Genomic DNA, 54904 nt, shown 5'->3' on the forward strand with positions numbered 1-54904 from the left:
AGGCCCATCTGCCCGCGGATCTGGGCGACCTGGGCGGTCGAGCACTTGGGGCCGCAGGCGAGCCGGGCGGCGTCGCCGGGCGCGATGTAGAACACCGCGTACAGCACGGCCGCCAGCACCAGCAGGACGAGCACGGCCTGCAGGAAGCGGCGTACGAGGAAGGCCGGCAGCCCGGTCATGCGGCACCACCTCCGCGCGGGTCGGCGGGACCGGGAATGCCGCTCGCGGCGTCGGCCGGGGTCGCGGCCGAGTCAGCGGTCCCGGCGCCGCGGCGGCCCGCCCGGGTGCCGACCCGCAGCCGGCTGGCGGCCCGCGGGTCGAGGGCGGTCCTGATGCCGTCGGCGAAGACGGTGAAGGCCAGCACGGTCACGAACAGCAGCACGGCCGGCAGCAGCACGTACGACGAGTCGGCCTGGTACCAGGTGGTCGCGCTGGAGAGCATCTGCCCCCAGGACGGGGTGGGCGGGGTGACGCCGATGCCGAGGAAGGACAGGCCCGCCTCGGACACGATGTTCGTGGGCAGGGTGATCGCCGCGTACGTCAGCACCGGCGCGACCAGCGCGGGCAGCAGTTCGCGGCGGGCGGTACGCCAGGGCGACGACCCGGCGAGCCGGGACGCCGCCACGTAGTCGAGGGACTTCTGGGTGAGCACCTGGGCCCGCACGATCTTCGCGAAGCCGCCCCAGGCGAGGAAGCCCAGGACCAGGGTCAGCAGCACCGGCCGCGGGAACGAGCCGGGCACCACGGCGAGCAGGGCGATGGCCAGGATCAGCGCGGGCATGACGACGAAGACGTCGGTGACGCGGCTGAGCAGGCTGTCGACCCAGCGGCTGCCGAGTCCGGCGGCCAGCCCGAAGGCCACGCCGATCAGCACCTGCAGGATCGTCGCGCCGATCGCCACGCCGAGCGAGACGCGGGCGCCGTAGACCAGCCGGGCGAACAGGTCGCGGCCGGTGCCGGGTTCGACGCCCAGCCAGTGGGAGCCGCTGATCCCGCCGAAGTGGCCGAGCGGCACCCCGCCGGACGCGGAGTCCACCAGGCCCGGGTGGTAGCTGGTGGTGTCCTGCCCCTCGATCGCGGCGAGCAGCGGGGCGCCCGCCGCGATGAGGACCAGCAGCACGATGACCACGCCGCCGGTCAGGGCGGCGGGGCGGCCGCGCAGCCGCCGCCATATCTGCCGGGCCCCCGACGGGGGAGCGGGCGGCATCGTGCCCACTCCCCCGTCGGTGACCGCGGTGGGTGTTCCTGCGACCGTCACGGCGTCACTTCACCGCGACCTGGGAGACGTCCAGCACACCGGTCCAGTCGCTGATGACGACGTTCCTGATGTCCTTGCCGTACAGCCTCTTGTAGACCGGGTGGTAGAGCGGGACGGTGACCGCCTGCTCGCCGATCTTCTTGTCCAGCGCGCCCCAGCGGACCGCGGCGGCCTTGAGGTCGGTGATCTTGTTGATCGCGTCGATCTCGTTGTTGACCGAGGGGTCGTCGAGCTGGGCGTTGTTGAAGTTGTCGCCGCCCTTCACGATCTGGCGGCCGTCGAAGATCGGGCCGAGGAAGGGACCGCCGGACGGCCAGTCCGCGCCCCAGCCGGCGAGGAAGAAGCCGGGCTCGGACTGCACGTTGTGGATCTTGTCGCTGTAGGCGTTGTGCTCCTGGCCGTCCAGCTTGACGGTGATGCCCGCGACCTTGAGCGCCTCCTGGAGCGCGGTGGCGACCTCGGGACCCTGCTCGTCGCCCTTGGTGACGTCGTGGGTCAGGGTGACGGTCAGGCCGTTGGGGTAACCGGCCTCCTTCAGCAGCTCCTTGGCCTTGGCCGGGTTGCCGTCGGCGCCGGCCGGGAACGGGTCGTACGGCGTGTAGCCGAACGCGGCCTGCTGCGGCAGGAAGGTGGTGGCGGCCTCGTTGAGCGAGGAGCCGCCCTGCGCGTTGATCACCGTGGTGCGGTTGACCGCGTAGGCGATCGCCTCGCGCACCTTGATGTTGTCGAACGGCTTCACCTTCGGGTTGAAGGCGATGTAGTCGGTGTAGCCGAAGTGGCCGGTGCCGACGCGGCCGGCCAGGCTCTTGTCGCCGCTGACCTTGGCGAGTTCGGCCGGGCCGAGGTTGGTGTCGGTGGTGACGGCGTCCGCGTCCTTGCCCACGCCCGCGGACAGCCGCTGGTTGATCACGGCCTGGTCGATGCCGGACTGGACGTCGATGGTGTCCGGGTACGCCTTGCGCTGGCCGTCGGTGGTCGCCGACCAGTTGGGGTTGCGCTTGAGCACGATGTGCTCACCGTTGTTCTCGTTGCTGACCACCTCGTACGGGCCGGAGGAGACCGGGTGCTCGGCGTACTTGGTGCCGGTGTCCTTGGCCTTGGGCACCGGGGCGAACGAGGTCTGGGTCGCCAGCAGCGGGAACTCGCCCTCGGGCTTGTTCAGGTGGAAGACGATCGTCTTGGCGTCCGGCGTCTCGATCGCGGACAGGCCCTTGGGGTCCTTGTACGGGCCCTGGTAGTCCGCCGCGCCGACCAGCCAGTCGCGCAGGTAGGGGGCGCCGCCGGACAGTTCGGGGGCGAAGGACCGCTCGATGTCGTACTTGATGTCGGCGGTGGTGATGGGCGTGCCGTCCTGGTACTTCAGGCCGTCCTTGAGGTGGTACGTCCACACCGTGGCGTCCTTGCTCGGCTCACCGGTGTCGGTGGCGAGGTCGGGGACGACCTTGGTGCCGGCGGCGCCGTCGGCGCGGTTGCGGGTGGTCAGCGTCCGGTAGACCAGCGAGGGGATGTTGCCGCCGCCGGAGGTGTACAGGCGCGCCGGGTCGAAGTCCTCCTGCGCCTGGTTGTTCAGGACGTAGAGCGTGCCGCCCTGGTGCGGGGTGGCGTCGGCGCCCGCCTTGGCGTCGCTGCCGCTCTTCGGGCCGCAGGCGACGGCCCCTCCCGCAAGGGCCAGACCGATGGCTATCACGCCGATACGGCGGGATGTGACGGGCAGATGACGCATCGTGGGACCTTTCACAGGCAGAGCGGGGAAACGGGAGGGACTGCGGGGATCCGTTCCGCGGCAGGGCACGGCACAGCACGGCTCGGGGCAGCGCTCGGCGCGGAGGGACAGGGCGGAGGAGTCCGCCGGGATCAGCCCGGGCGGCGGAGGCGGGTGGTGCGCGCCTCTACGCGGCGGGGCTGGAGATGATCACCGACAGTGCACGTCGGCGACGCAGTGCGCGGCCACGCCGATCAGCGCCAGCTCGATGCTGGCGCGCAAGGACGACGGTGCGTGGCGGTGCGACATGCTCAGAAGAGTGCAGCGAAGCGGGGCCGGATGTCAAAGTGACATCAAGAGAAGCGATAAGGATCACTTATGCGGTCGGCCGACGGCAGAAAGTCGGGCCCGGCCGCCGGCCGCGCCGGGGCGGGGGTCACGGTCGGACCGGCCCTAGGGGAACGGCCAGGCGTTGGGCTTGCAGGTCGGGCCGCCGTCGAGCGACAGGAACTTGGTCTGCTGCATCATCACCGGGGCCGGCGCGCCCTCCTTGGGGCACCCCACGTGGTCGTGCCCGAGACGGTGCCCGACCTCGTGGTTGATCAGCATCTGCCGGTACGCGAGCATCCGCTCCGGGCCGTAGGTCACCGCGCCCTGCGCCCAGCGGTAGGCGTTGATCATCGTCCGGGGAGTCGACGCGGAGTCACATGACACGTTCTCAACCGACGTGTCCAGACCGGACTTCGCGCACCACTTGGCCGTCGTCCCGGGGCTGGCCAGCGTGACCACGATGTCGGCGGGCCCGGAGGACACCCGCTCGAAGGTCATCGTGCCGCCGTGGCCCCAGCTCCGGGGATCGTTCAGGGTGGCGAAGACCGCGTCGGAGAACAGCCGGGCGTCCAGCTCCAGCCCCTGCTCGACGTCCACCCGGAACTTCAGCACCTTGCCCCTGCCCGGCGCGGCCTGGTGACCGGGCACGGTCGTGAAGGCCCCGGACAGGGCGAGCTTGGGGTCCAGCGGGTACTGGCGGGCCATCAGCTCGTCGTAGGAGGGGGCGGCCGCGGGCGCGTCGGAGGACCGGGCCTGCGAGCGGGAGGCCTCACCCGCGGTGGACCGGGCGCCGCCGTCCGGGCCCGGGTTGCCGCCGCTGCCGGTGGGGTGCCTGCCGCCGCCGGTCGCCTGGCCGCCGACCACGACGGCGAGCACGGTGACCACCGCGGCCGCCGCGGCGCCGCTGATCGCGCGGCCCTTGCCGCCCCCGCGCCGGCCGCCGTCGCCGTCGCCGGGGTGTTCGCCGTCGCCGCCGGCCGCCATCCGAGCGGAGGCGGCCGCCGGGGCGGTTGCCGCGACCGGCGCATCGAAGGCGTCGACGAACTCCTGGCGGGGCCGCGGGACCAGGCGTCCCTGCGGCGCCGCGAGCGGCCGTCCCGCGGTGGCGGCCGGCGGCCGCAGCGCGGCGGCGGTGTCGTAGGGCGCCCAGTCGGCCGCCCACTCCTCGACCGGGTCCGGCAGCAGGTCACGGCGGCGGCCCGGGACGCCGGCCCGGCCTGCGGGCCAGCCGCCCGAGGCTCCCCAGGCCGCGTGCTCGCGGTGCTCGGGGTGGGCCTGCGGCGGGCCGCCGGCCTCCCGCGGCCGGACGACCGCGAAGCCGCCGGTGTCCGCGTCGGCGTCGCCGCGCCGGCGCCGCCCGGTGCCCGGGGCGCCGACCGGCGGCGGTGTCCGGTGCGGACCGGGCGACGAGGCACGGCCGCCCGCGCCGCTCTGGCCGCCGGTCCCCTCACTAGCGCTGTGTTTGCCCACGCCGTCGCTCAGCTCCCGGTTGCCGCTGTGCTCGTCGGACTGTCCTGTGTCCCGGTCGTGCCGGTGCCCGCGCCGCCGCCGCGGTGGCCGAGCTCGTCGAGCAGGTCGCGGAAGGCGCGGGCGACCAGTTCCGGGTGCTCCATCATCGCCACGTGGCCGCTCTGGGGGATCATAAGCAGCCGGGAGTCGCGGAAGGCGCGGGACGCGCGGCGGGCGGTCCGCACCGACACCAGCCGGTCCCGGCCGCCGTACACCAACAGGGTCGGCGCGAGCACCCGCTCGGCCTGCCGCCACAGCGCGTGCTGCCCGCCCAGGGTGTAGGCGTTCACGATGCCGCGGGTCGAGCGGACCATCACGTCCCAGAAGTACGGCAGGTCCAGCCGGCGCTGGTATTCCACCGCGGCGTCCGCGCGGGCCTGGGCATCCACGATCGAGGGGTCGCCGTAGCAGAGCGCGAGCAGCGCCGCGGTGCGCTGCTCGATCGACCACCGGCGGGTGGCCCGCATGTAGAGCTGCGGCAGCCCCGGGACCGAGGCCAGACCGGTGGGCCAGGCGCTGAGCTGCGGCGGGATCTCTGGCAGCGCCGGGGAGATCAGCGTGAGGGTGCGGACCAGGTCGGGCCGCGCGGCGGCCACCTTCACCGCGACCGCGCCGCCCATCGAGTTGCCGAACAGGTGCACCGGCCCGCGCCGCTCGGACTCCAGCAGCCGCACCACGGCCCTGGCGTGCCCGGCGATCGAGTAGTTGCCGTCGTCCGGGGGCGGCGAGTGCCCGAAGCCGGGCAGGTCCAGCGCCTCCCCGGCGACCGTGCCGGCCAGCCGCGCCATCAGCGCCGTCCAGTTCTGCGAGGAGCCGCCCAGACCGTGCACGCACAGCGCGGGCTCCGCGTCACGACTCCCGGGACCGGACCTGACCAGCAGGCCGAGGCCGGGCAGGTCGACCGTGCGGGCCGACTCCCCGGCGGCGAGCACCGGCCCCGCGGGCGGGACGGTCGACGCCGTGGCGACGGCCGCGAGCGGGGAATCGGTCGTTGGCATGGGCCAATGTTACGAGACGATCACGTGAACAACCGTGTGTTCGGCGCCACAACTGGGTGAGAAGACAAAACGGGCGCACCCTTGGAGCAGGGGCGAGAAACGGAGAGGCCATGTCCGACAGGACCCAGCACATCCGCGACAGCCGTGACGTCGAGGGCGTCGAACGGGACGCCGACGAGCTCGACGACGGCACGGCGCAGGAGTCCGACGCCGGCCTCGGCCTGGAGGCCCCGGAGGCCGACACCGCCGAGCAGCGCGCCGAGGTGCTGCAGCGCGGCGACGAGCCCGTGACCGCCCGGTCCGCGGACCGGAACGGCGAGGCGGACCCGGCGGACACCGCGGAGCAGCGCCGGGTGGTGGTGGAGGACGAGGAGGACTACCGCTGATCGGTTCCAGGGAGTGAGAATGTCCGCCCGCACGGAGCACAGGATCGTTACCGAAAAGTACGATGGCCATCGCAGAGACCCCGTGGTTCAGTCCATCGTTCACTTCTTTCACCAGAACTGGGAGGCGGCGTGACAGCCATCGAGCAGACTCAGGCGCGGCCGCGCGGCACCCGCCTGCCCCGCAGGGCCCGGCGTGAGCAGCTGCTGGGGGCGGCCCAGGAGGTTTTCGTCGCCCAGGGCTACCACGCGGCCGCGATGGACGACATCGCCGAGCGCGCCGGCGTCAGCAAGCCGGTGCTCTACCAGCACTTCCCCGGAAAGCTGGAGCTCTACCTGGCGCTGCTGGACCAGCACTGCGAGTCGCTGCTGCAGTCCGTGCGCGGCGCGCTGGCGTCCACCACGGACAACAAGAAGCGCGTCGAGGCGACCATGGACGCGTACTTCGCCTACGTCGAGGACGAGGGCGGCGCGTTCCGGCTGGTCTTCGAGTCCGACCTGACGAACGAGCCGGCCGTGCGCGAGCGCGTCGACAAGGTGTCGCTGCAGTGCGCGGAGGCCATCAGCGAGGTCATCGCCGAGGACACCGGGCTGGCCCGCGAGCAGTCCATGCTGCTGGCGGTGGGCCTGGGCGGCGTCTCCCAGGTCGTCGCCCGCTACTGGCTGGCGAGCGGCAGCGGGGTCCCGCGTGACACCGCGGTGCAGCTGCTGACCTCGCTGGCCTGGCGCGGCATCGCCGGCTTCCCGCTGCACGGCACCGACGGCCACCACTGAGGCGAGGGGCCGCCGGTCCGGGGCGGCCGCCGAGCCGGGGCGCCACCGGTCCGAGGGGCCGGTGAGCCGCGGATCGGGGTGTTCGCTCACGGCGTTTCCCCGCCGCCGATTCCCGCCGCCCCGGCCGGGCTAGTCTGTGCAGCGTACGGCGCGATCGACCGCGCACACCGCCAGACCATCGGAGGTATCCAAGCCGTGGAGGTCAAGATCGGCGTGCAGCACGCGCCGCGCGAGATCAGCATCGAGAGCGCGCAGACGGCCGAAGAGGTGGAGAAGGCCGTCGCCGCGGCGCTCTCCGGGGACGCGAAGTTGCTCAGCCTGGAGGACGAGCACGGCCGCAAGGTCCTGATTCCCGCGGACCGTCTCGCCTACATCGAGATCGGCGAGCCGGCGACCCGCCGGGTCGGCTTCGGCGCCGCGCTCTGAGGCGTCACCGCAGCATCCGCGGAGAGGCGGCGACCGGTGGTGACCGGTTGCCGCCTCTCCGTTTCACCTGCTGGTCCCGACGGGTAGGAGGCGGGTGAGCACGCCGGCCCGAACAGACCGGAGGGGATCAGCATGTTGTGGGAAGCCGTGGCCTATGCCGTGATCGGACTCGCCGCCGCGCTCGCGGCCAGCCGCCTGCTGCCCCGGCGGCTCCCCCGCTCGCCGCTGGTGCTGGCCACCGGCCCCGGCGCGGCGCTGGCCGGCGGCCTGATCGCCCGCACCATCGTCGGCGCCGGCCACCTGGAGGCCACGCTTCCGGCGGCCCTCGGCGTCTCCCTGGCCCTGCTCAGCCTGCTGGCCCGCCCCGACGCCCGCTCCTCCTGGGGCCTGATCAAGGACTGACGCCCGCCGCGCACGGCGGGGGCGGCTCCCCGCCGCGCCGGCCGTACCGTCGTGCGGGGCTCAGGCGGCGAGACCGAGAGCGGCCATGCGCTTGGTGTGGGCCTCGGTGATGCGGGAGAACATCTTGCCGACCTCGGCGAGGTCGAAGCCGTCCGCGACGCCCCCGACGAGCATCGTGGAGAGCGCGTCGCGGTCGGCGACCACCCGCTGGGCCTGCGAGAGCGCCTCGCCCATCAGCCGGCGGGCCCACAGGGCGAGCCGCCCGCCCACCCGCGGTTCGGCCTCGATGGCCGCCCGCACCTTCTCGACCGCGAAGGTGGCGTGCCCGGTGTCGTCCAGCACCGCCAGCACCAGCGTGCGGGTGTCGGTGTCCAGGCGGACGGCCACCTCGCGGTAGAAGTCGGACGCGATCGAGTCGCCGACGTACGCCTTGACCAGGCCCTCCAGCCAGTCCGAGGGGGCGGTCTGGCGGTGGAACTCGTCCAGTGCCGCGCCGAACGGCAGCATCGCCTCGTTCGCCGCCTCGCCGATCTCCGTGAGCCGGTCGCGGAGCTGCGCGAAGTGGTGGAACTCCGCCGCCGCCATGGCCGCCAGCTCCGCCTTGTCCTCCAGGGTGGGCGCGAGTTTCGCGTCCTCCGCGAGCCGCTCGAACGCGGCCAGCTCGCCGTAGGCGAGCGCGCCGAGCAGATCGACGACGGCGGCCCGGTAGTGCGGGTCCGCGGACGCGGCGGCCCAGTCCTGGGCGGCGATCCCGGTGGGGACGGGGGCGGGGGTCCGGTCGGGCGTGTCAGGCGTCTCCATGCAGCGCACAATAGCCAAGTCCGCGCCCGGCGTAAGACCCCCGCCCCGACGCGCCGCCGCAGGCCGCGCCGAGTGCCGGGGGGCCGCCGGCGCCGTGGGACACCGGCGGCCCCCCGGCACTCGCCGGCCCGGACGACGGCGGAACGCGGGCGTGGGCGGGGCGCGGCCGGGGTGTCGCCGGGGCGTCACTGAGGCCATCACGTCCCGAACGAAACATTTGATCGGGTGCAGCTACGACTTTCCGGGGTAGAGTGGTATTGCACCCGTCGGGCATCGGCGCGTTTCCGATCATCCGGCGGGCGACGTGTGCAACACCTGGATGCCCGGTCGGTGGCCCGATCGGCTCCGAACCGACCGCCTTCCCGACATCGGGAGGGGCCCGCTCGCGGCATGAGCGAGGGCAGCGGTCCCGCGCTCCGCAGCCACCTACGGCTGCACGACACACCTCTGCGCGGTCAGTGGCCGACGCCGTATCCCTACGGCGCCCCGGCGCTCGACCCCCCTTGCCGCCAGTGCCGTCTCACAGAAGAGGCAACATCCTGACCACCACCACGTTCCGCAGCCTGGGAATCCTTCCCGAGACCGCCGAGGCCCTCGAGGCCGTCGGCATCATCACTCCCTTCCCGATCCAGGAGATGACGCTTCCGGTCGCCCTCGCGGGCAACGACGTCATCGGCCAGGCCAAGACCGGCACGGGCAAGACCCTCGGTTTCGGCCTGCCGCTCCTGGAGCGCGTCACCGTCGCCGCCGACGTCGAGGCCGGCCGCGCCGAGCCCGACCGGCTGGTCGACGCCCCGCAGGCACTCGTCGTCGTGCCGACCCGCGAGCTGTGCCAGCAGGTCACCAACGACCTGCTCACCGCGGGCAAGGTCCGCGACGTCCGGGTCGCCGCGATCTACGGCGGACGCGCCTACGAGCCGCAGGTCGAGCAGCTGAAGAAGGGCGTCGACGTGGTCGTCGGCACCCCCGGCCGCCTGCTGGACCTGGCCGGCCAGAAGAAGCTCAGCCTCCGCCACGTGCGCACCCTGGTGCTGGACGAGGCCGACGAGATGCTCGACCTCGGCTTCCTGCCGGACGTCGAGAAGATCATGGCCATGCTGCCGGCGAAGCGGCAGACGATGCTGTTCTCGGCCACCATGCCGGGTGCCGTCATCAGCCTGGCCCGCCGCTACATGTCGCAGCCCACCCACATCCGCGCGACCGCGCCGGACGACGAGGGCGCGACCGTCGCGAACATCACCCAGCACGTCTTCCGGGCCCACTCGATGGACAAGCCGGAGCTGGTCGCCCGCGTCCTGCAGGCCGACGGCCGCGGTCTGGCGATGATCTTCTGCCGGACCAAGCGGACCGCCGCCGACGTCGCCGAGCAGCTCGAACGGCGCGGCTTCGCCTCCGGCGCGGTGCACGGCGACCTCGGGCAGGGCGCCCGTGAGCAGGCGCTGCGCGCGTTCCGCAACGGCAAGGTCGACGTGCTGGTCTGCACCGACGTCGCCGCCCGCGGCATCGACGTCGAGGGCGTCACGCACGTGATCAACTACCAGACGCCCGAGGACGAGAAGACCTATCTGCACCGGATCGGCCGCACCGGCCGGGCCGGCGCCTCCGGCACCGCGCTGACGCTGGTCGACTGGGACGACATCCCGCGCTGGCAGCTCATCAACAAGGCGCTGGACCTGCCGTTCAACGACCCGGAGGAGACGTACTCCACCTCGGCTCACCTGTACGAGCTGCTGGGGATCCCCGAGGGCACGAAGGGCATACTGCCCCGCGCCGAGCGGACCCGGGCCGGACTGGACGCCGAGGAGGTCGAGGACCTCGGCGAGACCGGGCGCGGACCGCGCGGCCGGCGTGACGGGCGCGGCGGACGGCCCGCGGCCGCCGAGGAGCGCCCGGCCCGCACCCGCACCCCGCGCCAGCGGCGGCGCACCCGTCACGGCGCCGAGGTGGGCGCGGACGGCGCCGACTCCGCCCAGGCCACCTCCGGCACCGCCGAGGCGACCGCGGTCTCCTCCGGCGAGGAGCAGACCGCGCGCACGCCGCGCCGCCGTCGCCGGACGCGTTCCGGCGGGTCGGCGGGGCACGCGGGGCAGGACACGGCAGCGGTGACGGCGGCCCCGGAGGCCGCTGTGACCCCGGTCGCCGAGGCGCCCGCCCAGGACGCCCCCAAGGCTCCCCGCCGGCGCACCCGCAAGGCCGCCGAGACGGCCGTGGACACCGTGGCCCCCGCCCCGGAGACCCCGGCCGACGAGGCGCCCAAGGCACCGCGCCGCCGCACCCGCAAGGCGACCGAGGCGGCGGCCCCGGACGCCCCGGAGGCCGCGGTGACCCCGGTCGCCGAGGTCCCGGCCGAGGCGCCCGCCCAGGACGCCCCCAAGGCACCGCGCCGGCGCACCCGCAAGGCCGCCGAGACGGCCGTGGACACCGTGGCCCCCGCCCCGGAGACCCCGGCCGACGAGGCGCCCAAGGCACCGCGCCGCCGCACCCGCAAGGCGACCGCCGAGGTCCCCGCCCCGGCCGCCGCCCCCGAGGCACCGGCCACCGAGGCCCCGAAGGCGCCCCGCCGCCGCACCGCCAAGGCGACCGCCGAGGTCCCCGCCCCGGCCGCCGCCCCCGAGGCACCGGCCGAGGACGCCCCGAAGGCACCGCGCCGCCGGACCCGGAAGGCGGCCGCCGCCGCTCCGGCCGAGGCGGGCTGACGCTCCCTCAGCCGTCGGCACGGCACCGCAGCACCGCCCGCAGCCCGGCCCTTCGGCCGGGCTGCGGGCGTTGGGGCGTCCGCCGCCGCCGGAATCACGGCGGGAGTCCGCAGGCAACCTGCCGGACACGGACGGCGCGTAATCTCCCCTCATGAGCCGTCCTAGCGCCCTCGAACTGCCCGGCAACGTGTCCGCCCGCCGCCTGGAGACCGCCCGCGGCTCCTTCGCCGTGCTGGACGGCGCGCCCGATCCCCAGGTGCCGTACCGCGGCGCCGCGCTGCTCGTGCCCGGGTTCACCGGCAGCAAGGAGGACTTCCTCGACCTGCTGGCACCGCTGACCGCGGCCGGCTTCCGGGTCGTGGCGGTGGACGGGCGCGGCCAGCACGAGTCGGGCGGTCCGCGTTCGGAAGCCGCCTACGCGCAGGCCGAGTTGGCGGCGGACGTCACGGCGCAGGGCGCGGCGGTCGCCGAGGAGTACGCGACCGGCCGGCTGCACGTGCTGGGGCACTCGCTCGGCGGGCACATCGTGCGGGCCGCGGTGCTGGCGGACGGCCCGGAGCCGTGGGCGTCGCTGACGCTGATGAGTTCGGGGCCGGCGGCCGTCACCGAGGCGCAGCAGGTGCGCACGCGGATGGCCGTGGACTTCCTGCCGACGACGGACATGGAGACCGCCTGGCAGGTGATGCGCTCCATGGACGCCGAGAACGCCGCGGACGGCGCGGTGTCGGCCGCGCCGGCCTGGCTGGACGAGTTCCTGCACCGGCGCTGGGTGTCCACGGTGCCCGAACAACTGATCGCCACGGCCCGCCAGTTGATGACCGAACCCGACCGGGTCGGCGAACTCGCCACCGTGCCGCTGCCCAAGCTCGTACTCTCCGGCGAGGTGGACTACGCGTGGCCGGTGCCCTGGCTGGACGAGATGGCGGTCCGGCTCGGCGCGCGGCGCGTGGTGGTCAAGGGCGCCGAGCACTCCCCCAACGCCGAACGGCCGGCCGAGACCGCGGCGGCGCTCGTGGCGTTCTGGACGAGTGTTACCGAAGAGTAGTTAGGTCTCCGAAAAGTTTCTTTAGTCTAGGGAATAGTTAGAAGGGGGTGTTCGTTGACAACACATGTATCGCGCGACGAAGGGAGAAGCCCCATGCGCTTCGAGATCATGCGACTCGACGACGTGAACGGCACAGCCGTGGACAGCACCGTCGTGGACGCCTCCGCCGTCAACGAGGCCGTCCAACAGGCCGCCGCCCTGGGCCAGCGCATCTACATCCGCCCGGCGGACTGAGACAGCGCAGGCTTGACGCAACGGCGCCCCGTACCGATGGAGTACGGGGCGCTTTCGCGTGCCGGGGGCCGGGGCGGACCGGACCGGACCGGACCGGGCCAGAGGGGACCGGAGGGGTCAGGAGCCCTGGCCGTGGACGAAGCCGAAGACCCCGTTGGCCACCGACTGGACCGCGATCGCCGACAGCAGCATGCCGGACAGCCGGGTGACCAGCACGACACCGCCCTCCTTGATCAGCCGGATGATCGCCAGCGAGTAGCGCATGGTCAGCCAGAGCACCGCGTGCATGGCGATGATCGCCAGCCACACCGAGGTCTGCTGCTCGACGCCGTCGGCGTGCTGCACCGCGAGGATGACGGTGACGATGGCGCCCGGCCCGGCCAGCAGCGGCATGCCCAGCGGGACCAGGGCGACGTTGACGTCCTTGGTCTGAGTGGGCTCGTCGGCCTTGCCGGTGAGCAGGTCGAGGGCGATCAGCAGAAGCAGCAGGCCGCCGGCCACCCGCAGCGCCGGGACGGAGACGTGCAGGTAGTCCAGGATCTGCTGCCCGCAGATGCCGAAGACGGTGATCACGCCGAGCGCGACGGACGCCGCCTGCCAGGCCATCCGGCGCTGGACCTTGGTGGCCCGGCCGGAGGTCAGGGCCAGGAAGATGGGGGTGATTCCGGGCGGGTCCATGATCACGAACAGCGTGACGAAGACCGACCCGAACAGGGTGAAGTCGAACATGCCAGGGCTTTCGGGGTCGTACGGGGGTGAGGGACGGGCTCCGTCGCACGGGACGGGCGCGTCCGGGGACGGCGGGCGGGTTGCGGCCCGGCTAGACGGCGCTGATGGGCTGGGCGCCGGTCGCCCTGCGGGCGATCTCCCGGTAGACCTCGGGGTCGGTGGTGCACTCGCCGAGGCGGACCGTCTTGCGGCTGCCGTGGTAGTCGCTGGAACCGGTGACGAGCAGGCCGTGGTCGGCGGCGAGGGCGCGCAGGCGGGCCCGGGTCGGCTCGTCGTGGTCGGTGTGGTCGACCTCGAGGCCGTCGAGCCCGGCGGCGGCCAGTTCGGCGATCACCGTCTCGGGCACGGTCTCACCGCGCTTGTGGGCCCCGGGATGCGCGAAGACCGTGACGCCGCCCGCCGCCTTCACCAGGCGGACGGCCTCGAACGGGTCGAGTTCGTGCTTGGGGACGTAGGCCCGGCCGTCGTTGGCCAGCCACGCGGAGGTGAACGCGTCGGAGACGCTGTCCACGACGCCGGCCTCGACCATCGCGGCGGCGACGTGCGGCCGCCCGACGGAGACCTCGGGTGCGGCCGCCGCGGGCGCGATGCCCGCCTCCGCCGGGATCCCGGCGATGCGGGCCACCTGTTCCCAGGTCACCGGGACACCCAGCTCCTGGAGCTTGGCGACCATGCCGCGGGCCCGGGGCACCCGGTCGTCGCGGACGAGTTCACGCTCGCGGTGCAGTTCGGGCTCGGCGGGGTCGAAGAGGTAGGCCAGCATGTGCATGCTGATGCCCTGTACCCGGCAGGACAGCTCGGCGCCGGTGACCAGCGTCAGCGGACCGCCCGGCTCGGCCAGGGCGCGCGCCGCCTCGGCGTGCCCGGCGACGGTGTCGTGGTCGGTGAGCGCCACCACGTCCAGGCCGGCCGCCCGGGCGTTGCGCACCAGTTCGGCGGGCGTGTCCGTGCCGTCGGAGGCCGTGGAGTGGGTGTGCAGGTCGATGCGCACGGCACAGGCTCCAGGGGGACGGCGGACAGCGGGGGCGGATACAAGGATAGCGCCCTCGCACACCTGCGATTCCCAGGGGACGGCCGGGATCGGCTCCTACGATCCCCGGCCGCCGGCAGCACGGACCGGCGTCAGGCCAGCAGCCGCGGGGAGAGGGCGCCGCAGGGCAGCAGGTCGACCTCGGCGCCGGCGTCCCGCAGGTCGGTCAGCACCAGCTCGTCGTACATCAGCAGCCCGGTCTCCTCGGGCCAGACGATGGCCCACAGCCACAGCCCGCGGGCCTCCCCGGCGAACACCACCCGGTCCTCAGGGGCGCCGTTGACGTGCCACAGCGGGGTGGGACGGCCCGCCGCGAGCACCTTGGCGTGCGCGGGCTTGTCCACGCACATGTCCGGGCCCGGATCGGGCCCCTTGATGCCGGCGTAGCGCGCCCCGAGCCCGACCCCGAGCTCCTCTGCGACCAGCATCAGCTCTCCCGGACCCCCGAGCGGTCCGGGCCCCGAGCAGGCCACCGCGGTGGCCCGGCCGCCGCTGCGGTCGTCGCCCGCCGCGGCGATCCCGGAGAACAGCCAGCCCACGGGAAGCGGCCACGGCATCCAGACCGGGACCTGGGACCGGTGCACGACCACCCCGAGCGCCTCCACGCTCGGCGGCACCACCGGCTGCAGCGGGTACACGGTGCCGTGCACATCGCACTGCCAGGAATCGGCGAAGAGCCCGGGTGCACGGACCCTGCCACCGCACTTCGGGCAACTGGGTTCGCCCCTCATAACGCCCCACGGTCCTCCTGGCCTGTGCCCGCGTCAAGGACGATCACCCGTCCGGCCCCGGGGCGCGTGCTGCACCCCTGCCGACCTGCGGACCTGCGGATATCGGTGCCGTTTGCATCAGTTGCTATAGCCAACTTAATATGTGTATGACACAACTACTTCGTCGCCGTCCCCCGGCGAGAAGGGACTCCCTCATGGACCACGCGGACCCCGCTCGCGCGGGGGACAAGGTGAGCATCCTCCGCCAGCCCACCGCGGTGTGGGCCACCGCGGGCGCGGCCGTCGTCGCCTTCATGGGCATCGGGCTGGTCGATCCGATCCTGCCGTCGATCGCCAAGGGCCTGAACGCCACACCCAGCCAGGTCTCCCTGCTCTTCACCAGCTACTTCCTGATCACCGCGGTGGCCATGCTGGTCACCGGCTTCGTCTCCAGCCGGATCGGCGGCCGCAAGACGCTGCTGGCGGGCCTCGCGCTCGTCGTGGTCTTCGCCGGGCTCGCCGGCACCTCGGACTCCGTCGGCCAGCTCGTCGGCTTCCGGGCCGGCTGGGGCCTGGGCAACGCGCTGTTCGTCTCCACCTCGCTGGCCGTCATCGTCGGCGCGGCCAGCGGCGGCGCCGCGTCGGCCATCCTGCTCTACGAGTCAGCGCTGGGCCTGGGCATGGCCTGCGGTCCGCTGCTGGGCGCCGTGCTCGGCGACATGAAGTGGCGCTACCCGTTCTTCGGCACCGCCGCCCTGATGGCCATCGGCTTCGTGGCGATCTCGCTGTTCCTCAAGGAGCAGCCCAAGCCCGCCGCCCGCACCTCGCTGCTCGATCCGGTCAAGGCGCTCGGGCACGGCGGCCTGGCGTCCGCCGCGGCGTCCGCGTTCTTCTACAACTACGCGTTCTTCACCGTGCTGGCGTTCACGCCCTTCGTCCTGAACATGTCGCCGTACCGGTCCGGCGCGGTGTTCTTCGGCTGGGGCGTGCTGCTCGCGGTCTTCTCGGTGCTGATCGCCCCGCGCCTCCAGGCCCGCTTCGGGTCGCTGAAGGTGCTGGGGTCCTCGCTGGTGCTGCTCGCCGCGGACCTGGTCGTGCTCGGCTACGGCAGCCACACGACCGCGATCGTCTGCACGGTCCTGTCCGGCGCGTTCATCGGCGTCAACAACACCGTCTACACCGAGCTGGCGCTCGGCGTCTCGGACGCCCCCCGGCCGGTGGCCAGCGCCGGCTACAACTTCGTCCGCTGGTTCGCCGCCGCCGCGGCCCCCTACCTCGCGCCGAAGATCGAGGAGTGGACCGACATCCACATCCCGTTCGTGGTCGCGGCCGTGGCCGCCGTCGTGGGCGCGGGCGTGATCGTGGTGCGGCGCCGGCACCTGACCGTGGTCCACGGCGAGGACGTCGTCGCGCGGTCCCACCCCGCGCCGCACGCCGCCGCGGGCGCCGCGACGGCCGAGGCACACGGCTGACCTCCGCGACGGCGGGGGCGCGGGTCTAGTCCAGCGGGACCGAAGCGCGGCGCGGGTCGCGCAGATCGGTGCCGCGGGCCAGCCAGCGCTCCTGCAGCGCCGCCGCGCCGTGCACCCGCTTCCACGCGGCCTCGTTGGACGTCATCGGCAGCAGCGGCAGAAAACGCACCGGGTCCAGGGGCTCGTCGAGGTCGAGATCCTCGACGAGCCCTCCGTTCTCCGCGACCAGCACCGCCGAGAAGGGCGCGTCCGGCCACAGCGGCCCGCCCAGGTCCAGGGAGTTCCCCGGCGCCACCACCACGCCCTCGACCTGCGGCGACGCGGCCAGCACCGCCAGCGGGCGGAGCACCTTGTCGGTGTCTGCGAGCCCGGCCCGCACCGAGAGCACCAGCTCGGCCCGCGGCCCGCGCACCGGATCGCTGACCGTCACCGCGAGCGCCTCCGGCTCGGTCATCGGCTGCGCCGACATGCCGAGGGTGGCGTACCGCAGCAGGTCGCCGTCGCTGAAACGGAGCACTTCGATGCGTTCGGTTCCCAGGAACGTCACGGCGGCCCGGGCGTCCGGTTCGCCCAGCGCCGACCGCAGTCGCGCCTCCACCAAGGCCAGGACATCTGTCATAGGCGGAGCATAGAACGCGTATGGAAGGCGCAAAGGGCGGCCATGGGCCCGCGCGAAGTTGATAAAGTGGAGCGTTCACGTATCGCGGTCCCCTGGCGGGGAACGGCTGGAGGAGGTGGGACTGACATGGATCGAAGTCGACCGTGCAGTACCGGCAGCTCTTCCCCGTATTGCCGACTCGCATCCTGAGCCCTCGCGTTCCATACCCGGCTGTCCGGCCCTGAAACGCGTGTCGCCCCCGGCTTGCCCGCGGCTGCTGCCCGCGGCGGAAGAGCGCCCTGAACTGCCTGCGATCAACCTGTCCTGATCAGCATTTCAGTGCGGCGTGAGCCGTCGGCCAGTCCGTGAAGGAGCTTGCCATGTCGATGATCCGTGATCTGCGCGCTGTCGTTCGCCCCACCCTGCGCAAGTCCCCGGCGTCCTACGACTACGGCCCGGCTCAGGACCCCGCGGCGAGCAGCGCCGTGGTCGACTGCGCGGTGTACCGCGACGGCGTGCGCTGCAGCGACACCATCAATCTGCGCGACGCCCTGGACCGGGTCCGCGAGGGCCGTCCCATCGAGAGCTGCGACGGCAGCAACGGCTTCGTCTGGATCGGCCTGCACGAGCCCACCGAGCAGGAGTTCGCCGGCATCGCCGAGGAGTTCGGGCTGCACCCGCTGGCCGTCGAGGACGCCGTGCACGCCCACCAGCGGCCCAAGCTGGAGCGGTACGACGACTCGCTCTTCACCGTCTTCAAGACCATCCGCTACGTCGAGCACGCCGAACTCACCGCGACCAGCGAGGTCGTGGAGAGCGGCGAGGTGATGGTCTTCACCGGCCGGTACTTCGTGATCACCGTGCGGCACGGCGGCCACGGCTCGCTGCGGGCGCTGCGCCACCGCCTCGAGGACGACCCCGAGCTGCTCGCCAAGGGCCCCTCGGCGGTCCTGCACGCCATCGCCGACCAGGTCGTGGACGACTATCTGGCGGTCACCGAGGCGGTGCAGGACGACATCGACGAGGTCGAGATCGACGTCTTCTCCGCGGGCAACGGCAAGGCCTCGCGCGGCGGCGACGCCGGGCGGATCTACCAGCTCAAGCGCGAGGTCCTGGAGTTCAAGCGCGCGGTGTCCCCGCTGCTGCGGCCGATGCAGCTGCTGGGCGAGCGGCCGATGCGGCTGATCGACCCGGAGATCCAGAAGTACTTCCGTGACGTCGCCGACCACGTCGCCCGCGTCCACGAGCAGGTCACCGGCTTCGACGACCTGCTCAACTCGATCCTGCAGGCCAACCTCGCGCAGGCCACCGTGGTGCAGAACGAGGACATGCGCAAGATCACCGCGTGGGCGGCCATCCTCGCCGTACCGACGATGATCACCGGCGTGTACGGCATGAACTTCGACCACATGCCCGAGCTGCGCTGGAAGTTCGGCTATCCCGCGGTGCTCGTCGCCATCGTGGCCATCTGCTACGCCATCCACCGCGGCTTCCGCCGCAACGGCTGGCTCTAGGCGGGCGGCCGCGACGCCGGGGCCGGGGCGATGTCCGCCTGGGTCCGGGCGATGTCCGCCTGGACCGGGGGAATCTCCGCCGGGGCGGCCTCGGCCTGGACCGGGGCGACTTCCGCCGGGGCCTCCGCGGGAGTCGCGGCGGCGCCGTCGCCCCTGCGGTCGGCGAGGATGACCAGGGCCAGGCCCGCGAGGATCACGGCGAGCGCGGGGTAGGCGGCGGCCGGCGGCGTCTGGCCGAGCCACAGCGCCGCGATCAGGGCCGCGCCCGGCGTCTCCAGCAGGATCGCGGTGGAGACCGTGGACGGGCCCAGCCCCCGCACGACGCGGTTGAAGAGCGAGTGCCCGAGCAGTTGGGCGACCACGGTCAGCGCGGCGATCTTCAGCCACGTCCCGCCGTCGTACCCGGCCAGCGCCGACCCGGACACCAGGCAGGCGGCCAGCAGCGCCACGGCGGTCGTGGAGTAGCAGACGAACGTGTACGCGGTGGTGCTCGCGGTGCGCCGCACCTCGGAGCCGAGCAGCATGTACCCGGCCGCCGCCATGCCGGCCGCCAGAGCCAGACCGTCGCCGATCAGCGCCCGGGGGTCGGTGGACAGGTCGATGCCGGTGAGGATGAGCACGCCGGCGACCGCCAGCGTGGTGCCCGCCCACACCAGGCGCGGCGGGCGGTGGCCGCGCAGCCGCAGGATCAGCGTCGTCCACATCGGCGTGGTGGTGACCAGCGCGGTCGAGGTGGCGACGGACGTCATGCCCAGGCTCGGCAGCCACAGGCCGAAGTGCAGGGCCAGCACCAGGCCCGCGCAGCCCGACAGCAGCAGGGCCCTGCGGCCCATCCGCCGCAGCTCACCGCGGTGCCGCCACAGGGCGACCGGGCTGAGCACCCCGACGGCCATGGCGTTGCGCCAGAACGCGATGGCCAGCGCGGGCGCCGCGGTCGCCGCGATGAGCGGCGCGGACATCGAGACACCCGCGATGGCCACCGCGAGGAGCGTGAAGTCCAGGCTCCGGCCGGGCGTGCCGGGCGGTGCCGCGGCCGCGGTGGGGCGGGTGGCGGCGGCGCTCTGCGGGGCGGTCACGGTGCTCCTCGTGCTCCTCGTTCTCGGGATCCGCGGTCGCGGGCCGGCGTCCCCAGGGTAAGGCGCGTGGACCGCCCGAGCGCCTGTCGTCCAGGGCGCGGAACGGCGGGCCCGGACAGGCCCTAGGGTGGGCGGCATGAGTGACGAGCTGACCGCCCTCGTCGAGGAGGCGACCAAGAAGTCCGGCCTGGTCTGGGTGAACGGGCAGGCTCTCTGGCACGCCTGGGTGGACCGGGCGATGGTGCTGGTCGGCGGGCCCGGTGAGCAGCCGCTGCCGGGGCTGCGGGACGGTGGTTCCGCCGAGGTGACGGTGCGCAGCAAGGACAAGGGCGGGCGCCTGGTGTCCTGGCCGGCCCGGGTCACCCTGCTCGCGCCGGGCGGCGAGCCCTGGCAGGCGGCGGCCGCCGAGCTGAAGGGCAAACGCCTCAACTCCCCGGACGGGGAAGGCGTCATGGACCGCTGGGCGCGCGAGTGCTCGGTGTTCCGGCTGGCTCCCGACGGTCCCCCGGCCGAGTACCCGGGCGCGATGCCGTCCGGCTCCGGCGCGGCCGTGCCGGTGCCCAGCGAGGCCGTCACCCGGCGCCCGGTCCCGGCGGGGTTGCCGCGGCTGCTCGCCCGCCGGCGCAAGCGCTGACCGCTTCCTTCGGGACCGCCGCGTCCCTCCGCCCCGCTTCCGGAGCGCTACTTCGAGGACTTCGGAGCCGGCGTGGGCGTGGCGCCCACCGTCGAGCCGTAGTCGACGACGGCGTCCTTGGCCGGGGCGCTGAGCGTGACGTCCTGCCCCCAGTCGGTCAGCGTCAGCGTGCCCCCGTTGCCGACCCGCTGGTAGCGCAGCGGGTAGGGCGTGCCCTTGAGGGAGACGTCCATCGAGCCGCCCTTGGAGCCGTCGAGGGCGATCGTCCGGGTGTCGCCGACCTTGCGGTGCTGACCGACCGAGACCGTGCCGTCCAGCAGGAACAGGTCCTTCAGCAGCAGCTTCTTCTCCGTCAGGCCGCTGAACTGCTGGTAGGCGGGGTCGCCGGAGGGCACCTTGACGTACTTGCCGTCGAGCCTGGCGGCCGCGGCCTGGCTGTCCTTGTCGCTGCCGCCGTCGCCCCAGAACGACGTGCCCGCCTTCAGGTAGAGGTCCGTGCCGATCCGCAGCAGCTCGAAGGTGCTGCCCTTGGTGGTGACCTCGCCGGCCCCGCCGTCGTCGCTCAGCCGCATGTCCAGCCGGTAGCTCTGGCCGAGGCTGACGACGGTGCCGGCCAGGTGGACGGTGTGCGCGGCGGCCGCGGCGGCCTCGGCCCGCTGCTCGATGGTCCGCGCCGGCAGCTTGCCGACGCCGTTGGTGCCCGCGTCCGGGTCGCCGCCCAGGCCCAGGCAGCCGCCGAGCAGGGTTCCGGCACCGGTCACTGCGAGGGCGGCTGCGAGCGTACGGCGGCCGGAAGTCACGGGTCTTCGTCCTCCAGTGGGGGCAGGGTCGGGCCCTGGGGAAGCTACCGCAAGGTACCCCGGCAGAGCACCCCGCGGGGCGCCCAAGATCGGCGCGGAGTAGCCTGGCGACGGATGTGCGGTGAACCGGAACAGCCGTCCGCCGACCGGTAGGAGGCACCCCTGATGGCCGCAGGCGCCCCCCGGGTCTTCGTCTCGCACCTTTCCGGCGTGGCCGTCTTCGACCCCAACGGCGACCAGGTCGGCCGGGTCCGCGACGTCGTGGTGATGCTGCGGGTCGGCGGCCGGCCGCCGCGGGTGCTCGGCCTGGTCGTCGAGGTGGTCGGCCGGCGCCGGATCTTCCTGCCGATGACCCGGGTGACGGGCGTGGAGTCCGGTCAGGTCATCACCACCGGCGTGCTGAACATGCGGCGCTTCGAGCAGCGGCCGACCGAGACGCTGGTGCTGGGCGAGCTGCTGGACCGCCGGGTGCGCCTGGTGGACACCGAGGCGGGCGAGAGCACCGAGGGGAACGGCGGCGCCGGGGACGGCGGCGAGGACGGCGAGGAGGTCACCGTGCTCGACGTGTCGATGGTGCAGCTGCCCGCCCGCCGCGACTGGGAGCTCGACAAGGTCTTCGTGCGCCGCGGCAAGACCGGCGCCCTGCGCCGCAAGGGCGAGACGCTGACCGTGGACTGGTCGGCGGTGACCGGCTTCCGGCTGGCCGAGGAGGGCCAGGGCGCGGAGAACCTGGTGGCCACCTTCGAGCAGCTGCGCCCCGCCGACCTGGCGAACGTCCTCCACCACCTGTCCCCCAAGCGCCGCGGGGAGGTCGCCGCCGCGCTCGACGACGACCGGCTGGCCGACGTCCTGGAGGAGCTCCCGGACGACGACCAGGTGGAGATCCTCAGCAAGCTGAAGGAGGAGCGGGCCGCCGACGTCCTGGAGGCGATGGACCCGGACGACGCCGCCGACCTGCTGGCCGAGCTCCCCGACGAGGAGCAGGAGCGGCTGCTGGCCCTGATGCAGCCGCAGGACGCGGCGGGCGTGCGGCGGCTGCTGTCCTACGAGGAGCGCACCGCGGGCGGCCTGATGACCACCGAGCCGATCATCCTGCGCCCGGACGCCACGGTCGCCGACGCGCTGGCCCGGATCCGCAACCCCGACCTGTCCCCCGCCCTGGCCGCGCAGGTGTACGTCACGCGGCCGCCGGACGAGACGCCGACCGGCAAGTACCTGGGCCTGGTGCACTTCCAGCGGCTGCTCCGCGACCCGCCGTTCACCCTGCTCGGCTCGATCGTGGACACGGATCTGCAACCGCTCACCCCCGAGACCCCTCTTCCTTCCGTGACGAGCTTCCTTGCCACGTACAACATGATCTCGGCCCCGGTGGTGGACGCCGGCGGCTCGCTGCTGGGCGCGGTGACCGTCGACGACGTGCTCGACCACCTGCTGCCCGAGGACTGGCGGGAGACCGACCTGCACGGCGCCGCCGGGCCGGAGAGCGTGTCCCGTGAGGCGGCCGCTCGTGACGAGGCGGAGCGCGGGCCGATGGAGACAGCCGATGGCAGCTGAGGAGCGGGACCGCGCCCGGCACCCCGCCGGGGCCACCGCCACCGGACGCCCGCGGGTGCGGCTGGACCAGCCGCGCAAGCCGCGGCGCAGCCTGCTGCCCACCTACGACCCGGAGGCGTTCGGCAAGTTCTCCGAGCGGATCGCGCGTTTCCTGGGCACCGGACGATTCATCGTCTGGATGACCGGGGTCATCGTCGTGTGGCTGCTGTGGAACGTCTTCGCACCGCGCCACCTGCGGTTCGACCCGTACCCGTTCATCTTCCTGACGCTGATGCTGTCGCTGCAGGCCTCCTACGCGGCGCCGCTGATCCTGCTGGCGCAGAACCGGCAGGACGACCGGGACCGGGTCAACCTCGAACAGGACCGCAAGCAGAACGAGCGCAGCATCGCCGACACGGAGTACCTGACCCGCGAGGTGGCCGCGCTGCGGGTGAACCTCGGCGAGGTCGCGACCCGCGACTGGATCCGCTCCGAACTGCAGGATCTGCTCAAGGAGATCGACGGCAGATCCGGTGGCCACTCCGGTGGCCACTCCGGTGGTCACTACGCGGCGCGCAGTGACGAAGGAGACGGCCGGGCCCGCTGATCGCCCGGCGGCCGCCGCCGTACCATCAACGTATGGCTACCTCCACCCCCGCTGGGCCCGCACGGGAAGTGCCGTCGGGCACGCCGACCGACGACGCGGTACGCGCCGCGCTCGCCACCGTGAACGACCCGGAGATCCACAAGCCGATCACCGAGCTCGGCATGGTGAAGTCCGTGGACATCGCGGCCGACGGCGCGGTCGACGTGACCGTGTACCTGACCGTCTCCGGCTGCCCGATGCGGGACGAGATCACCGGTCGCGTCAGCACGGCGGTGGGGCAGGTCCCCGGAGTCACCTCGGTGCGGGTCGCGCTGGACGTGATGAGCGACGAGCAGCGGCGTGAGCTGACCGCCTCGCTGCGCGGCGGCCAGGCCGAGCGGGAGATCCCGTTCGCCAAGCCCGGCTCGCTGACGCGGGTGTACGCGGTGGCGTCCGGCAAGGGCGGCGTCGGCAAGTCCTCGGTGACGGTCAACCTGGCTGCCGCGATGGCCGCCGACGGGCTGAAGGTCGGCGTGGTGGACGCGGACATCTACGGCCACAGCGTGCCGCGCATGCTCGGCGTGGACGGCCGGCCCACCCAGGTCGAGAACATGATCATGCCGCCGGCCGCGAACGGCGTGAAGGTCATCTCGATCGGCATGTTCACCCCGGGCAACGCGCCGGTGGTGTGGCGCGGCCCGATGCTGCACCGCGCGCTGCAGCAGTTCCTGGCCGACGTGTACTGGGGCGACCTGGACGTGCTGCTGCTCGACCTGCCGCCCGGCACCGGCGACATCGCCATCTCGGTCGCCCAGCTCGTGCCGAACGCGGAGATCCTCGTGGTGACCACCCCGCAGCAGGCCGCCGCCGAGGTGGCCGAGCGGGCCGGCTCGATCGCGGTGCAGACGCACCAGAAGATCGTCGGCGTGGTGGAGAACATGTCGGGCATGCCGTGCCCGCACTGTGACGAGATCGTGGACGTCTTCGGCACCGGCGGCGGTGACCGGGTCGCCGAGGGCCTGACCCGCACGACCGGCGCCACCGTGCCGGTGCTCGGCCGGATCCCGATCGACGTGCGGCTGCGCGAGGGCGGCGACGACGGCCGCCCGGTGGCGGTCTCGCACCCCGACTCCCCCGCGGGCGCCGCGCTGCGCACGATCGCCGGGAAGCTCGGTGGCCGGGCCCGCGGCCTGGCGGGGATGTCCCTGGGCATCACCCCGCGCAACAAGTTCTGACAGGGCCGCACAGACGCCACAGTGCCCCCGCTCCGGCCGGAGCGGGGGCACCGCCGTTACACGGCGTCGTACGCAGTGGCGGGCGGCACGTGCCGGGGCCGCCAGAGGGACGCTGCGGCCGCCGGAGAGCCGCTGTGGCGGCCGGGGGGCCGCTCAGCTCCCGTACTGGGCGATGTCGCGCACCACGCTGAGGGCGAGCCCGTAGGCGGACATGCCGCGCCCGTACGCGCCCAGGTGCACCCCGCGGGCGGCCCCGGCCATCACCCAGCCGTACTCGGACTCGCGGTAGTGGAAGGGGGTCGGCTCGCCGTCCACGGGGAGGGTGAGCGTCGACCAGCCCGGGCCCGCCAGGTCGTCGGCGAGCTCCCAGGCGGTGGCGGTCTGCTGGTCCATCCAGTCCTGCCGCAGCGCCCGCTCCATGGTGGCGGGCCAGGTGCACGACAGGAGGCCTGAGCCGGCCAGCCAGGCCGCGGAGGACACCGAGGTGGCCTCCAGCACGCCCGTGCCGTCGGCGCTGCGGCGTCCGGGCCGGCGGGCGACCGTGACGACCACCGCGAACCGCTGCCCCTCGGGGTCCGCGGCCTCGGCCTTGAGCGAGGGCTCGTCACCATGCCCTATCGAACCGTGTTCGACGGTGCCGTCGGCGCTCACGCCCACGGTCCCCAGCCAGCGGCGTCCGGTGAACGCGCTGTCCAGTCCATACCACGGGAAGTCGGCCATCAAGTAGCCGTCGACCGCCCCGTGTGCTGTGCCGGTCTTCGTCTCCATACGGGTCGCGCCTCCTCCAGTGCCCTCATGGGCCACGCCATCTTGCCCGACCCTGGGAGGGTTCGGGGGCCGAAACGGCGTGGGGTGACGGCGAACACACGCGCATAGCTCACCCTATGGGGTGAAAAGGGTCCATAGGGTTGACGTGTGTCGGGGGCGGACCAGCGACGATCGTGTCGCGCTCAGGTCGCGTCGGAGTCGAACGGCGGCGCCTCGCCCGGGTCCAGCTTGTCCCGCTTGGTCAGCCGGTCCGAGGTGCGCGTCGCGGGGGCGGCGGCGCCCGGCTCCACGCCGTTCACCGCGTCGGTGACCTCCGCCATGTCCTTGCGCAGGTCGAAACTGTTGCGCAGGTCCTTGATCTCGTTGAGGCCGTACTCGTCGTTGTCGCTCATCAGGTTCTTCTTGATGAACGTCTTCGGGTTGAGGTCCTCGAACTCGAAGTCCTTGAACTCCGGTCCCAGCTCCCGGCGGATGTCCTCCTTGGCGCTGTCGGAGAACGCCCGCACCTTCCGGATGAAGGCCATCGTGTCCTGGATGACCTTCGGCAGCTTGTCCGGGCCGAAAACGAGAACGGCAAGGACGACGAGTGCGACCAGCTCCAGCGGGCCTATGTCGAAGAACACCTTGCAGCTCCTTGAGACGTCCTCAGCCGGGTGGGCAGGGTCCGGCGGACATTACGGTACCTGCCCCCACGGGGCACGCGGGAGTGGGTGAGGCCAACAGTATGCCGACCGGGGGTGAATCGTGGTCCGCGGCTCAGTGCAGAACGACGGAGGACTGCGACGTCAGCGGCACGGACGTGGCCGAGGCCGCCGCGGACGCGGCCACCACCGGGGCGCGCCGCAGCCGCTCGTCACGGGCGTCCAGGACGCCGCGCGGGGTCACCCCGCGGGTGTCGCTGACCGCGCTCGTGTCGGCGCTCAGCGGGCTGACCGCCGGTCCGTCGTCCGGCCGGGCACCGCCGTCGACGGCCGCCTCCATGGGCAGCGCCGAGCCGATGGCGATGGCCGCCAGCGAGAACGCGCCGGCCGCCGCGAAGGCGAGCCTGCGTCCACGCGACGCCGCCGCCGTGACCGAACCCGGGGACGAACTCTCGTCCGGGTCCGGTACGACGGGGCTGACGGCCCTGGCCGGCTGGTGGATGCGGAAGCCGCGCGACCGTGAGCCGACGGGCGCGGCCAGGTCGCGGCCAGGACCGAGATAGGAGAACTCACCGCGCCGCCCGGAGCCGAACACACCGGACCCCAGCAGGCCGCCGTCGAACGGTCCGCGGCGGTCCTCGGTGGCCGGGGGCATGCCGCGGTCACCGGGCAGGTCACGGGAGCCGTCGCCGTCGCCCGGGCCGTCGCCACCCATGCCGGGCAGGCCCTGCAGACGGGCCAGCAGCCCGGCCGATATGGCAGGCAGTTCCGAGGCCGCGACGACGCTCTTCAGCCGCCGCTGCTCGGCGGCGGCCGCCTTGCACTGCGGGCAGGTCGCCAGATGGGCGAGTACCCGGTCCCGGCTGTCGTCGGTGAGTTCGCCGTCGACGAACGCCGACAGCCGGTCTCCAAGGTGCTGCTCGGCGGGCGCGGAACGCTGGTCGCGTTGGGGACGCTGCTCGCCGGAAGCGTTGCTGCTCACGCTCTCCCGCCCTCCAGGCCAGGTTTCGGTGCGGCGGCAGCGAGCGCGGGATCCTGCTGAGCGGTAGCGGGAGCCCGGTGCTCCAGCGCCTTCCGGAGGTGCGAGCGGCCGCGGTGGATGCGGCTGCGCACCGTGCCGAGCTTCACGCCGAGGGTGGCGGCGATCTCCTCGTACGACAGCCCCTCGATGTCGCAGAGCACCACGGCGGCACGGAACTCCGGTGCGAGGGTGTCCAGCGCCTGCTGGACGTCCGCGTCGAAGTGGGTGTCGTTGAAGTGCTGCGCGGGGGACGGCTCGCGGCTGGGCAGCCGCTCCGCCGCGTCGTCGCCGAGGGCGTCGAACCGGATGCGCTGGCGGCGCCGCACCATGTCCAGGAACAGGTTGGTGGTGATGCGGTGCAGCCAGCCCTCGAACGTGCCGGGCGTGTAGGTGGACAGGGAGCGGAAGACCCGCACGAAGACCTCCTGGGTGAGGTCCTCCGCGTCGTGCTGGTTGCCGGTCAGGCGGTAGGCCAGCCGGTACACCCGGGCACTGTGCGTACTGACGATCTCCTCCCAGGAGGGAGGTGTCCACGACGGGGCGTCGCCGTCGGCGAAGGTCGCGGTGGCGGGGTTCGCGTCGGCGGGGACGGTGTCGCGTGAACGTGTGTCATCAGCGGTGTTGGTCACGGATTCGGGCTGTCCGGCCGACCTGCGGAAGCGTGAGAACACTCCCCGGTCACCGGCCGCAGCCGCACCTCCCCTGTCGGCTCTGGTGGTCTCCAGTAGAGCCCCTACCATATCCACCTCGCCCGTTAGCTCCGGATAAATGCGCTGTTGCCAAGGGGCGGGAACCTGGCTGCTCTCCCGCCCAGTGCCTTCGCTGTCACTAACGCACAGTCCCATCTGCGGGTTCCCCACCCCAGCGGATACAGTCGCCCGGGCGGAGCACAACAGCGCGCCGAACCGGGACCGGCCCGGGACCGCGCACGGGCGACGGGGAGAGGGCCATTAGCGGGAACCGGCAGGCGAGCTGGGCTTTCGCCGACGCGTTCGTCGCCGAGGACGATGCCCTGGTACGCGCCCGCGCCCGCTCGCACGCCGAGGGGCTGCGGCCGGTCTCGCCCGGCACGGGCGCGGCGCTGCGGCTGCTCGCGGCGGCCGGCGGCGCGAAGGCCGCGGTGGAGATCGGCACGGGTGCCGGGGTCTCCGGCATCCACCTGCTGCGCGGCATGCGGCGGGACGGCGTGCTGACCACGGTGGACACCGAGCCGGACCGCCAGCAACTGGCCCGCGAGGCGTACCGGGAGGCGGGTTTCGCCGCCAACCGCTCCCGTTTCATCTGCGGCAGCGCCCTGGACGTGCTGCCGCGCCTCACCGACGGCGGCTACGACCTGGTGTTCTGCGACGCCGACCGCCGCGAGTACCTGGACTATCTGGACGAGGCGATGCGGCTGCTGCGGCCGGGCGGGGTGGTCTGCTTCGAGGGCGCCTTCGGCCGGGGCCGGGCGCTGGACGCGGCCCACCACGACGACGAGGCGCTGCGGCTGCGCGAGCTGATGCGCGTCGTCCGCGACAGCCCCCACCTGGCCCCCGTCCTCCTCCCCACCGACGACGGCCTGCTCTGCGCGGTCCGCGCCCTCGGCACGTAGGCCTCTCGGGCGAAGGGCGCGTCGGCACCGGGTCCGAGCGCCCGCAGGCGAGAGGCCGGACGCAAAAGCCGCGGCCACGCACACCTGGGTGCGTGGCCGCGGCCGGGTCTGGGACAGCTGGTCTCAGGCGATGGCCTTCTTCAGCGCATCGCCGAGGGCATCCGCCTCGTCCGGGGTCAGCTCGACGACAAGCCGCCCGCCGCCCTCCAGCGGAACGCGCATGATGATGCTCCGCCCCTCCTTGGTCACCTCGAGCGGGCCGTCACCCGTCCGCGGCTTCATGGCCGCCATGCTCGTTCCCCTTCCTGAAACCAGCTCGGACTCGAACACATTGGTTCTCGGCCATTATCCCGCATCTTCCGACCCGATGACCAATAGCGATGTGAGGACGTTCACCGCCCGGCGTGCGCATATCCGGCCATTTCGCTGGGCGGGCGGGGATTGTGGGGTTTGCCCGGCCGCCGGGTCTGCCCGGAATGTTTGACGTACGTCACATGTCCGCCCACGGCAATGTCCGGCATTCTGACCACCACATGACCGCGCACGTCAGTGCGCCATCATGACCGCGACGACCGCGACGACCGCGACGAAGGGGTATCCGCGATGGCCGACAGCGTTCTGTACGAGGTGGACGGCGGACTCGCCACCGTCACCTTCAACCGTCCCGAGGCGATGAACGCGCTCGACACGGCGACCAAGGACGCGCTGCGCGACGCCCTTCAGGAGGCGGGCGCCGATCCCGCCGTACGGGCCGTGCTGCTCACCGGCACCGGCCGGGCCTTCTGCGTCGGCCAGGACCTGAAGGAGCACGTCGCCGTGCTGGAGGCGGGCGGGGGCATGACCACCGTCGCCGAGCACTACAACCCCATCGCCACCGCCATCGCGACCATGCCCAAGCCGGTGGTCGCCGGGGTGAACGGGGTCGCGGCCGGCGCCGGGGCGGGCTTCGCGTTCGCCGCGGACTACCGCGTGGCGGCCGACAGCGCCTCCTTCACCACCGCCTTCGTGGGCGTGGGGCTCTCCGCCGACTCCGGGATGTCCTGGACGCTGCAGCGGCTCGTGGGCTACGGCCGGGCCGCCGAGCTGCTGCTCTTCCCCCGCCCGGTGCGGGCCGCGGAGGCACTGGAGCTGGGCCTGGTGCACCGGGTGGTGCCCGCGGCCGACCTGGCCGCCGAGGCCCTGTCGGTGGCCCGGCAGCTCGCCGAGGGCCCGACGGTCGCCTACGCCGGGATCAAGGAGGCGCTGGCCTTCGGGTCGGCGAACGGGCTGGTCGACACCCTCGCCCGCGAGGACGTGCTGCAGACCCGGTCCGGCGCCTCCGCCGACCACCGCGCCGCGGTCGCCGCGTTCCTGCGCAAGGAGGCCCCGGTCTACGCGGGCCGCTGAGCCCGGTGGGCCGGGCCCCGCAGGGCCCGGTCCGCCCGGCACGCGCCGCCCGGGTCCGCCCGGTCCGCCCGCCCCGCACGTCCGGGGCCGGGCGGGCCGTCAGCGGGCGAAGCAGCCTTCCAGGTGGTCGTTGACCAGGCCGCACGCCTGCATCAGCGCATAGGCGGTGGTGGGGCCGACAAAACGGAAGCCGCGCTTCTTGAGGTCCTTGGACAGCGCCAGCGACTCCGGGGTGGACGCCGGGACGTCCGCGGTGGTGCGCGGCGCCGGCCGGGCCGCGGGATCTGGGGCGTACGACCACACCAGCGCGTCCAGGCCGCCGTCGTAGGTCGTCCGGACCTGCTGCGCGGCGGCGGCGTTCGCGATGGCCGCGTCGATCTTGGCCCGGTTCCTGATGATGCCGGGGTCGCCCAGCAGCCGTTCCCGGTCGGCGTCGGTGAACGCGGCGACCTCGTCGATCACGAAGTGGCGGAAGGCGGCCCGGAAGGTCTCACGGCGCCGCAGGATGGTGATCCAGGACAGCCCGGACTGGAACGCCTCCAGGCAGATCCGCTCGAACAGCGCGTCGTCGCCGTGGACCGCCCGGCCCCACTCGGTGTCGTGGTACTCGACGTAGTCCGGGGTGGACACCCCCCAGGGGCAGCGGGCGCGGCCGTCCTCGCCGGTCCGGGGGCCGGTGGCGGACGGCTCACTCATGGGCGGGGCCCTCGGTGCCGGGCGGCAGATCCTGGTGCTCGTGCGGCGCCTGCGCGACGCCGTCGGACGCGTTGTAGGACGCACTGTGCGACGCGCTGTGGGACGAACTGTGGGACGCGCCGTGCGCGGCCCGTGCCCCGGCCAGGGACGACTCCAGCTCGGCGATGCGGGCGTCCCGCTCGGCCAGCTCGGCGCCGAGCCGGTCGAGCACCTCGTCGACGTCGATCATGCGGTAGCCGCGCACCGCGACGGGCAGCCGGACCGCGTCGATGTCGGACCGTACCAGCGGGCGGTCAGGGGGGAGCCGGTCGTCGAGCCGTTCGGGTTCGGAGTCCTTGAGCGCGCCGCCGTCGCCCAGGACGGCCATGGCCACCGCGGCCACCACCGCGACGAGCGCGATGAGCATGAACCACAACAAGTCGATCTCCCCGGGTCCGGCCGGCGACGGCAGGTCCAACATGTCAGGCACGATCGTGCCACGATCGCATGAGTCTGAGATGAGGAGCGGCAGTGGCACTTCGGCTGGGCACCCGGGAATTCGCCGAACGGGAGCCGGTGATCATGGCGATCGTGAACCGCACCCCCGACTCGTTCTACGACCAGGGGGCCACGTTCACCGACGAGCCCGCGCTGGAACGGGTCGCGGTGGCCGTCGCGGAGGGCGCGGCGATCATCGACATCGGCGGGGTGAAGGCCGGGCCGGGCGAGGAGGTCTCCGCGCAGGAGGAGATCCGCCGCACGGTGGCGTTCGTGGCGGAGGTCCGGCGCCGGCACCCGGACGTGGTGATCAGCGTGGACACCTGGCGGCACGAGGTCGGCGAGGCGGTCTGCGAGGCCGGCGCGGACCTGCTGAACGACGCCTGGGGCGGGGTCGACCCGCGGCTGGCGGAGGTCGCCGCGCGCCACGGCGCCGGCCTGGTGTGCACCCACGCCGGGGGCGCCGAGCCGCGCACCCGGCCGCACCGTGTGGGGTACGACGACGTGATGGCGGACATCCTCGACGTCACGCTCGGGCTGGCCGAGCGGGCGCTGGAGCTGGGCGTGCGGCGCGACGGCATCCTCATCGACCCGGGCCACGACTTCGGCAAGAACACCCGGCACTCGCTGGAGGCGACGCGCCGGCTGCCGGAGATGACCGCGACCGGCTGGCCGGTGCTGGTCTCGCTGTCCAACAAGGACTTCGTCGGCGAGACGCTCGACCGTCCGGTCAAGGAGCGGCTGATCGGCACGCTGGCGACGACGGCGGTCTCCGCGTGGCTGGGCGCCCAGGTCTACCGGGTGCACGAGGTGGCCGAGACCCGCCAGGTGCTCGACATGGTGGCCTCGATCGCCGGGCACCGCCCGCCCGCGGTCGCCCGGCGCGGCCTGGCCTGACACCGGCTCCGGGGCGGGGGCCGGACCCCCGCCCCGCCCCGCCCCGCCCCGGGCCTAGGCGGACTCCTTGGTGACGCGCTCGACCGCGTCGTCGACGTCGTCGGTGACGTGGAAGAGCTCCAGGTCCGCCGCGGACGCCTTCCCCTCGGCGACGAGGGTCTTCCTGATCCAGGTGGCCAGGCCGCCCCAGTAGTCGCTGCCGAACAGCACGATCGGGAATCGGGTGACCTTCTTGGTCTGCACGAGCGTGAGCGCCTCGAACAGCTCGTCCAGGGTGCCGAAGCCGCCGGGCAGCACCACGAACCCGCGGGCGTACTTCACGAACATCGTCTTGCGGACGAAGAAGTAGCGGAAGTTCACGCCGATGTCGACGTAGGGGTTGAGCCCCTGCTCGAAGGGCAGCTCGATGCCGAGCCCGACGGAGACACCGCCGGCCTCCAGGGCGCCCTTGTTCGCCGCCTCCATGGCGCCGGGGCCGCCGCCGGTGATCACGGCCAGGCCCGCCTCGGCGAGGGCGCGGCCGATACGGACCCCGGAGTCGTACTCACGGGAGTCGACGGGGGTGCGGGCGGACCCGAAGACGCTGACCGCCGGGCCCAGCTCGGCGAGCGCCCCGAAGCCCTCGACGAACTCGGACTGGATCCGCAGCACGCGCCAGGGGTCGCTGTGCACCCAGTCCGTGGACTCCCGGCTGTCCAGCAGCCGCTGGTCGGTGGTGCCCGACTGCACCTGCCCGCGTCGCCTGATCACCGGGCCGGTGTGCCGCTCGGGCCACCCCCGCCCCTCGGAGAGGGACTCCGCCGCCGCATAGGCGGCCGCGGCCTCCTCCTGCCAGTCGGCGCCCTGGCCGATCATGGCGTCCGGGCTGTCCACGCCGTCACTGCTGGCACTGCCGTCACTGCCGTCCCTGGCGTCCGTGTCGTCGGGACCCTTCGCATCAGTCATACCGGCAGCGTACGCATCAGGGTGCCGCGGACGGGGCCAACGGGACGGCGCGCGGCGCCTCGATCCGCCCGCTGACCCAGGTGAAGGCGTCGGGGAACATCCGTCCCCAGGTCTTCCAGTTGTGCCCGCCGTTGGCGACCCGCATGGTCGTCACGGTCGCGGGCGGCCGCACGGCGGCGCAGATCTCGTCGGCGAACTTCGGCGGGCTCTCCGGGTCCTGCAGGCTGGACTCCACCAGGAGCTGGACGTCGGGGCGGCTGGTGCGGGCGAGCTGCAGCGGGTTGCGGACGCCCTGGGCGGGGTCGTCGGGCGCCAGGGCGGCGCCGGCGGCGAAGGTCTCGGGGTGTTCCAGGGCCAGGCGGGCGGCGCAGTAGCCGCCGGTGGATATGCCCATCACCGCCCAGCCGCGGGGGGCGGGCAGGGTGCGGAAGTTGTGGTTGATCGTCCGGACGACGTCCTTGGTGAGCCAGGTGGCGACCCGACTCTTCCCGGGCACGTCCGCACACCCGGTGTTGACCCGGTCCGGGGTGATGGTCGGCAGGACGAGGATCGCGGGTTCGGCGCGGCCCGCGGTGATCTGCTCCTGCATGATCTGGCCCAGCCGCATGCCGCGCAGGAAGCTGTGCGGCGTGCCGGGTATGCCGTGCAGGACCTCGATCACCGGGAAGCGGGTGTGCGCGAACTCCTTCTTGCCGTACTGCGGCGGCAGCCACACGATGACGTCGCCCTTGGTGCCGGAGGCCCAGCCGCGGACCGTGGCGCGTTCGAAGCCCTGCGAGTAGGGGGTGAACTTCACCGCGTAGTCGGGCACCGCGGGGACGGGGCCGCCCGAGGGGGAGGCGGTCGGGCGCCCGCCGCTGTTGGCGTTGCCGAGCAGGTCGTCCCAGGAGGCGTAGAAGCCGTACTGGTTGTTGATGGCCACCATCACCACGAACACCGCGGTGACCTGGCAGAGGACGATCATCCCGATCCGGCTGACGAACCGCAGCGCGCGCGGACCCCGGACCCGCGGCCACAGTGTCAGTGCCGCCGCCACCGCCCCTATGGTGACGGCGATCAGCAGGATTGCGAACCACATGCTGGTCAGTCCCACGACGCGCCTACTTCCCCCCTGTCGGCCGGACGTACCGGTTCACACCATGCCGGGAAGAAAGACCTGTGCGCACCCCAGTTCGGTTGCCCGGGCGCTCACGGCCTCATGTGGTGAGCCAGGCGCGCAGCTTCCGCTCCGCGTCCAGGACCGCTGCCACCGCGACGTTCTCCTCACGGGTGTGGGCGAGCGTGGGATCGCCCGGACCGTAGTTCACGGCGGGCACGCCGAGCGCCGAGAAACGGGCGACGTCGGTCCAGGATTCCTTGGCCGCGGGGGGAGTTCCGATGGCCGCGACGAAGGCGGCGGCGGCCGGATGGGACAGTCCGGGGAGCGCCCCGGGAGCGCTGTCGGTGAGGACGACCTCGAACCCGTCGAAGATCTCCTCGACCCGCGCGAGGGCCTGCGCCTCGCTCTGGTCGGGCGAGAAACGGTAGTTGACGGTGACCGCGCACGTGTCCGGGATCACATTCCCGGCGTGCCCGCCCTCGATCATCACGGCGTTGAGGCCCTCGGGGTAGACCAGGCCGTCGATCTCCACCCGGCGCGGCCGATACGCGGCGAGCCGGGCCAGGATCGGCGCGGCCTTGTGGATGGCGTTGTCGCCGAGCCAGCTCCGGGCGGAGTGGGCGCGGCGGCCGCTGGTCTGCACCCGCACCCGCAGCGTGCCCTGGCAGCCGCCGTCCACCCGGCCGCCGGTGGGCTCCAGCAGCACCGCGAAGTCACCGGCCAGCCACTCCGGGTGATGCGCCACGAGCCGCCCCAGGCCGTTGAACTCGGCGGCGATCTCCTCGGCGTCGTAGAAGACGTAGGTCAGGTCGCGGTTGGGCGCGGCGAGGTCCGCGGCGAGCTTGAGCTGCACCGCGACGCCGGCCTTCATGTCCGAGGTGCCGCACCCCCAGAGCAGACCGCCGTCGTCCAGCCGGGACGGCAGGTTGTCCGCGATGGGGACGGTGTCCAGGTGCCCGGCCAGGATGACGCGTTCGGCCCGGCCCAGTTCGGTGCGGGCGACGACGGCGTCGCCGTCGCGGTCCACCCGCAGGTGCGGGATCGCGCGCAGCGCGCTCTCCACGAGATCGGCGAGCGGCTTCTCCTCGCGGCTCACCGAGGGGATGTCCACGAGGGCCGCGGTGAGCGCGGCCGCGTCCAGGCCCAGATCCAGTCCACTACCCATGCCCCGACCTTATGCGCCCGGGCCCGGTGCGGGGACAGGGACACCGCGGTGGGGAGTTGACGGGCCGCCGCCCCTATAAGGTCGCCCCGTGCCACGCTCATCCAGCCCGCCCGGCAAGGGAAGGAGCGGCTGCGGACTGAAGTTCGCCGCCGGTCTCGTCGTGCTGCTCGGGATCGGCATCTTCCTTGCCCAGCACTTCGGCGGCAAGGGTCTCCAGCCCGCCGAGTGCACGGTTCGGGCGGCCGGCGCCGTGCTCCGGCTGACCCCGGAGCAGGCGGCGAACGCCGCGACGATCGCCGCCGTCGCGACGTCGCGCGGACTGCCCGAACGGGCGGTGGCGATAGCCCTGGCCACGTCCCTGCAGGAGTCCCGGCTGGAGAACATCGACCACGGCGACCGGGACTCGCTCGGCCTGTTTCAGCAGCGCCCCTCGCAGGGCTGGGGCACCGCGCGGCAGATCATGGACCCGGTGTACGCGTCCAACGCGTTCTTCAGCAGCCTGGTGAAGATCCGCGGCTACGCCCAGCTGCCGCTGACGGTGGCCGCCCAGCGCGTGCAGAGGAGCGGCTACCCGGAGGCGTACGCCCAGCACGAGGCGGACGCGACGACGCTGTCCGCCGCGCTCTCCGGCCGCGACGCGGACGCGCTGAGCTGCACCACCGGCGGCAGCCGCGCGGACAGCGCGGGCGGCGGACCGGGCGACACCGCGGCGGTGACGGCGCTGCTCAAGCGGGAGTTCGGCAAGCAGGCCCGGCCGCGCACCGACGCCCTCCCGCGGACCGTCGCGGTCCCGCCCACGCCGGGCGGCGCCGCGGCGAAGAGCGAAGGCGGCCGCCGGGGCTGGGAGTTGGCGCAGTGGGCGGTGGCGCACGCCCCCGAACTGAAGGTCGAGCAGGTCGCGTTCGGCACCATGCGCTGGCAGGCGGCGAAGTCCGGCGAGGGATGGCAGAAGCAGAAGCCGGTGAGCGCGGCGAGGGCCGGGGCGGACGCCTCGGCCGGCACCCCGGCGGACGGCCTGGTCCGGATCACCGTCGCGGGCTGAGTCCCGCGGCTTCGATGCGGCTTCCTCGGGGCTCCCGTGCGGCTTCCGCGCGGCGCCCGTGGGTCGTGCGTGCGGTCCCGCGGGCAAGACCCACGGGTCCTGCGTGCCGTCCCGCGGGCCGGATCCGGGCGCGGCGTCATACCGCCTGCCGCGCATTCACCCGGAAGAGCCCCATTCGCCGTCTGTCACTCGAACGGCCGCAACCTTCCGGCGTTTCGAGCGGTAGTCACGGCGACCCCACGGGGTCCGGTACCCCTTCCGAACACCGCACAAGGAGCATCATGTCCCTCCCTCTGCCACGCCGGATCGCCCGGGCCGCTCTGCTGCTCGGCGCGGCAGCCGCACCCCTGGTGGGTGCCGGTGCCGCGCACGCCGCCGCCCTGCCGCAGCCGAACCTGGGCGGGCTGAGCACCCTGGACGGCCCGGCGCTCGGGGACACCGTCGACAGCGCCTCGCACCAGACCACGGTGCTGGCCGCGGAGGCCGGGACGGACGCGATGAAGGCCACCCTCCCGACCACCGACCACCTCGTCGGCACCACCGCCAGGACCGCCGTCCCGACCGCCCAGCAGGCCGTTCGGCGGGCGGCGGGGAACGCGACGGAGGCGGCCGGCCGGATGGCCGGCGGGTCCGCCGAGTCGGCGGCCGGCGCCCTGCCGTCCGACGCGCTGCTCCCGGCCGGCGGGCTGAGCGCGCTGCTGCCCGACACCGGTGCGCTGCCCACCACCGACCACCTGCCGATGCAGGGCCTGCCGGTGGTCTGAGCGCGCGGCGCCGCGGGGCACCCCTGGCCTCGGCTCAGGGCGTGCCCCCGCTCAGGGCCCGCCTCCGCTCAGGCGCCCAGCCGCCGGACCGCGGCGGCCACGCGCTCGTCCGTCGCCGTGAAGGCGATGCGGACGAACCGGCTGCCCGCGGGGCCGTAGAACTCGCCGGGGGCGACGAGGATGCCCTGCTTGGACAGGTCGCCGACGGTCTCCCAGCAGTCCTCGTCGCGGGTCGCCCACAGGTAGAGGCTGGCCTCGCTGTGCTCGATACGGAACCCGGCGGCCTCGAAGGCGGTCCGCAGCGCGCCGCGGCGGCGGGCGTACCGGTCCTTCTGCTCCACCGCGTGGGCGCGGTCGCCGAGCGCGGCGATCATCGCGGCCTGGACGGGCTGGGGCACGATCATGCCGGCGTGCTTGCGGACGCCGAGCAGTTCGGCGACCACCGCCGGGTCGCCGGCCAGGAACGCGCCGCGGTAGCCGGCGAAGTTCGAGCGCTTGGACAGCGAGTGGACAGCGATCAGCCCGTCGTGGCTGTCCCCGCAGACGTCGGGGTGCAGCACCGAGACGGGCTGCGCGCCCTCCCAGCTCAGCTCGATGTAGCACTCGTCGGAGACCACGAGGATGCCGTGCTCCCGGGCCCACGCGACGATCCGCCGCAGCTCGGCGGCGGGCAGCACGCGGCCGGTCGGATTGGACGGGCTGTTCAGCCACAGCACCCGGGTGCGCTCCGGGTCGAGGTCGGCGACCGGGTCGTCGTACGTCACCGGTTCGGCGCGGGCGATCAGCGCGCCGATCTCGTAGGTCGGGTAGGCCAGTTGCGGGTACCCGAGCCGGTCGCCCTCCCCCAGGTCCAGGAGCGTGGGCAGCCAGGCGACCAGTTCCTTGGAGCCGATCAGCGGCAGCACGTGCCGCGGGTCCGCGCCGCTCACCCCGTGCCGGTCGCGCAGATAGGCGGCGATCGCCTCGCGCAGCTCGGGGGTGCCGTACGTCAGCGGGTAGCCGGGGCTGTCGGAGGCCGCGGCCAGCGCCTGGCGCACCACGTCCGGGACAGGGTCCACCGGCGTGCCCACGGACAGGTCGACCACGCCGTCGGCGTGCGCCGTCGCGGCGGCCTTGTACGGCTCCAGGCGGTCCCAGGGGAACACCGGAAGGCGGGCGGAGATGCTCACGTGCTCACTCTCGCTTGGGGGAAGAACGCCGGGCCCCGCACGGCGGTACGCCGTACGGGGCCCGGCGGAGTCAGCCGACGCAGGACGTCACTGGTTCTGCGTCGGCAGCTCGGCGATGAAGGGGTGGTCGCGCTCGATCAGGCCGAGCTTGGAGGCACCACCGGGCGAGCCGAGCTCGTCGAAGAACTCGACGTTCGCCTTGTAGTAGTCCTTCCACTCCTCCGGGGTGTCGTCCTCGTAGAAGATGGCCTCGACCGGGCACACCGGCTCACAGGCGCCGCAGTCGACGCATTCGTCCGGGTGGATGTACAAGGACCTGGAGCCCTCGTAGATGCAGTCGACCGGGCACTCTTCGATGCACGCCTTGTCCTTGACGTCGACACAAGGCTGCGCGATGACGTAGGTCACGCTGTCGTTCCTCCTCGAGTTGGGCTCATCTCGCGCGGGAGCGCGGCGTCGTCGATGCCCGCACCTAGTATCTCCGTTCCTGGGCACGATCCGAACAGGAGGGGCACGCATGCCAGGGGAATTCTCGTCCGGAGCTCGGCTCGAAATCCGGATTACCCCCGCTGACGTGGGAAAACGCGTTTCGGTACGGCAACTGGTCGAGATCGCCGACGGGCATCCTACGTTCACCGACACGGTGGGTGTTCTCGTATCGTGGGATGCGGGCGTGGTGTGCGTCACGCGCAGGAACGGTGAAACGGTCCAGATGGCGGAAGCCTCGCTGGTGGCCGGGAAGGTCGTGCCGCCCGCCCCTCGGCGGCGTGTGAAGGGTGTGCCGGACGTGACGGCAGAGGAACTCGACGCGGTCGCCGCGCGCGCCTGGCCGGCCACCGAGACGGACCGTCTCGGAGACTGGACGCTGCGGGCCTCCGGCGGATTCACCCGGAGGGCCAACTCCGTCCTGGTGAACGGTGATCCGGGCGTGCCGCTGGACGACGCCCTCACCGAGGTGACCGCCTGGTACACCCGGCGCGGTCTCACCCCCTGGATACAGCTCTCCGACACCTCCCCGTACGGCGCGGAACTGGCCGCCCGCGGCTGGCCACGCGTCGCCGACACGCTGGTCCGCACGGCGCCGCTGGCTGCGCTCACCCGGCTGCCGGAGCCCGCGGGCGGCTCCCCGGAGGGCGGCGTGGCGCTCTCCCGCACTCCCGACGCGGCCTGGCTGGCCGCCTACCACCGCACCGGCGATCTCGCCGACGCCGCCCTGAAGGTCGTCACCGGTGGGCCGTCGGTGTGGTTCGCGACGATGCCGGGGGCCATCGGGCGCGCCGTGGTCGACGGGCCGTGGGCGCTGTTCGGCGCGGTCGAGGTGGACCCGGAGCGGCGGCGGCGCGGCCTGGGCACCGCGATCATGGGCGCGCTCGCCCGGCAGGCGGCGGCGGAGGGCGCCGTCGCGGCGTACCTCCAGGTGGAGGCCGACAACGCCGCCGCCCGGGTGATGTACGACCGGATGGGCTTCACCGACCACCACGGCTACCACTACCGGCGTCCCGCGGCATGAGCGACACGACCGGGCCCTCGGTGCGCGAGCGCTTCGCCGCGGCGGCCCGCGAGGAGCGCCCCGACCTGGCCGAGCTGTGCCTGCTGGTCGGTGCGGAGGCCGACCCGGCGCTGGACGGCGAACCGTCCGACCTGGCGCAGATCGAGCTGGACCGGCTGGCCGGGCTGCTGCCGTTCGGCTTGAGCACCCCGCTGGAGTGGGCGCTCGCGCTGAACCGGCTGCTGGCCGTGGGCCACGGTTTCCAGGGCTCGCCCGCCGACTACGGCCGGCTGGAGTCCTCCCTGCTCCAGGAGGTGCTGCGGCGCCGCCGCGGGCTGCCGATCCTGCTGTCGGTGGTGTGGATCGAGGTCGCCCGGCGGGCCGGGGCGCCGGTGTACGGCGTGGGGCTGCCCGGCCACTTCGTGGTGGGTCTCGGGGAGCCGGAGGGCGAGCACGTGCTCGTCGACCCGTTCGACGGCGGCCGCGTGCTGTCCGCCGAGGACGCCGAACTGCTGGTCGCCGGCGCCACCGGTGCCGGCCTGACGCCCGCGATGCTCACCCCGGCCGATCCGCTGGACATCGTGCTGCGCATCCTCAACAACATCCGGGCCTGGGCCGCGCCGCGCCCCGAGCACCGGCCGGTGCAGCTGTGGACGCTGGACCTGACGCTGCTGCTGCCGCGGCACCCGGCGAAGCTGCGTCACGAGCGGGCCCGGCTGCTGGTCGCGATGGGCGACTTCCTGGGCGGCGCGCGGGAGATGGACGAGTACGCGAAGGTGATCGGGGCGTTCGACCCGGAGTCGGCGGCGGGCATCCGGGCGGAGGCGCGTGCGGCCCGCGCCATGCTCAACTGAGCCTGCGCCCGCCGCTCGGGCGCGGCGGAGCTCAGCCGGGCCCAGCGGAGCTCGGACGGTTCAGCGGGGCTCGGACAGTTCAGCCGGGCTCGGACGGGCTCGGACGGACTCGGCCTTGTTGGGACGGGTTCAGGCCGGACCGGCGGCCTCAGCCTGCCCGGCCCACTCTCCGGCCCGCCACGAACGCCTCGATCTTCTCCTGCATCTGGCGGACCACCCGCTTGTGCGACCCGGGCATGGCCATCAGCACGGCCAGCTCCACCTGCACGAACGGCAGGTTGGCGGCGTCCACCACCAGGGCGTCCGGCGGGCTGACGTACTCCACCCGCTGGGCGAGTCCCTGGACGGCCCGCACGGACGGGGACAGGTACTGCTCGACGAGTTCGGCGACCCGGCGTGAGCGTTCCCAGCTCTCCCGGCTCAGCAGACCGGCCCGCACGCCCGGGTGGAAGTCGTAGGTGACCCGGTCGTAGGGCGCGTCGTCGGGGAACTCCATCCCGACCTCGCGGATCAGCCCGCTGCTCAGCACCTCGGCGAGGTCGGCCGGGCTGGAGTACGGCACGAGCTGGTCGGCGACGAGCTGCATCACGTGCCGGTTCAGGGGCGCGGCGGCCAGCAGTTTGGCGAGCTGGGCGGTCCGCGGCGAGGCGCTGGCCAGGAACGCCACCACGCGCGCGTCAGCGCCCCCGCCGGGGGCCCGGACGGCTGTCACCGGACCGGGCACGGCCTCCGGACCGGGAGCGGCCTCCGGGCCGGGAGCGGCCTCCGGGCCGGATGTGGGCGGTGGGCCGTCGGTGACCCGCTGGCCCGGCAGCACCACCGGACCGGCCGGTTCCTCCGGCACCACCAGCACCTGCTGCTGCACCCACTGGTCGGACAGCACCAGCCGGCACCAGTGCTCGATCCACGGCTTGCGCATTTCCATGACGGGCACGACCAGGTCGCCCTTGGCGACCGGCGCGGCGGGCACCAGATCGGCTGCCGCGCCCTCCTCCGGCTCGCGGGTGGCGATGGTGCCGTTGCCCCCGCCGGGCACCGACGAGCGCAGCTTCAGCGGGCGGGTGTGCAGGGCCGAGCGGGTCCAGTTGGCGTGCGGCTGCAGGTGCAGGACGGCCAGCGGGTGGCGAGCCGACCACTGCCGGAACCTGCGCCAGATCTGCCGGCCGGACCAGGCCGCGCCGACCCCGTCGGTGAGGACCAGCACGATCTTCCTGCGCGGGGAGAGCGTCAGCCCCGCGCCGCTGACGGACGCGGCGTCGAACAGGTCGTCGGCCTCGTCCGGGCGCTGCGAGTGCAGCTTGACGATGTGCACGTCGGCGAAGAGCGGCAGGTCGTGGGCGCAGGCCACGAAGCAGTCCACCGTGGGGTACCAGGCCGGCATCGACGCGCCGGTGTCGATGACGAGCACCAGGTCCCACACGGACGGGTGGTGCGGCGCGTGCGGCACCGGCCCGGGCGCGTTCGGGATCGACAGCGTCCCGTCGTCGCCCGGGTCGCGGCGCAGCGCGTCGAGGACGCCCAGCGCGCGGGCGGCGGCCGCCACGCCCGGCTGCGGGCGGGGCGCCGGCCACTCGGGCGGCGGTGGCGCGAACACCGGCTTGGGCGGGTGCGCCCGGAGCCGCAGCGGGCCGCCGTGGCCCTGGTCGTCCTCGGGCGAGGTGGTGACCAGCCAGGCGCCGGAGTCGGCGACGGTCACGACGCCTTCGCCTCCCCCGGGGGCACCAGCGCGGGCATGGACGGCAGGGTGTGGTCGGGGTCGTCCCACAGCAGGGTGATGTCGCGGACGGCGTCGGTCTCCTCCCCGACGGGTGCCGTCCCGGCGTCCGCGTGCAGGGCGCTGACCCGCTGCGGCAGGTCCTTGAGCGGGCCCTGGTCGATCAGCCGCCGCACCGAGGCCCGGAAGGCCGTGGAGCCGCAGTCCAGGCGGTGCCAGAGGATGGCGGGGGCGCCGCTGCGGATGGCGTCCATCAGCTCGGTGCGGCCCTTGGGCAGAGTGGGCGGCGCGCTGAGCACCACGACGTGGCGGCGGGAGGTCTCCTCGGGCGCGGTGTCCTCCCCCGCGCCGGGGTCCGCGGCGGCCGGGTCCTGCAGGGTCGCCCACCGGTCGCGCCACTTGGAGTGCAGGGTCGGGGTCTGCAGCCGCTCCAGGCTGCGCACGACGACGTCGAACCGGGACAGTCCGGCCGGGTCGTTGGCGGACCGGCACCACTCCCACACCGGCTGGTTGAGCAGCGGAAGTGGCAGGAAGAACTCCACGGTCAGGTTCCGCACGCTCGTGCCGGTCTGCCGTCCCCACTGCTGCAGCCGCTGGTAGACGGTGCGCGGGATGTCCCGCTGCCCGATCTGCTTGTCGTCGTCGCGCAGCGTCGGGGCGCCCTCGGCGCCCGCCTCGCGGTGCCAGGTGCGCAGCGTGTAGTAGTCGTTGAGCAGGCCGTCCGGCAGGAAGACGAACATCACGCGGGCCGCGGCGGAGCGCCGCACGGGCTGCGCGTCGGCGGCGGCCCGGCAGTCGTGCAGCTCGGTCAGCACCTGCCACTCCGACGCCTTGCGCTCGGTCCAGTCCCGCAGCTGCCGGGTGGTCTCGGCGGGCCCGCGCGCGGCGGCCGCCAGGTACTCCATGAACGCCAGGAACGGCGGCAGCCCGCTGGGCAGCACGTTGCGCCGCAGCAGGTGCAGCACCGCGGGCCAGGCGTCGGTGCAGTGCTGCGGCAGGGTGCCGGCCAGCGGCTGCAGCGACGCCTGCGCGACCGCCTGCACGTCGGGGACCGCGGTGCGCTCCACCAGCCGCTGCAGGCCGTCGAGTTCACCGCTGCCCAGCCACTGCCGGGCGGCCAGCAGGTCGGACATGGCACGCAGCGGGATCGCCGTCTCCGGGCCGCCGGTGACGGCGTCGAGCGCGTCGGCGAGCGCGTCCGCCCGGTCTGTGCGGGTGGTGCACGACAGCACGAGCTGGTGGAGCTGGACGCGCGGCGGCGCGGCGGTGTCCGGCATGTCGTCCAGGCCGGTCTGCGGGTCGCGGGCGACCAGGCGCAGCAACGCCCGGGACCCGGCCGGCGAGGTGAGCGCCGGGGCGTCCGTCAGCCGCGTCAGCAGATCCTGCTGGAGGTCGGTCAGCGTCGGCGACGTCCCCTCGGTGCTGCCCGGGGACCGTGTCTCGTCCGTCATGGCTGATCACTCCTGCGGTGGCGGGGGCTGCTTCCGGTGGGGTGCGCGCGGGGCGGCGGGACCTGCTTTGTCCGACTGTCCTTCGCCGGGCGGGTCGTGGCCAGAGGCGTGATCCGGCCGCTGCCCGGCCGGGCGGCCGGTTGCGGACAACTCCCGCGCGGGGAACGCCCGTCGGGGAGAATGGCCGGCATATGGACGCGAGCGGATACGCGGCGTGGGCGGCCGCGGTGACGAGTGCGGCGACCCTTGTGGTGACGACGCTGGTCAGCGGGCGGCGCGAGCAGGTCCGCTGGGCCCGGGACGCCCTGACGGACGCGTTCGTCGCGTTCCTGTCGGCGAGCTGGAAGCACTCCGACCTGGCCCGCTCGGGCCTGCCGGGCGATCCCGCGGTCGCGCCCGGGCTGGCGCGCGAGTACGCCGAGATGCGTAGCCATCTCACCCGGCTGCGGCTGCTCACCTCGGCCGACGTCGTCACCGCGGGCGAGGTGCTGCTGCGTCTCCAGCGGGAGGTGCAGGAGGCGACGACCCAGGCGGGCCGGCACACGGCGCTGGAGGCGGCGTCCACCGCCCGCATGGAGGTCGTCGCCGCGGCCAAGAAGGCCATGGACCTGCCGTGACCTCCCGTGCGGGCCGCGGGCTCCGCCTGCCTCAGGGGACATAGCGCCTCATCGTGGACTCGGCGGTGTCGCGGATCTGCGCGAGGACCGTGCGGGTGCCGGCCGGCAGCCGCCGGTCGCGCAGCGTGCCGCCGATCCAGCGGGCGAGGTCCACCAGGTAGGAGTCGCCGGACTGGGTGAGCGGTCCCGGCAGCCAGTGCGCGGTGATGTTGCGCGCCGCCTGGTGCATGACCGGGTCGTCCGGCGGCAGCGAGTCGAGCAGTTCCTCCCAGTCGCCGAGGAAGCCCAGCCCGACCAGCCGGGCCCGTTCCAGGCTCGGGTGGCGGCCCTGCGTGGTGCCGGCCATCCGCATCAGCGTGGCCATCTCCGCCCGCACGCTGCTGACCGCGCCGTCGCCCAGCGCGAGCTTCGCCAGCAGGCCCAGCGCGGACACCGCGTGCGCGGCCATCGACACCTCGACCAGGCCGTGCACCGGATGCGAATGGGTGATGGTCGCGGTGTTGTTGGCGACGTGCTGCGCCACCTCGTGGACGAATCCCAGGCTCTCGTGCAGCCCGGCGCCGGCGGCCAGCAGGACGTAGCGGTGGGCGGCGAGCCCGGTCGGGTCGCCGGGCTCCAGCGCCAGCAGCCGCTGCCGCTGGTCGAAGTCCAGGGTCAGCGGCTGGAAGGCGGGGGCGTCCAGCAGGACGTCGGTGGTGCTGATCAGGGTGAGCACGTCGGCGTCGTCGAGGTCGGGGTCGTCCAGCAGCAGTCCGATGTCGGTGCGGTCCGGCATCGCCTCCCGCCAGGTGGCCGCCCACGGCCAGAACCGGGCCTGCCGCAGGCCGTGTTCGCGCACCGACCGGTCGACGGCCAGCGCCAGCCGGGGCCGTGGCGCCAGGTCGTGCCGCCCGAGCGCCGCCACCAGCGCCGCCAGCGGTTCCAGCTCCGCGGGCCCGGGGCGCACGGCGAGCCGTTCGACGATCCGCTCGACGGCCGGCACGTCCTCGGCGCCCAGGCCGTGGACGAACGCGGCGACCGCCAGCAGCCGGCCCGGCGACCCGGCCCCGCCCGGCGCGGTGCCCAGCTCCTCCAGCACCGGCCCCGCGACGACCGTGCCCTGCATCAGCAGCCGGTGGGCGGCGGCGGCGGCCATCGCCTCGTCCGCGCCGCACAGCAGCTCCGGCCAGCGGGCCTGCGCCTTCTCGCCCACCTCCACGACGCAGTGCGCGAGTTCGTCCTCGGGCGCCTCGGCCAGCACGAGCTCCGCGGCCCTGCGCAGGTACTCCTCCCAGTCGGGCTGGTCGGCCAGGCCCATCCGGAAGCGGTGGTCCAGCAGCACCCCCAGCCGGCCCTCCCCGGCCAGCACGCCGAGCAGGTCCATGCGTTCGCGGTTGAGCCGGCGCGCGGTGGCCGAGTCGGCGCACGCCGGCAGGTCCTCGTCCACCTCCGCCAGCCGGCGCGCGCACGCCTCGGCGTAGACCGCCCGCACCTCGCCGCTGGGCAGCACCTCCAGCTCCTCCAGCGTCTGCCACGCCTGCCGGATCACCGGCCACGACGCCGCCGGACGCAGCCGGGCCCAGACGTAGCCGGCCAGCGCGTGCTGCTCGGTGGCGGCCACGCTGCGCAGCGCCCGTACCGTCAGCTCGTCGCTGAGCCGGTCCGCGGGCGTCTCCAGCAGCGTCCGCAGCACCTCCCGCAGGATCTGCCCGGCGCCGGGCGCGAACCACTGGTGCATCATCACCAGGCCGTCGAGGGCGTCGGCCGCGGCGGGCGAGGCGTCGCCGCGGACCGCGACGCCGTGCAGGATCTCCATGGCCTGCGGGGTGCCGTACTTCGCCAGCGCGTACGCCGCCTGGCGCCATGCCGGGCCGCCGCTGTCCTCGGAGGTGAGGGTCTCCTGGACGCCGCTGAGCAACCGGTCGCGCAGCCCCGGGTAGGAGTCCGGCGGGGTGGCCTGCAGCAGCCAGGCCCCGTAGACCGCGTTGGCCCGCACCGCGGCGTCCAGCACCGCGCTGACCAGCCGCTTGTCGGCGTCCGGGTCGGCGACCAGCATCTGCGCGGCGTCCCGCCAGTCGAACCGCATGACGCGGGCGGTCACCGCCACCAGGTCCCGTTCCGCCTCGGCCTGCAGCGCCGCGGCGGCGAAGTACGCGTGCACCAGCGGGTCGCGGAAGGTCACCCAGGACTGCGCGGCGTCGGTCTGCAGCGGGCCCATGTTGAGCAGCGCCTGCAGGGTGCTGTCGGTGTCCCTGGGCTGCATCTTCTGCAGGGTCCGCAGCGCCTCCTGGTAGCGGATCGCCGAGCCGTGGTCGCCCATCTTGTGGGCGAGGAGCTGCAGCAACTGCATCCTGCGTTCGGCCTCGTTGGCGTCCACGCCGTGCTGGAGCTGGGTGAGGTAGAGGTGGACCAGCGCGCCGGGGTTCGCGGAGATCTGCGAGGCCTCGTCGTAGTGCTGGACCAGCATCCACAGGAACAGCGGCTTGCCCGCCATGTCGCGCAGCGCGGCCGCGTCCGGGTCGTCGAAGAGCTGCTTCTCCAGGGCCGCGACGTGCGGGCGCCAGGTCTGCGGCTCCTTGGTGCGCAGGATGTCCTCGATGTAGTCGCGGGCCTGCTGCTTGCGCACCTCGTGCAGCACCACCGCGGGCCACGGCAGGCCCTCAGGGCGGTACTCCCACGAGCGCTGGCACACCACGACCGGCAGCCGCGGGTACTCCTCGCCCAGGGCGCGGATCCAGCGCGTCACGACCGGCTTCTCCGCCGCGTCCAGCCGGTTCAGATCGTCGACGACCACGTGCAGGCCGCCCATCCGCAGCAGCCGGTGCAGGACCGGTGTGGGGATGCCGTCGGGCACCGCGCAGCAGCCGCGCAGCACCTCCGCGGCCGGCCGGCGGCCCCCGGCGCCGCCGGCGCGCAACTGCTCGATGACGCGCAGCGCGCTGACGGTGACCGGCCAGCAGGGGGGGCGGTCCGGCGCGGCGTTCGTGCCGTCGGCGGCGGGTCCCTCGGCCCCCGCGGAGATCGGGGCGGCCTCGTAGGGCGGCCGCGCCCGGCGCGCGCCGTCGCGCAGCAGCCGGGCCTGCAACTCGCGCGCCACGACGGTCTTCCCGGCGCCCGGGTCGCCGACCAGCACCGCCCGCCGGTGCTCCAGCAGCAGGTCCACCGCGTGCTGCGGGGAGATCACCAGCGCGCCGTCACCGCGCTGCACCAGCGGCTCCCCGGCCGTCAGCACCCGGCCGGTGAGCGGGATGTACGGGTCGAGGCCGTCGCACTCCGCCCGCCGCCGCTCCAGCGTGTCCGCCAGCGGCCCGCCGAACAGCGCGCCCAGTACCTCGGCGTCCGTCGGCGCGTCCGGGCCGTGCGGCCCCTTGCAGCCCTGCCGTGCGGCGAGCAGCACACCGACGGCCGGCCAGTCCAGCTCCCGGGTCGCGAGCAGCGCCCGGGACAGCGCGGCGATCTGCCGCGGCGGCCACTGCGCGAAGAACGTCTCGTCCAGGCCCTGCAGGGCCTCCGCCGCGACGCCCGCGGTCACCGCGGACACGGCCACCTTGTGGGCGTTCTGCTCGGCGTCGGGGAACTTCAGGCCGCGGCAGGCGGCGAGCGTCAGGTGCTGGAACAGGTGACGCGACGCGGCCTCGGGCCCCAGCGCCTCGGCCACGGCCAGCGCCGCGGCCCGCAGCGTCCAGAGGTAGGTCAGGCAGCGCGCCAGCACCGGCGAGCGCTCCTCGGCGCTGGCGACCAGCGCCTCCAGCAGCCGGTCCTGGCTCTCGGGTCCCACGTCGGGCGCGAGCGTGGTCAGCACGGCCAGGTCCCGCTGGAGCTGCACCAGGTCCGCCCACGGCAGGTCGTCGGCGCTCAGCTCCCGCAGCGCGCAGACCTCCAGCCACGCGTAGTCGACAAGGGTCGCGCCGCCGGGGTCGGCCTGGGCGTAGTCGATGAGGTACGTGTTCAGGCCGCACAGCAGGATGTTCCGCGGGTTGAGGTCGCCGTGCACCATCGAGTGCACGCGCTGCTCGGCGGGCGCGGTCAGCACCTGGTGCAGGGCGCGCAGCGGGTGCGCCACGGCCACGCCGTCGCGCTCCAGGTGGGTGGGGGTCTCGCGGAAGCGGTGGGGGGTGGGCCGGGGCGGCGCGGGGGTGCCGGTTTCGGTGTCGGTGGCGATTTCGGTGTCGCCGGCGTTGTCCGTGCCGCGGTCGGGCTCCCGGGCGGCGTCTGCGTCGGTGCCGGGAGCGGGGTCGGCGCCGGGGTCGGGACCTGGATCGGGGTCCGGGTCCGGATCGGGGTCCGGGTCCGGGTCGACGAGGAAGGTGCGCAGCCGCCGTGACCAGGTGTCGGCGCGGACCGCGGCCACGCTGCCGTACACCTCGACGCTGGTCTGCCCGGCCAGGGCGGTCGCCAGGTCGGTCTTCCGGGCCTGCCCGCGGGCCACCGCCTTGACCCGGGTGTCCTCGACCCGGCCGGTCAGTCCCTCCGCGGTCAGCTCGACGTCCTCCAGCCGCACCGCGACCAGGTCGCGCACGGCGAGCGTGCGGTGTTCGCCGGGCGGGGCGCTGGCGGCGCGCAGGATCGTGTCCCCGGGGCGGAACGCGGCGCGGACCTCGTCCTCGCCGGGGTTGCCCATCATCAGCTGCGGCCCGTCGCCGTCCCGGTCCCGGACGATGTCGAAGTCGAGCGTCAGGTCGTGGCCGAGGCTCCGGTTGTACGCCCGCAGCGTGCCGGGGACCGTTGCGGGACTGCGGTGCAGGGCCCGCGGCAGCGCCCGGGTGACGGCGGACACGGCCGCGGACGCCGAGGCGGCGTCGGAGTGCCCGCGGACCCCGGCGACGATGACGTCCTCCAGCGAACGGACCTCGCCGCCGTTCTGGTCGCGGTCGCTGACGTGCTGGTAGACGACGACCTGCCGGCCGAGGGTGTCCGGACGCCCGGGGTCGAGCACCGCGCGGCTGACGGCCAGGATCGGCACGTACATCGCGAAGCGGTTGCTGCGGTCGGTGCTGCGGAACGCGGCCCACTCCTTGGCGGCGGACGCGCGGTCGGAGAGCTTGGCCACCTGTAACGCCTCGTCACCTCCGGTGTGGGTGACGGCGATCTCCAGCACCTCGGAGCCGCTGCGGCCGCCGGCGAGGCGGCGGCAGACCCGGACCGTGCGGACGCTCTCCGGCCAGCAGCCGGGCGCGGACTCGCCCGGGTTCGCACAGGCGGCGACGGTGGTGAGGGCCGCGCGGATCTCGGCGGCGCTCCCGGTGTCGATGCCGCAGCCGGCAGCGAACTCGATGTCCCATGTCACCCGCAGCTCCCCCCGCCGGCAGGCCGGGCCCGATCGCCCTGACCCTCACTTACCCCTGGGCGCCGGGTGTCTCACACGGCGGTCGAGTCTAGCGAGGGCCCGCCGCCGCGCGGGGCGGAACGCGCCACGTGCCGGGGCTGGTTCGGGGCCCCGGTGGCGGTGCGACACGGACGGCTCGGGGCGGCCCCGGGTCAGTCGCGGGTCAGTCGGGCGCCGTTTCAGGGCAGTCGCGGGCACACCCGGCAGGCGCGCACGACGGGCAGGCCGGACGGGTCAGAGCCAGCCCTTCTCACGGGCGATGCGGACGGCCTCGGCACGGTTGCGGGCGCCGGTCTTCTGGATGGCGGTCGAGAGGTAGTTGCGCACGGTGCCCTCGGAGAGCAGCAGGCGGCGCGCGATCTCCGCGTTGACCGCGCCGTCGGCCGCCGCGTTGAGGACGTCCCGCTCGCGTGCGGTCAGCGGGTCCGCGCCCTCGGCGAGCGCGGCGGCCGCGAGCGTGGGGTCGATCACCCGGCGGCCCCTCAGCACCTGCCGTACCGCCTCGGCGAGTTCGGCCGCCGGCGCGTCCTTGACCAGGAACGCCTCCGCTCCGGACTCCATCGCCCGGCGCAGGTACCCGGGCCGCCCGAACGTCGTCACGATGACGACCTTCACGCCCGGGGTCTCGCGGCGCAGTGCGGCCGCCGCGTCGATGCCGGTCATGCCGGGCATCTCGATGTCCAGCAGCGCCACGTCCGGGCGGTGCTCGCGCACGGCGGCCACCACCTCGTCGCCGCGCGCGACCTGCGCGACGACCTCGATGTCGTCCTCCAGGCCGAGCAGGGTCGCCAGCGCCTCCCGGACCATGGACTGGTCGTCGGCGAGCAGTACCCGGATGATCCCCGTCATCCCGGCAGGCTACCGGTGCGGAGGGTGCCCCGTCCTCGCCGTCTCACCATGCCATCCGGCGATCTGCAGCCGCGCGATCAGGCCGTCCTCGACGGCGAAGATCAGCGTCGCCTCGTGCGGTGGCCCCTGCGGCGACCACGCCAGCAGCTCGGCGCCGACCCGTGTGAGGTCCTCCTCCGTGTGCTCGTCGGTGAGCCGCATCTTCAGCCGCGCGCCCGCGCACTCCTCGGCGCACCAGTCGCGCAGGGCGTCGCGTCCGCGCAGCTCGGGGCGGTCACCGTCGTCCAGGACCGCGTCCTCGGCGACGGTGGCGGCGAAGTCGTCGGGGTGCCAGGCGTCCATGGCCTCCAGGGCGGCGGCCACCGCGACCGGCATCGAGTCCCGGCGAACGCTGTACTGGCCCCGCCCGTCCTCGGTCGCCGGCCCCTTGGACCGGCGGCGCGGCAGGTGCGCGGCGAGCGACGGGGGGATCGCCAGGTGGGACTGCGTGATGACGTGGGCGTGCGAGAACGCCCAGTCCAGAAACCCGTGGACCACGGTCGCCACCTCCGGGGGGCCGGGGTACCGGTGGCCTTTCGCCTTCCAGTGTCGCGCAGGCGGTGGGTGATCCCCAGTGGAGGGCTGGTGGGGTGGAGGGGTGGGGCGCGCGTGGACGGGCACGGGTGGGCGCGGGTTACGGGCGCGGGCAGCTCGCCCGGGCCGGGTCCGGCTGCGGCTGCGGGCTGCCCGGGCCGTGGAAGCCGGCGCGGCAGCCCCGGGCCGTCAGCCGCCGACCGGGCGGTGGGCGGCGACCGTCGCGAAGAGCGACCAGCCGTCGACCTCGGTGACGGCGTCACCGTTGATGAGGCCGCCGCGGGAGGTGATCTCGTCGACCAGGGCCCGGACCGTCCCGGGCTCGTGGAGGTTGAGGCTGACACCGTCGCCGGTGCCGACCGTGCCGGACGGGGTGTGGCCGTCGGGGACCACGTGCCCCGGGCAGCTCCCGAAGACGACGCGGAGGCGGCCCATCGCGCCGGGCCGGCGGATCGTGAGGACCTCGCTGCAGTCCTCGTAGCTGCCGGGATCCCCATGGTGCTCGTGCCGCACCGACCAGAGAAACGTGTCGTCGCCGACGACCAGCTGCCGCGGCGTTCTGCTGCTGCGCGTCATCTGTCGATGCTAGGCCCGGACCTGTCCAGTGGCACCGCACAGAACCGGCCACGCCGTGACACTCAGCGCGCCATCGCGTACCGGACGAGTTCCAGGTCCTTCAGCGGTACGGCCAGGTCGTACGTCCCGTCGCCGGTGACGAGCTCGTAGCGCCGGAACTGCGGTCCGCCCGGCACCTTCCCGCCCTCGCCCCGGAGGGCGAACGGCGGCACGAGCTCCACGGTCCCGGCGCCGCCGGTCCGCTGCACCCACACCGGTGGGCGGCCCGCCGTGAGCCGCAGGTCGCCGCGCTTGGAGAGCAGGACCGTGCGTCCCTGGCCCGCGCGGATCACCCGCTCCCCGCCCAGGTCCTGCTGAACGCCGAGACCACGAGGGTCTCCCCCGCGTCCAGGTCCTTCCGGTCCTGCTCGGCCGAGCGCCGCCGCAGCCCCGTCCACCGCAGCAGCACGTCCCCCGCCGTCTCCGTCCCCGCGGCCCGCCTCATCGCGCCCTCCCCATCCGTCCCGGACCGGAGCCCTCACTCACGGGCTCCGCCGCGGCCATCACATCATCATCCGCCGCATCCCCCGCACTCTGGCGGAATCACGCCCCCCGTCAGCGCATCGCGCAGGCAGGAGATCAGATCATCTCCCGCCACCTCGGTCCACCCAACCCCGGCTGCCCCGACCCGCAGCACGCGGTAGCGCCCCGACTCCGCCTCCTCGACGAGGACCTGCCGGCTCGTCCCGTCGAGTGGATCCACCCGCAGACGGACCGCACCATGAGTGATCGTCGGGAACATCGTCCGCAGCACCTCGTCCGCGTGCAGGCGACGGAGGAGGCTCCGCTGCCTGCGGTGGAAGTCGGCGGACAGGAGCCCGGACCACTGCTGGGCGGTGGGTTCGCCGGCCTCCAGCGTCCTGACGAACTCGCCGAGGTCCAGGAAGGCGAAGCGCGCCGCAACATCCGCGTACGGCGTCCCGTCCCGCCAGCGGGCGACCGCGTCCACGAGCAGGGCGAGGTCGCTCGTCGAGCCGATCGGCCACGTGAATCCCGGAATGTGCACGGACACCGTGAACAGCCGCTCGTCGGCGGCGAGATGGACGGTCACCACGCCTCGCGCCGTCTCGATCCGGGCGACGTCGTCCCCGAGCGGCAACGGCCCGAAGTCGTACCCGGTGCGCTCCGCCGCTTCTCTCATGGCCGGGCCGAGCCCCCCGGCGGCGGTCACGTCCGGGTACAGGCGCCGCCCCCGGTCGCGCCGCGCGATGGCGTCCAGCATCTCGTCGGCCACGGCGACAGGGCCGGTCATGCCCGCTCGCGCAGGTCGCGGCGGAACCAGACGCTGGTCTCGCGGCCCGGGGGCGGGGTGGTCGGGGTGAAGCCGGTGTTGGTGAGGACCTTCTGGGAGGCGAGGTTGCGCGGGGAGGTGCCGGCGATCAGCGTGCGCAGGTGGTGGCGGGTGGCCGCGAACCCGCACAACTCCCGTACGGTCGCGGTCGCCAGGCCCCGGCCGGCCGCGTGCCGGGCGACGCGGTACCCGAGTTCGGCGCTGCCGCCCTCGACGTCGAACAGGTTGAAACGGCCCAGGACCGAGCCGTCCTCGGCGATCAGGACGTGGAACAGGCTGATGCCGGCGTCCTGTTCGGTGAGCAGCGCGCTGAACCCCTCGTCGAAGTGCTCGAAGTACGCGTCGCCGCGGTCGGCGATGAAGGACGCGAAGTAGGCGCGGTTCGCCCGCTCGAAGTCCAGGACGGCCGGGGCGTGACGGGCTTCCAGCTGCTGCAGTTCGGGCATCGTCCGACCCTAGCCCTCCCGCCCCCGGCCCGGCTCGGGATTTTCGGCGGCCCCGCAACGTCCCGCACCTCCTACTCCGTTGCCCGCCGGGCCGGTTGGGCATACGCTTTGAGCGTTCGCTCAAAAACGGGAGGGCCGGATCGTGGCCAGGTCGGGAGTACCGAGCAAGGTGGGGGCGGCCGGCGGGTCGGACGAGACCCGGCAGGCGCTGATCCAGGCCGCCGTCGACGTCCTGCGCACCGACGGGTTCCACGGGGCCAGCGCGCGGAAGATCGCCGCCCGGGCCGGCTGCAACCAGGGCTTGGTCTTCTACCACTTCGGGTCCGTGGCCAATCTGCTGCTGGCCGCGCTGGACGCGGTGAGTGAGGACCGGCTGGCGCGGTACTCCGAGGCCGTCGCCGGGACGTCGTCCGTCGTCGGGCTCGCGGACGTGGCCGCCGCGATCTTCGAGGAGGACCTGGACAGCGGCTACGCGAAGGTGCTGGTCGAGCTGATCGCGGGCTCGGCCTCGGTCCCGGGGATGGGAGCGGAGGTGTCCCGGCGGATCGCCGAGTGGACCGGCTTCGCCCGCTCGGCGATCGAGGGGACGGTCAGCTCCTCGCTGCTGGCCGCCGTCGCGCCGCCGTCCGAAGTCGCCTACGGCGTCGTCGCGATGTACCTCGGGCTGGAGATGCTCAGCCACCTGGACGACGACCGCGCCCAGGCGCACGCCCTGTTCCAGCGCGCCCGCACACTCGCCGTCCTCGCGGGGGCGTTCGGCTTCGGCGCCGGGGCGTTCGGGTTCGGCGCCGGCACGAGCGACGACGGCAGCAGCGGCGACGGGACCCCCGAAGAAGAGGACGACGGCGGCGATTCCCCGAACCCCCGGAACCCCCGGCCCGAACCGGCCTGAGGCCGCGGCCGGAAGCAGCCCCGCGCACCCGCACCCGCACCCGCACCCGCACCCGCACCCGCACCCGCAGGACACCCTTCCCGCCCCGCCGACCGAAGGCCGATGCCGCATGGAAGCACGACGCTCCTCCTGGTACGAACAGCCCTTCCCCGGACCGGCGTCCGGTCGGCGATGGCCCGGCGAGGCCCTCGCGCTGTGGGCGGTCGCCTCGGGCGTGGCCGTCCTGGTCCTGGCCGCGGTCCTGCCCGTGGAGACCGTCGACACCGGACGCCCGGGAGTGCAGCCGCGTCACAGCCTCCTCCAGGTGCACGGTGCCGCCGTCCTGCTGCCGTCGGCGGTCCCGCTGCTGGTCGCCCTGCTGGTGACCGGGGCCCTGTACGCCGGCCGGCACGGCGGCCGTCGCTGGACGCTCGCGGTGGCGTGGACCCTGTCGGTGGCACTGCTCGCGGCGGCGCTGGCCGGCTTCGTGACCTTCCTGATCGGGATCTACGTCGTGCCGACCGGCGTCCTGCTGACCGCCGCCACCTGCATGGCGCAGAGCGCACGCGGGAAGCAGGAACCGGCGCGTTAGGACGGCCGGCGCGGGCCCGCGGGCGCGGCGCCAGGTGGAGGGACTGACGAGCACCCGGGCGCCGGATCAGGCCCGCCGCACCACCAGTTCCGTGTTGCGGT

59 protein-coding genes (2 of these 59 only partly in view) are annotated in these 54904 nt (G+C 73.8%); 23 read left to right on the top strand and 36 right to left on the bottom strand.

All coding sequences use genetic code 11. The features are described 5' to 3' along the window. The 6 genes from K7862_RS04905 to K7862_RS04925 form a co-directional block, all read right to left on the bottom strand. A protein-coding gene (locus K7862_RS04905) for an ABC transporter permease (protein ID WP_372461511.1) crosses the window boundary here: on the bottom strand, positions 1-170 show its start. The gene continues 820 nt to the left of window position 1, outside the view; the window shows 170 of its 990 coding nt (coding positions 1-170); the start codon lies at positions 168-170; its stop codon lies off the left edge, out of view. A gap of 5 nt (positions 171-175) precedes the next feature. Next, positions 176-1207 carry an ABC transporter permease gene (locus K7862_RS04910; protein ID WP_222961336.1) on the bottom strand — a complete coding sequence of 344 codons (1032 nt, stop codon included), beginning with the start codon at positions 1205-1207 and terminating at the stop codon, positions 176-178. A 55-nt stretch (positions 1208-1262) separates the two neighbouring features. Further along, entirely contained in the window at positions 1263-2981 is a 1719-nt protein-coding gene (locus K7862_RS04915) for an ABC transporter substrate-binding protein (RefSeq protein ID WP_222961005.1), read from the bottom strand. Positions 2982-3170: 189 nt separating this feature from the next. Beyond that, positions 3171-3269 (bottom strand): Ms4533A family Cys-rich leader peptide, encoded by a 99-nt coding sequence (locus tag K7862_RS38415; RefSeq protein WP_372461504.1) that lies wholly within the window; start codon positions 3267-3269, stop codon positions 3171-3173. 144 nt (positions 3270-3413) lie between these two features. Then, positions 3414-4760, bottom strand: coding sequence for a DUF3152 domain-containing protein (locus K7862_RS04920; RefSeq protein ID WP_308011843.1), 1347 nt, complete (start codon positions 4758-4760; stop codon positions 3414-3416). An 8-nt stretch (positions 4761-4768) separates the two neighbouring features. Continuing rightward, positions 4769-5797 (bottom strand): alpha/beta fold hydrolase, encoded by a 1029-nt coding sequence (locus K7862_RS04925; RefSeq protein WP_222961008.1) that lies wholly within the window; start codon positions 5795-5797, stop codon positions 4769-4771. A gap of 110 nt (positions 5798-5907) precedes the next feature. Here K7862_RS04925 and K7862_RS04930 point away from each other — a divergent pair, with 110 nt between their 5' ends. The 4 genes from K7862_RS04930 to K7862_RS04945 all read left to right on the top strand — a co-directional run bounded on the left by K7862_RS04930 (position 5908) and on the right by K7862_RS04945 (position 7782). Next, positions 5908-6183 (top strand): hypothetical protein, encoded by a 276-nt coding sequence (locus K7862_RS04930; RefSeq protein WP_262412684.1) that lies wholly within the window; start codon positions 5908-5910, stop codon positions 6181-6183. A 129-nt stretch (positions 6184-6312) separates the two neighbouring features. After that, positions 6313-6954, top strand: coding sequence for a TetR/AcrR family transcriptional regulator (locus K7862_RS04935; RefSeq protein WP_222961010.1), 642 nt, complete (start codon positions 6313-6315; stop codon positions 6952-6954). Positions 6955-7149: 195 nt separating this feature from the next. Further along, complete coding sequence (locus K7862_RS04940) at positions 7150-7380, top strand: DUF3107 domain-containing protein (protein WP_222961012.1); 231 nt, start codon at positions 7150-7152, stop codon at positions 7378-7380. 132 nt (positions 7381-7512) lie between these two features. Then, positions 7513-7782 carry a hypothetical protein gene (locus K7862_RS04945; protein ID WP_222961015.1) on the top strand — a complete coding sequence of 90 codons (270 nt, stop codon included), beginning with the start codon at positions 7513-7515 and terminating at the stop codon, positions 7780-7782. A 60-nt stretch (positions 7783-7842) separates the two neighbouring features. Here K7862_RS04945 and K7862_RS04950 read toward each other — a convergent pair whose 3' ends face one another. Then, entirely contained in the window at positions 7843-8583 is a 741-nt protein-coding gene (locus K7862_RS04950; RefSeq protein ID WP_222961017.1) for a ferritin-like fold-containing protein, read from the bottom strand. 635 nt (positions 8584-9218) lie between these two features. Between K7862_RS04950 and K7862_RS04955 the strand changes: the two genes are divergently transcribed. From K7862_RS04955 to K7862_RS04965, 3 genes are all read left to right on the top strand, one after another. After that, a complete protein-coding gene (locus tag K7862_RS04955) occupies positions 9219-11279 on the top strand; it encodes a DEAD/DEAH box helicase (RefSeq protein ID WP_372461512.1) in 2061 nt (686 codons plus the stop codon). A gap of 151 nt (positions 11280-11430) precedes the next feature. Next, a complete protein-coding gene (locus tag K7862_RS04960; RefSeq protein ID WP_222961019.1) occupies positions 11431-12324 on the top strand; it encodes an alpha/beta fold hydrolase in 894 nt (297 codons plus the stop codon). Between the two features lie 93 nt (positions 12325-12417). Further along, positions 12418-12558, top strand: a complete 141-nt coding sequence (locus K7862_RS04965) for a DUF8834 family protein (RefSeq protein WP_222961021.1) — start codon at positions 12418-12420, stop codon at positions 12556-12558. 117 nt (positions 12559-12675) lie between these two features. Here K7862_RS04965 and K7862_RS04970 read toward each other — a convergent pair whose 3' ends face one another. The 3 genes from K7862_RS04970 to K7862_RS04980 form a co-directional block, all read right to left on the bottom strand. Next, positions 12676-13287 (bottom strand): MarC family protein, encoded by a 612-nt coding sequence (locus K7862_RS04970; RefSeq protein ID WP_222961023.1) that lies wholly within the window; start codon positions 13285-13287, stop codon positions 12676-12678. A 91-nt stretch (positions 13288-13378) separates the two neighbouring features. After that, positions 13379-14278, bottom strand: a complete 900-nt coding sequence (locus K7862_RS04975; protein WP_222961025.1) for a PHP domain-containing protein — start codon at positions 14276-14278, stop codon at positions 13379-13381. Between the two features lie 131 nt (positions 14279-14409). Further along, positions 14410-15048, bottom strand: a complete 639-nt coding sequence (locus tag K7862_RS04980; RefSeq protein ID WP_222961027.1) for a DUF6758 family protein — start codon at positions 15046-15048, stop codon at positions 14410-14412. A gap of 194 nt (positions 15049-15242) precedes the next feature. Here K7862_RS04980 and K7862_RS04985 point away from each other — a divergent pair, with 194 nt between their 5' ends. Continuing rightward, on the top strand, positions 15243-16499 hold the full coding sequence (locus K7862_RS04985; protein WP_222961029.1) for an MFS transporter: 1257 nt from the start codon (positions 15243-15245) through the stop codon (positions 16497-16499). Positions 16500-16524: 25 nt separating this feature from the next. Here K7862_RS04985 and K7862_RS04990 read toward each other — a convergent pair whose 3' ends face one another. Further along, positions 16525-17118, bottom strand: a complete 594-nt coding sequence (locus tag K7862_RS04990; protein ID WP_222961031.1) for a suppressor of fused domain protein — start codon at positions 17116-17118, stop codon at positions 16525-16527. 359 nt (positions 17119-17477) lie between these two features. On the opposite strand from K7862_RS04990, the gene K7862_RS04995 reads away from it, so the two are divergent. Next, complete coding sequence (locus K7862_RS04995) at positions 17478-18611, top strand: magnesium and cobalt transport protein CorA (protein WP_222961033.1); 1134 nt, start codon at positions 17478-17480, stop codon at positions 18609-18611. Here the strand turns inward: K7862_RS04995 and K7862_RS05000 are convergent. Further along, entirely contained in the window at positions 18608-19687 is a 1080-nt protein-coding gene (locus K7862_RS05000) for a DMT family transporter (RefSeq protein ID WP_372461505.1), read from the bottom strand. The two genes, K7862_RS04995 and K7862_RS05000, sit on opposite strands and share 4 nt — an antisense overlap. A 136-nt stretch (positions 19688-19823) precedes the next feature. Between K7862_RS05000 and K7862_RS05005 the strand changes: the two genes are divergently transcribed. Then, positions 19824-20321, top strand: coding sequence for a hypothetical protein (locus tag K7862_RS05005; protein ID WP_222961034.1), 498 nt, complete (start codon positions 19824-19826; stop codon positions 20319-20321). Between the two features lie 47 nt (positions 20322-20368). Here K7862_RS05005 and K7862_RS05010 read toward each other — a convergent pair whose 3' ends face one another. Continuing rightward, a complete protein-coding gene (locus K7862_RS05010; protein ID WP_222961035.1) occupies positions 20369-21121 on the bottom strand; it encodes a hypothetical protein in 753 nt (250 codons plus the stop codon). A 165-nt stretch (positions 21122-21286) separates the two neighbouring features. Between K7862_RS05010 and K7862_RS05015 the strand changes: the two genes are divergently transcribed. Genes K7862_RS05015 through K7862_RS05025 form a run of 3 tightly spaced genes read left to right on the top strand, consistent with a single transcriptional unit; the run spans position 21287 to position 24475 of the window. After that, the gene (locus K7862_RS05015; protein WP_222961039.1) at positions 21287-22675 is read left to right on the top strand and encodes a magnesium transporter MgtE N-terminal domain-containing protein; all 1389 of its coding nucleotides are present in this window, start codon (positions 21287-21289) and stop codon (positions 22673-22675) included. Then, entirely contained in the window at positions 22665-23261 is a 597-nt protein-coding gene (locus K7862_RS05020; protein WP_222961041.1) for a DUF1003 domain-containing protein, read from the top strand. Before K7862_RS05015 ends, K7862_RS05020 begins: the two co-directional genes overlap by 11 nt. Before the next feature lie 32 nt (positions 23262-23293). After that, a complete protein-coding gene (locus K7862_RS05025; RefSeq protein ID WP_222961043.1) occupies positions 23294-24475 on the top strand; it encodes an Mrp/NBP35 family ATP-binding protein in 1182 nt (393 codons plus the stop codon). A 153-nt stretch (positions 24476-24628) separates the two neighbouring features. Here K7862_RS05025 and K7862_RS05030 read toward each other — a convergent pair whose 3' ends face one another. From K7862_RS05030 to sigE, 4 genes are all read right to left on the bottom strand, one after another. Continuing rightward, positions 24629-25243 (bottom strand): hypothetical protein, encoded by a 615-nt coding sequence (locus K7862_RS05030; RefSeq protein ID WP_262412686.1) that lies wholly within the window; start codon positions 25241-25243, stop codon positions 24629-24631. Positions 25244-25425: 182 nt separating this feature from the next. Next, on the bottom strand, positions 25426-25866 hold the full coding sequence (locus K7862_RS05035) for a sec-independent translocase (protein WP_222961045.1): 441 nt from the start codon (positions 25864-25866) through the stop codon (positions 25426-25428). 133 nt (positions 25867-25999) lie between these two features. After that, entirely contained in the window at positions 26000-26866 is an 867-nt protein-coding gene (locus K7862_RS05040; RefSeq protein WP_222961048.1) for an anti-sigma factor family protein, read from the bottom strand. Then, entirely contained in the window at positions 26863-27645 is a 783-nt protein-coding gene (sigE, locus tag K7862_RS05045; RefSeq protein ID WP_222961050.1) for an RNA polymerase sigma factor SigE, read from the bottom strand. Before sigE ends, K7862_RS05040 begins: the two co-directional genes overlap by 4 nt. Before the next feature lie 209 nt (positions 27646-27854). Here sigE and K7862_RS05050 point away from each other — a divergent pair, with 209 nt between their 5' ends. Further along, the gene (locus K7862_RS05050) at positions 27855-28496 is read left to right on the top strand and encodes an O-methyltransferase (protein ID WP_308011863.1); all 642 of its coding nucleotides are present in this window, start codon (positions 27855-27857) and stop codon (positions 28494-28496) included. Positions 28497-28619: 123 nt separating this feature from the next. On the opposite strand, the gene K7862_RS05055 is transcribed toward K7862_RS05050, so the two are convergent. Beyond that, positions 28620-28787, bottom strand: coding sequence for a DUF3117 domain-containing protein (locus tag K7862_RS05055; RefSeq protein WP_069464762.1), 168 nt, complete (start codon positions 28785-28787; stop codon positions 28620-28622). Between the two features lie 312 nt (positions 28788-29099). On the opposite strand from K7862_RS05055, the gene K7862_RS05060 reads away from it, so the two are divergent. Further along, the gene (locus K7862_RS05060; RefSeq protein WP_222961052.1) at positions 29100-29882 is read left to right on the top strand and encodes an enoyl-CoA hydratase-related protein; all 783 of its coding nucleotides are present in this window, start codon (positions 29100-29102) and stop codon (positions 29880-29882) included. 99 nt (positions 29883-29981) lie between these two features. On the opposite strand, the gene K7862_RS05065 is transcribed toward K7862_RS05060, so the two are convergent. Beyond that, complete coding sequence (locus K7862_RS05065) at positions 29982-30578, bottom strand: DNA-3-methyladenine glycosylase I (RefSeq protein ID WP_222961054.1); 597 nt, start codon at positions 30576-30578, stop codon at positions 29982-29984. After that, positions 30571-30996: a DivIVA domain-containing protein gene (locus tag K7862_RS05070; RefSeq protein ID WP_222961343.1), complete on the bottom strand. Its 426-nt coding sequence runs from the start codon at positions 30994-30996 to the stop codon at positions 30571-30573. Before K7862_RS05070 ends, K7862_RS05065 begins: the two co-directional genes overlap by 8 nt. Positions 30997-31139: 143 nt before the next feature. On the opposite strand from K7862_RS05070, the gene folP reads away from it, so the two are divergent. Next, entirely contained in the window at positions 31140-31952 is an 813-nt protein-coding gene (folP, locus tag K7862_RS05075; protein ID WP_222961345.1) for a dihydropteroate synthase, read from the top strand. A 54-nt stretch (positions 31953-32006) separates the two neighbouring features. On the opposite strand, the gene K7862_RS05080 is transcribed toward folP, so the two are convergent. The 3 genes from K7862_RS05080 to dapE all read right to left on the bottom strand — a co-directional run bounded on the left by K7862_RS05080 (position 32007) and on the right by dapE (position 35161). Then, complete coding sequence (locus K7862_RS05080; RefSeq protein WP_222961344.1) at positions 32007-32807, bottom strand: LOG family protein; 801 nt, start codon at positions 32805-32807, stop codon at positions 32007-32009. 106 nt (positions 32808-32913) lie between these two features. Next, complete coding sequence (locus K7862_RS05085; protein WP_222961056.1) at positions 32914-33990, bottom strand: alpha/beta hydrolase; 1077 nt, start codon at positions 33988-33990, stop codon at positions 32914-32916. Between the two features lie 103 nt (positions 33991-34093). Beyond that, on the bottom strand, positions 34094-35161 hold the full coding sequence (gene dapE, locus K7862_RS05090) for a succinyl-diaminopimelate desuccinylase (RefSeq protein ID WP_222961057.1): 1068 nt from the start codon (positions 35159-35161) through the stop codon (positions 34094-34096). An 88-nt stretch (positions 35162-35249) separates the two neighbouring features. On the opposite strand from dapE, the gene K7862_RS05095 reads away from it, so the two are divergent. Continuing rightward, entirely contained in the window at positions 35250-36203 is a 954-nt protein-coding gene (locus K7862_RS05095; protein ID WP_222961058.1) for a VldE C-terminal domain-containing protein, read from the top strand. Positions 36204-36484: 281 nt separating this feature from the next. Further along, the gene (locus K7862_RS05100) at positions 36485-36967 is read left to right on the top strand and encodes an ATP-binding protein (protein ID WP_222961059.1); all 483 of its coding nucleotides are present in this window, start codon (positions 36485-36487) and stop codon (positions 36965-36967) included. Between the two features lie 68 nt (positions 36968-37035). Here K7862_RS05100 and dapC read toward each other — a convergent pair whose 3' ends face one another. After that, positions 37036-38136 (bottom strand): succinyldiaminopimelate transaminase, encoded by a 1101-nt coding sequence (gene dapC / locus K7862_RS05105; protein ID WP_222961060.1) that lies wholly within the window; start codon positions 38134-38136, stop codon positions 37036-37038. A gap of 87 nt (positions 38137-38223) precedes the next feature. Then, positions 38224-38544, bottom strand: coding sequence for a ferredoxin (fdxA, locus tag K7862_RS05110; RefSeq protein ID WP_222961062.1), 321 nt, complete (start codon positions 38542-38544; stop codon positions 38224-38226). Positions 38545-38653: 109 nt separating this feature from the next. Between fdxA and K7862_RS05115 the strand changes: the two genes are divergently transcribed. Together K7862_RS05115 and K7862_RS05120 are read left to right on the top strand one after the other, a co-directional pair. Beyond that, the gene (locus K7862_RS05115) at positions 38654-39646 is read left to right on the top strand and encodes a GNAT family N-acetyltransferase (protein ID WP_222961064.1); all 993 of its coding nucleotides are present in this window, start codon (positions 38654-38656) and stop codon (positions 39644-39646) included. After that, positions 39643-40479, top strand: coding sequence for a transglutaminase-like domain-containing protein (locus K7862_RS05120; protein WP_222961065.1), 837 nt, complete (start codon positions 39643-39645; stop codon positions 40477-40479). The genes K7862_RS05115 and K7862_RS05120 overlap by 4 nt, the downstream gene beginning before the upstream one ends. A 148-nt stretch (positions 40480-40627) precedes the next feature. On the opposite strand, the gene K7862_RS05125 is transcribed toward K7862_RS05120, so the two are convergent. Next, entirely contained in the window at positions 40628-42175 is a 1548-nt protein-coding gene (locus K7862_RS05125; protein WP_222961066.1) for an SAV_2336 N-terminal domain-related protein, read from the bottom strand. Further along, positions 42172-43644 (bottom strand): VMAP-C domain-containing protein, encoded by a 1473-nt coding sequence (locus K7862_RS05130; protein WP_222961067.1) that lies wholly within the window; start codon positions 43642-43644, stop codon positions 42172-42174. Before K7862_RS05130 ends, K7862_RS05125 begins: the two co-directional genes overlap by 4 nt. A gap of 191 nt (positions 43645-43835) precedes the next feature. Between K7862_RS05130 and K7862_RS05135 the strand changes: the two genes are divergently transcribed. Then, complete coding sequence (locus tag K7862_RS05135; RefSeq protein WP_222961068.1) at positions 43836-44261, top strand: hypothetical protein; 426 nt, start codon at positions 43836-43838, stop codon at positions 44259-44261. 31 nt (positions 44262-44292) lie between these two features. On the opposite strand, the gene K7862_RS05140 is transcribed toward K7862_RS05135, so the two are convergent. From K7862_RS05140 to K7862_RS05170, 8 genes are all read right to left on the bottom strand, one after another. Next, positions 44293-49527: a hypothetical protein gene (locus tag K7862_RS05140; protein ID WP_222961069.1), complete on the bottom strand. Its 5235-nt coding sequence runs from the start codon at positions 49525-49527 to the stop codon at positions 44293-44295. A 273-nt stretch (positions 49528-49800) separates the two neighbouring features. After that, on the bottom strand, positions 49801-50415 hold the full coding sequence (locus K7862_RS05145) for a response regulator transcription factor (protein WP_222961070.1): 615 nt from the start codon (positions 50413-50415) through the stop codon (positions 49801-49803). 9 nt (positions 50416-50424) lie between these two features. Then, positions 50425-50952, bottom strand: coding sequence for a nuclear transport factor 2 family protein (locus K7862_RS05150; RefSeq protein ID WP_222961072.1), 528 nt, complete (start codon positions 50950-50952; stop codon positions 50425-50427). Between the two features lie 225 nt (positions 50953-51177). After that, the gene (locus tag K7862_RS05155) at positions 51178-51564 is read right to left on the bottom strand and encodes a hypothetical protein (protein ID WP_222961074.1); all 387 of its coding nucleotides are present in this window, start codon (positions 51562-51564) and stop codon (positions 51178-51180) included. 62 nt (positions 51565-51626) lie between these two features. Beyond that, the gene (locus K7862_RS37295) at positions 51627-51896 is read right to left on the bottom strand and encodes a hypothetical protein (RefSeq protein WP_262412687.1); all 270 of its coding nucleotides are present in this window, start codon (positions 51894-51896) and stop codon (positions 51627-51629) included. Further along, on the bottom strand, positions 51893-52048 hold the full coding sequence (locus tag K7862_RS37300) for a hypothetical protein (RefSeq protein WP_262412688.1): 156 nt from the start codon (positions 52046-52048) through the stop codon (positions 51893-51895). Before K7862_RS37300 ends, K7862_RS37295 begins: the two co-directional genes overlap by 4 nt. A 66-nt stretch (positions 52049-52114) precedes the next feature. After that, positions 52115-52855 (bottom strand): hypothetical protein, encoded by a 741-nt coding sequence (locus tag K7862_RS05165; RefSeq protein WP_262412689.1) that lies wholly within the window; start codon positions 52853-52855, stop codon positions 52115-52117. Further along, entirely contained in the window at positions 52852-53340 is a 489-nt protein-coding gene (locus tag K7862_RS05170) for a GNAT family N-acetyltransferase (protein WP_222961076.1), read from the bottom strand. The genes K7862_RS05165 and K7862_RS05170 overlap by 4 nt, the downstream gene beginning before the upstream one ends. Positions 53341-53482: 142 nt before the next feature. On the opposite strand from K7862_RS05170, the gene K7862_RS05175 reads away from it, so the two are divergent. After that, the gene (locus K7862_RS05175; RefSeq protein ID WP_222961078.1) at positions 53483-54232 is read left to right on the top strand and encodes a TetR/AcrR family transcriptional regulator; all 750 of its coding nucleotides are present in this window, start codon (positions 53483-53485) and stop codon (positions 54230-54232) included. A 109-nt stretch (positions 54233-54341) separates the two neighbouring features. Next, positions 54342-54803 (top strand): hypothetical protein, encoded by a 462-nt coding sequence (locus K7862_RS05180; protein ID WP_222961081.1) that lies wholly within the window; start codon positions 54342-54344, stop codon positions 54801-54803. 66 nt (positions 54804-54869) lie between these two features. Here the strand turns inward: K7862_RS05180 and K7862_RS05185 are convergent, their stop codons facing one another. Further along, a protein-coding gene (locus K7862_RS05185) for a TIGR03767 family metallophosphoesterase (RefSeq protein ID WP_222961083.1) crosses the window boundary here: on the bottom strand, positions 54870-54904 show its 3' end. 1819 nt of this gene lie beyond the right edge of the window; only the last 35 of its 1854 coding nucleotides appear in the window; its start codon lies beyond the right edge, outside the window; its stop codon occupies positions 54870-54872.

Origin of the sequence: Actinacidiphila acidipaludis (assembly GCF_019890725.1) — a bacterium.
Classification (GTDB): Bacteria; Actinomycetota; Actinomycetes; order Streptomycetales; family Streptomycetaceae; genus Actinacidiphila; species Actinacidiphila acidipaludis.

What these genes read in the sequence shown, in the direction of transcription:
- K7862_RS04910 (WP_222961336.1), bottom strand. Translation starts at nt 1,207, where the DNA reads ATGCCGCCCGCTCCCCCGTCGGGGGCCCGGCAGATATGGCGGCGGCTG.
- K7862_RS04915 (WP_222961005.1), bottom strand. Translation starts at nt 2,981, where the DNA reads ATGCGTCATCTGCCCGTCACATCCCGCCGTATCGGCGTGATAGCCATC.
- K7862_RS38415 (WP_372461504.1), bottom strand. Translation starts at nt 3,269, where the DNA reads ATGTCGCACCGCCACGCACCGTCGTCCTTGCGCGCCAGCATCGAGCTG.
- K7862_RS04925 (WP_222961008.1), bottom strand. Translation starts at nt 5,797, where the DNA reads ATGCCAACGACCGATTCCCCGCTCGCGGCCGTCGCCACGGCGTCGACC.
- K7862_RS04930 (WP_262412684.1), top strand. Translation starts at nt 5,908, where the DNA reads ATGTCCGACAGGACCCAGCACATCCGCGACAGCCGTGACGTCGAGGGC.
- K7862_RS04945 (WP_222961015.1), top strand. Translation starts at nt 7,513, where the DNA reads ATGTTGTGGGAAGCCGTGGCCTATGCCGTGATCGGACTCGCCGCCGCG.
- K7862_RS04950 (WP_222961017.1), bottom strand. Translation starts at nt 8,583, where the DNA reads ATGGAGACGCCTGACACGCCCGACCGGACCCCCGCCCCCGTCCCCACC.
- K7862_RS04955 (WP_372461512.1), top strand. Translation starts at nt 9,219, where the DNA reads ATGACGCTTCCGGTCGCCCTCGCGGGCAACGACGTCATCGGCCAGGCC.
- K7862_RS04960 (WP_222961019.1), top strand. Translation starts at nt 11,431, where the DNA reads ATGAGCCGTCCTAGCGCCCTCGAACTGCCCGGCAACGTGTCCGCCCGC.
- K7862_RS04965 (WP_222961021.1), top strand. Translation starts at nt 12,418, where the DNA reads ATGCGCTTCGAGATCATGCGACTCGACGACGTGAACGGCACAGCCGTG.
- K7862_RS04970 (WP_222961023.1), bottom strand. Translation starts at nt 13,287, where the DNA reads ATGTTCGACTTCACCCTGTTCGGGTCGGTCTTCGTCACGCTGTTCGTG.
- K7862_RS04980 (WP_222961027.1), bottom strand. Translation starts at nt 15,048, where the DNA reads ATGAGGGGCGAACCCAGTTGCCCGAAGTGCGGTGGCAGGGTCCGTGCA.
- K7862_RS04985 (WP_222961029.1), top strand. Translation starts at nt 15,243, where the DNA reads ATGGACCACGCGGACCCCGCTCGCGCGGGGGACAAGGTGAGCATCCTC.
- K7862_RS04990 (WP_222961031.1), bottom strand. Translation starts at nt 17,118, where the DNA reads ATGACAGATGTCCTGGCCTTGGTGGAGGCGCGACTGCGGTCGGCGCTG.
- K7862_RS04995 (WP_222961033.1), top strand. Translation starts at nt 17,478, where the DNA reads ATGTCGATGATCCGTGATCTGCGCGCTGTCGTTCGCCCCACCCTGCGC.
- K7862_RS05005 (WP_222961034.1), top strand. Translation starts at nt 19,824, where the DNA reads ATGAGTGACGAGCTGACCGCCCTCGTCGAGGAGGCGACCAAGAAGTCC.
- K7862_RS05015 (WP_222961039.1), top strand. Translation starts at nt 21,287, where the DNA reads ATGGCCGCAGGCGCCCCCCGGGTCTTCGTCTCGCACCTTTCCGGCGTG.
- K7862_RS05020 (WP_222961041.1), top strand. Translation starts at nt 22,665, where the DNA reads ATGGCAGCTGAGGAGCGGGACCGCGCCCGGCACCCCGCCGGGGCCACC.
- K7862_RS05025 (WP_222961043.1), top strand. Translation starts at nt 23,294, where the DNA reads ATGGCTACCTCCACCCCCGCTGGGCCCGCACGGGAAGTGCCGTCGGGC.
- K7862_RS05030 (WP_262412686.1), bottom strand. Translation starts at nt 25,243, where the DNA reads ATGGAGACGAAGACCGGCACAGCACACGGGGCGGTCGACGGCTACTTG.
- sigE (WP_222961050.1), bottom strand. Translation starts at nt 27,645, where the DNA reads ATGGTAGGGGCTCTACTGGAGACCACCAGAGCCGACAGGGGAGGTGCG.
- K7862_RS05055 (WP_069464762.1), bottom strand. Translation starts at nt 28,787, where the DNA reads ATGGCGGCCATGAAGCCGCGGACGGGTGACGGCCCGCTCGAGGTGACC.
- K7862_RS05060 (WP_222961052.1), top strand. Translation starts at nt 29,100, where the DNA reads ATGGCCGACAGCGTTCTGTACGAGGTGGACGGCGGACTCGCCACCGTC.
- K7862_RS05065 (WP_222961054.1), bottom strand. Translation starts at nt 30,578, where the DNA reads ATGAGTGAGCCGTCCGCCACCGGCCCCCGGACCGGCGAGGACGGCCGC.
- folP (WP_222961345.1), top strand. Translation starts at nt 31,140, where the DNA reads ATGGCGATCGTGAACCGCACCCCCGACTCGTTCTACGACCAGGGGGCC.
- K7862_RS05080 (WP_222961344.1), bottom strand. Translation starts at nt 32,807, where the DNA reads ATGATCGGCCAGGGCGCCGACTGGCAGGAGGAGGCCGCGGCCGCCTAT.
- dapE (WP_222961057.1), bottom strand. Translation starts at nt 35,161, where the DNA reads ATGGGTAGTGGACTGGATCTGGGCCTGGACGCGGCCGCGCTCACCGCG.
- K7862_RS05100 (WP_222961059.1), top strand. Translation starts at nt 36,485, where the DNA reads ATGTCCCTCCCTCTGCCACGCCGGATCGCCCGGGCCGCTCTGCTGCTC.
- K7862_RS05115 (WP_222961064.1), top strand. Translation starts at nt 38,654, where the DNA reads ATGCCAGGGGAATTCTCGTCCGGAGCTCGGCTCGAAATCCGGATTACC.
- K7862_RS05120 (WP_222961065.1), top strand. Translation starts at nt 39,643, where the DNA reads ATGAGCGACACGACCGGGCCCTCGGTGCGCGAGCGCTTCGCCGCGGCG.
- K7862_RS05130 (WP_222961067.1), bottom strand. Translation starts at nt 43,644, where the DNA reads ATGACGGACGAGACACGGTCCCCGGGCAGCACCGAGGGGACGTCGCCG.
- K7862_RS05135 (WP_222961068.1), top strand. Translation starts at nt 43,836, where the DNA reads ATGGACGCGAGCGGATACGCGGCGTGGGCGGCCGCGGTGACGAGTGCG.
- K7862_RS05145 (WP_222961070.1), bottom strand. Translation starts at nt 50,415, where the DNA reads ATGACGGGGATCATCCGGGTACTGCTCGCCGACGACCAGTCCATGGTC.
- K7862_RS05155 (WP_222961074.1), bottom strand. Translation starts at nt 51,564, where the DNA reads ATGACGCGCAGCAGCAGAACGCCGCGGCAGCTGGTCGTCGGCGACGAC.
- K7862_RS37300 (WP_262412688.1), bottom strand. Translation starts at nt 52,048, where the DNA reads ATGAGGCGGGCCGCGGGGACGGAGACGGCGGGGGACGTGCTGCTGCGG.
- K7862_RS05165 (WP_262412689.1), bottom strand. Translation starts at nt 52,855, where the DNA reads ATGACCGGCCCTGTCGCCGTGGCCGACGAGATGCTGGACGCCATCGCG.
- K7862_RS05170 (WP_222961076.1), bottom strand. Translation starts at nt 53,340, where the DNA reads ATGCCCGAACTGCAGCAGCTGGAAGCCCGTCACGCCCCGGCCGTCCTG.
- K7862_RS05180 (WP_222961081.1), top strand. Translation starts at nt 54,342, where the DNA reads ATGGAAGCACGACGCTCCTCCTGGTACGAACAGCCCTTCCCCGGACCG.